Source organism: Nonomuraea antimicrobica (assembly GCF_039536965.1).
GTDB lineage: Bacteria > Actinomycetota > Actinomycetes > Streptosporangiales > Streptosporangiaceae > Nonomuraea > Nonomuraea antimicrobica.
On record NZ_BAAAZP010000031.1, the window covers coordinates 1 to 56,179 of the forward strand.

Here is a 56,179-nt window from a genome sequence, read left to right on the forward strand (position 1 = left end):
CCTGACGGGTTCACCAGCCGAGATCAATTACCCGGTCAACGTTCCGGGACGGCCCACTAGCCGTACGAACGGCTCACGAAACCGTCAGGGCGGACCAGCACCGTCCCGTACGGCCAGCCGTCCACGACGTGCACCGGGACGTCGGCCTCCACGCCGGGATCGGCCGTGAGCACGCACCACTGCGATCCGACGAGATCCAGCGTGGACACCCCGTCGGCCACCCACATGTGCGGCAGGCGGGATCCCGGCGACCCGTCGAGGTCGAGGGCGACGTCCTCGGTGGAGGGGAGCTCCGCGCCGCCGTACCGGTAGCCCATGTGCACCACCGGCGCGTTGATCGCCCCCGCTGCCTTGCGCGCCTCCGCCATGTCCTTCCCCCAGTGCAGGGACGGATCGTTGAACCGCAGGCGCGCCTGCTCCATCGTCATGAGGGCCACCGGATGGCGCTCCGCGTGATAGGTCTCCAGCAGTTCGGGCCCGGCCTCACCGCGCAGCACGTGCGCGAGCTTCCACGCCAGATTGTGCGCGTCGGCGATGCCGGCGTTCAGCCCGAACGCGCCCAGTGGGGGGATGGCGTGCGCCGCGTCGCCCACCAGGAAGACCCGTCCGACGGAGAGGCGATCAGCCACCTGGCCGCGCCCACGGAACGTCTGCACGCTGCGGATCTCCACCTCGATCGACGGGTCGCCGAGCGCGGTGCGGATGAGCTCCGGAGTCGGCTCCGTGTCGAGGGGGGTGAGGAAGACCCACTCGCGTTCGCCGTCGACGGTCACCAGCAGGCCGGTCGCGTCCGGATGCTCGATGTCGCACATGGCGAACGGCCGGCGCGGACGCAGATCGGCGCCGAACAGGACGCTCGTCGTCTCCTGACCAATCACGCCGGGACCGGTGAGGCCGACGCCGAGGATCTGCCGAACCCGGCTGCGCACACCGTCGGCCGCCACCAGATAGCGCGCCCGCACGACACGCCCGTCGGACAGGGTCGCCGTGACACCGTCGGAGTCCTGCTCGAACGAGTCGAGCGCCACGCCGAACTCCACGTCGCCCGCCTTGGTGATCAGCACGCGGTCGAACCGGTTCTGTGCGCAGGTGCCGCGGATCCTGGCCGGCGTGTAGGTGAACTCGGCCGCGCCTTTCGTCTTCCACGCCACGCCTTCGGTGAAGTCGGCCTCGGCGAGCGTGCGCCCCCTGATCTTCCCCGCCCGCAAGTCGACCGCGGCCTCGTTGACCGCTTGCTCCAGGCCGACCTCGCGCAGGATCTCCACCGACCGCAGCCCGATGCCGTTGGCCCTGGGGTGGTGCGACAGCTCCGGCTTCTCCTCGACGACGAGGGGCTTGACGCCGTGGTGGCGCAACAGCACCGCGAGCATCAGCCCGACGGATCCGCCGCCGGCTATCAGAACATCTGTGGATACAGTGTGCCCATTCATGGGAACACTGTATCCACTTCGGTAGACTCCTGTCCATGCCGCTTATCTGGGAGCGCGAGCCGTACCGGCCGAAAAGGCAGGCCCTGAGCGTGGAGCGCATCGTGGACGCGTCCGTCGCCATCGCCGACGCCGAAGGGCTCGACGCGCTGTCGATGCGCCGCGTCGCCGCCGAGCTGTCGACCGGCACCACCTCGCTCTACCGCTACGTCGACAGCCGCGACGACCTGCTCGACCTCATGGCCGACGCGGTGCAGGACGACCACGTGCCGCTGACGGGAGACTGGCGCGCCGACCTCGAGGCGTACGCCCACCACGAGCGTGAGCTGTGGCTGCGGCACCCCTGGCTCGCCCCGCTGCTGGCGACCCGGCCATCGCTCGGCCCCAACTGGCTGCGCGGCCTGGAGCACGCCCTCGACGCGGCCGCCCCGCTGACCTCCGACGCCGCCGACGCGGGCTCGGTCGTCGGGCTGATCAGGGACTACGTGCGCGGCGCGGTCATGCGCGAGCTGGCCGAGAAGGAGACCCGGCGGCGCACCGGTCAGACCGAGGACGAGTGGCGCGCCGACGTCGCCCCCTACATGCGCAAGATCGTCGAGAGCGGCGCATATCCCCGGGTCGCGCGCATGACCGAGTTCGCCGACCTGAGCCCGGCCGAACAGTTCTCGTACGGCTTGCACCGCATCCTCACCGGGATCGCGGCCTCGCAGCAGACGGCAAAGTGACGAGCGAATTCTGGCGGGGGTGGCTCAGAGCGTTCTGAGCATGCCGCCGTCGATCACGAGGTCCGAGCCGCTCATGTTGGCCACGCGCCCCGACGCGAGGAGCACCACGAGCGCCGCGATCTCCTCAGGGTCGGCGAACCGGCCGGTCGGCACGCCGACGGCCGCCGGAAGCCGATCGGTGAGGTCCTCGGGGGCGATGTCCTGCCGCCGGGCGAGCGTGTCGCCCGGCCCGCCCGGGGACGTCCAGACGTCTGTCCACACCGGGCCGGGTGAGATCGTGTTCACCCGCAATCCGCGGGCGCCGAACTCCTCGGCCAGCGCCTTGCCGAGGTTCGACAGCGCAGCCTTGGCCGCGGACTGGGCGACCAGGCGCGGCTGCGGCAGCCTGGCGTTGACCGAGCTGATGTTGACCACCGCGCCACGACGGTCCAGCAGGCTCGGGAGCGCCGCCCGGGTCGCGCGGACCGCCGACATGAGCGTCAGGTTGAACGTGTGCAGCCACGCCTCGTCCTGGAGCTGGAGGAACCCGCCGGCGGGCGTCGAGGTGCCCGCGACGTTGTTGACGAGCAGGTCGATCCCGCCGTGCCGGTCGATCGCGTGCCGCACGAGACGCTCGGGCCCGTCGGGAGTGGCCAGGTCGACCGCCACCGCGTCCGGCGTCGCGTCCTTGAGCGCGTCGGTGACCGTACGGCTGCCCGCGACGACGGCGAACCCGTCCTCGGCGAGCGCCCGTACGATCGCGAGCCCGATCCCCCTCCCCGCTCCGGTCACCACGGCGATGCGTGCCGTCCCATTCGGCATCGGGTTCACCCTCCCCGGGCTCGTTGCTTGCGTCACGCTAGCGACCCTAGAACGGCGCCTTTCTTCACGCAAGGGAGCAGCTAGACTGGCCTCGTGCTGCCTCGGACCTATCCAGACATCAACTGCTCGATCGCGCGGACCCTGGAAGTGGTGGGCGAGCGCTGGACACTGCTCGTGGTACGCAATGCCCTGGCCGGGATGACGCGGTTCGAGAAGTTCCAGCAGTCGCTGGGCATGGCGCCGAACGTGCTCGCCGACCGGCTGAGCCGGCTCACCGACGCCGGAGTGCTCAGCCAGCGCCAATACAGCGACCGGCCCGCCCGCTTCGAATACGTGCCGACCGCCAAGGGGCGGAACCTGTGGCCGGTGCTCGCGGCGATGGTCGCCTGGGGAGACCGCTACTACGCGCCCGACGGGTCGCCCAGACTGCTGGTGCACGACGGGTGCGGCGGCCGGATCGCCCCCGAGCTGACGTGCACCACCTGCTCCACGACCGTCGATCCCGATGCCGTGACCAGCGTCGAAGGGCCCGGGGAGACGAGCCGCTCGACGTAGGGCGCCGCCTACGCCCAGGGGCGCGGGAAGGCGTCGCCGTCCAGCGGGTCGCCCGCGGCGAGCCCGAGAGGGTCGGTCACGACGTGCTCGCTCCCGCTGTAGCGGGTCGCCGCGTCCATGTAGATCGTGACGTGCGCGAGACGGGCCTGGTCGGTACGGTTGGGCAGCGCCATGTGGCCCGTGTACCCGCTGTGGAAGGTGCAGTCGCCGGCCCGCAGCGGCACGGTGACCCGAGGGATCCAGCGCAGGGACGGGTCCATCTCGAACAGGTCCTCCTCGTGGTGGAGGTCCTGCGGGCGCAGCCCCGTACGGTCCTGGGTGCCCGGCAGGAAGGTCATGCAGCCCCGTTCCGGCGGAACGTCGACCAGCGCGATCCACGCCGACAGCGGCAGCCGGTCGCCCGCATGCGGCCAGTACGGACGGTCCTGGTGAAACTCCGTGGCGGCGTTGTTGTGCGGCGCCTTGACCAGCATCTGGTCGTGCCAGAGCCGCAGCGGGAACCCGGCGAGCTGCTCCGCGAGCCGGCCGAGCCGCCGGTCGAAGGTCAGCTCCCTCAGCGTCTGGTCGCGTTCCCAGACGTTGACCAACTGGCTGAAGACGGCCTGCTTCTCCAGGCTCTCGGCACGGTGCGCCGCCAGGAACACCTCTGCGCTCGCACGGAAGCGCTCGACCTGCTCGGGTTCGAGCACGCCCCTCACTCGGACGAAACCGTGTTCACGGTACGCCGCCACGAGCTCGTCCTGCACCCTGCCGTCGGCGTCGACGTCGCTCGCGAACCGCCCTGTCGCGGTCGTTTCCATCACTGACCTCCAAGGTTCTGGTCTCTGGACACCTGTAAGCCTCGTCGCGATGGGCCCCCGCGGGCTAGGCCGATCCCGGCCTGTGGTCGTACGATTCCGACATGCCTGCCACCCTGCACGAGTACGCGCTGTTCGCCGGGAGCCCGGTCATGGCGGGCGTCCACCACCTGACCTCCGGCATCGAGCAGCACGCGCACGACTTCCTCGAGATCGCCGTGATCGGAGCGGGCCACGGCCGGCACGTGACCAGCCGGGGCGCGCACCCGTTGCGGCGTGGGCAGGTCGTCGTGCTCCGGCCCGGCGCCTGGCACGGGTTCGCGGACTGCGCCGGCCTCACCGTCGCCAACTGCTGCCTGTCCGCCCAGGCGCTCCGGTCCGAGCTGGCGGCCCTGTACGACCTGCCGATGCTGCGCCGGATGCTCTGGACCGACCCGGTGGCCTCGGGCACGCACGGCGTGGCCGTCACGTCCGTCGATCCGGCCGCCGCCGATGCGGCCATCACGGAGATCGGCCTGCTCGAACAGGACCTTCGCGCCGAGCGGCGGCGGCCGGGCCGCGTGCTCGGCCGGTTGGTGACCGTGCTCGGGGTCCTGTCCGACGGCCGTGAGCCCGAACGAGAGACGCTCGAGCCTGCCGTCCACCCCGCCGTCGCCGACACCGTCGCCCGGATCGAGGCGGAACCGGCCCAGCCCTGGCGGCTGGACGACCTCTCCAGAGCGGTCAACCTGGATCCCGCCTATCTCGGCCGGCTGTTCAGGCAGTACGTCGGGTTGACGCCGCTGGGCTTCCTGGCCCGGGTGCGGGCCGAGCGGGCCGCCACGCTGCTGGCGCACTCGTCCCTGCCGACGGCCCGGGTCGGCGCCGCCGTCGGCTGGGACGACCCGACCTACTTCGCCCGCCGCTTCCGTACGCTGGTCGGGCTGACGCCCACCGAGTACCGGCGGCGCAGCCGGTCAGCCGCCCACCCCCGGCCCGGCGCGGCGGACGAGCACCAGAATCCCTGACGGCCCCCCGTAGTCCTTCACCCTCACGCCCGCCGACATCCTTCAGGTGGTCCGTGTCAGCGCGGTGACGGCCCGGTGTCAGCGCGTCCGGCGATGGTTGACGCCATGGACACCCGCTCACGAACAGCGATCAGGCCGCCCGCACTCACGCTCAAGATTCCGGCTTGCACCTCAACTATTCGGCGTTGCTAAGTACCAGTAGTCAGTGTTACTTTGTACCGGTAGTCAGCAACACCGAGTAGCTGAAAGGGGGATGACGATGAGCGGGCAACTGACGGAGATGCTCAAGGGGTCACTGGAGGGCATCGTCCTGGCGATCCTGTCCGGCCGGCCCGCCCACGGCTACGAGATCACGGCGTGGCTGCGCGACCGGGGCTTCGCCGACATCGCCGAGGGCACCATCTACGCCCTGCTGATCAGGTTCGAGCAGCGCGGCCTGGTCGACGTGCGGAAAGTGCCGTCGGAGCAGGGGCCGCCGCGCAAGGTGTACTCCCTCAACACCCAGGGACGGAAGTACCTCGACGAGTTCTGGAAGAGCTGGAGCTTCCTGGCCGAACGGCTCCAACAGCTTCGCAAAGGAGGCAAGTAGACATGGCCGACGAACCGAAGAGCCGCTACCTGCAGTACCTGGAGATCGTCACCGGGTCGCTGGAGGAGAAGAAGCGCTATCGGCAGTACAAGGCGCGCATCAAGCGACTTCCGGAGAACTACCGCACGGCGGTCGAAGCGCTGGAGCGGTACCTGATGCACTTCGGGCCGGCCGACGGCGCCGGCGCGATGGCGATGTACGAAGACCTCGCCGAGCTGTTCGAGCAGAGCGCCGCCGACCAGACCCCGGTCCGCGACATCTTCGGGGACGACCCCGTGGAGTTCGTCGAGGCGTTCATGGCCAACTACCCCCTCGGCCAGTACCGGACCCGGGAGCGCAACCGCTTCACCAGCGCCATCGACCGCGCCGCCGACGAGAACACCACAAGAACGGACAGGACAGACTGATGACGACACAGCAAGCCCCGGCGATCCAGGTGCACGGCCTGGAGAAGTCCTACAAAGACCTGCGAGTGCTGCGCGGCGTGGACCTCACCGTGGCGCGCGGCAGCATCTTCGCCCTGCTCGGCTCCAACGGGGCGGGCAAGACCACGGCCGTGAAGATCCTGTCCACGCTGCTCAAGGCCGACGCGGGGATCGCCCGCGTGAACGGCTTCGACGTCGCCACGCAGGCGGCCGATGTGCGGGAGTCCATCAGCCTCACCGGACAGTTCGCCGCCGTGGACGAGATACTCAGCGGGCGGGAGAACCTGGTGCTGATCGCCCGGTTGAGGCACCTCAGAAACCCCGGCAAGGTCGCCGACGACCTGCTCGCCCAATTCTCGCTCACCGACGCGGGCGGCCGGAAGGTGTCCACGTACTCGGGCGGCATGCGCCGACGTCTCGACATCGCGATGAGTCTCATCGGCAACCCGCCGGTCATCTTCCTCGACGAGCCCACCACCGGGCTCGACCCCCAGGCCCGCATCGAGGTCTGGCAGGCCGTCAAGGACCTGGCCGCCGGCGGCACCACGGTGCTGCTCACCACCCAGTACCTGGACGAGGCCGAACAGCTCGCCGACCGGATCGCGATCCTGCACGAGGGCCGGATCATCGTCAACGGCACCCTGGACGAGCTCAAGCAACTGCTGCCGCCCGCCAAGGTCGAATACGTCGAAAAGCAGCCGACCCTCGAGGACGTCTTCCTCACCCTCGTCGGCACGAAGGCATAAGGAACAACGATGACCAAGCACTTCTTCGGCGACACCACCGTCCTGCTGGGACGGTCCCTGCGCCACATCACCCGCAGCCCGGACACCATCATCACGACCGCGGTCATGCCGATCGCCATGATGCTCATGTTCGTCTACGTGTTCGGCGGCGCGATCAGAACGGGTTCGGACACGTCGTACGTGAACTACATGCTGCCCGGCATCCTGCTCATCACGGTCGCCTCGGGCATCGCGTACACCGCGTACCGGCTGTTCATGGACATGCAGGGCGGCATCTTCGAGCGCTTCCAGTCGATGCCGACCGCGCGCTCGTCGGTGCTGTGGGCACACGTGCTGACCTCGCTGGTCGCCAACCTGGTCTCGCTCGTGGTCGTCATGCTCGTGGCCCTGCTCATGGGCTTCCGCTCGAGCGCGGGAGTGCTGGCGTGGCTGTCGGTGGCCGGCATCCTGATCCTGTTCACCCTGGCGCTGACCTGGATCGCCGTCATCCCCGGCCTGTCCGCCAAGACGATGGAGGGCGCGAGCGCGTTCTCCTACCCGCTCATCTTCCTGCCGTTCCTCAGCTCGGCCTTCGTGCCCACCGCCACCATGCCCGGCCCGGTGCGCGCCTTCGCCGAGCACCAGCCGGTGACCTCCATCGTCAACGCCGTCCGCGCCCTGTTCGCCGAGCAGCCGGTGGGCACCGACCTCTGGATCGCCCTGGCCTGGTGTGTCGGCATCCTCATCGTCGCCTACGTCTTCGCCATGAACACCTACCGCCGCAAGATCTCCTAGCCAGGGAGCGTGGCGGTTCCCTGACCGAACCCTTCGAGCTCCGCACAACACGTACTGCCGCGAGACAAGGAAAGATCATGACTGAACCCCTCCACACCGTCGCGACGATGCCGACCGAGCGTCAGCGCGGCTGCCCCTTCGACCCGCCCAGGGAGCTGATCGAGGCCGGTGAGCAGGGCCCGATCAGCCGCTTCCCCTTCCCCGACGGGCACCAGGGCTGGCTGGTCACCGGATACGACCTGACCCGGTCGATCCTGGCCGACCCCCGCTTCAGCTCCCGCAAGGAGCTCATGCGCCACCACCCGACCATCGACTACGGCGACATCGAGGTCCCCCCGGCACCGCCCGGCGAGTTTCTCCTGATGGACGAGCCCCAGCACGGCCGCTACCGCAAACCGCTGGTCGGCAAGTTCACCGTCCGCCGGATGCGGCTGCTCACGGAGCGCGTCGCGCAGATCACCGCCGAGCACCTGGACGCCATGGAGAAGGCCGGGCCGACGGCCGACCTGGTGACCGCGTTCGCCAAGCCCATCCCCGCCATCGTGATCTGCGAGCTGCTGGGCGTGCCGTACGAGGACCGGGGCCGCTTCCAGGAGAACATCGACAAGTTCCTCGGCGGCGAGGCCGGCGACGAGGAGCTGATCGCCGCCTACCTCGCGACCCAGCAGTACCTCGCCGAACTGGTCGCCGCCAAGCGCGCCAATCCCACCGACGACGTGCTCAGCGACCTCACCGACAGCGACCTGACCGACGAGGAGCTGAAGGGCATGGCCCTCATCCTGCTGTCGGCCGGGTTCGACACCACCGCCAACATGCTGGCACTGGGCACCTTCGCCCTGCTGCGGAACCCGGAGCAGCTCGCCGCGCTGCGCGCCGACCCCGGCCTCGCCGACCAGGCCGTGGAAGAGCTGCTGCGCTACCTGTCCGTCGCCAAGCAGTTCTACCGGGTCGCGCTGGAGGACGTCGAGCTGGGCGGCCACACCATCACGGCCGGCACGACCGTCATCCTGTCCCTCAACACCGCCAACCGCGACCCCGAACGCTTCCCCAACCCTCACACGCTCGACCTCCACCGGCAGGACGGCGGCCACCTGGCCTTCAGCCACGGCATCCACCAGTGCCTGGGCCAGCAACTCGCCCGCGTCGAGATGCGCGTCGCCTTCCCCGCCCTGCTCAACCGCTTCCCCACGCTGCGCCTGGCGGTACCGGCCGAAGAGGTCGCGCTGCGCCCGGAGGCCGCCGACATCTACGGGGTCAAGAGCCTCCCGGTCACCTGGGACGCCTAACCACGCACCGATGACAGGCGACGTCGACCGGCGCCTGTCCAGAAGTCCCCTGAGTTTCAGCTCCCCAGAAAGGAATCGCGTCATGGCAGACACGACAAGCGGAACCCCTGAACATGGACATGTCGGGCGCCGGACCGTGTTGAAGGGCGTGCTGGGCGCCGGTGCGCTCGCCGGCGCACACGCCGCACTCACCGGCCGCGCCAACGCCTCCGTGAGTGGCGGTGGTGACGATGGCGAACGCGGTGTCGAGCACGGCTGGGGAAAGGTCGCCGACGCGTTCCGCGCGAACTTCAAGAACCCTGGCGAGGTCGGCGCGGCGTGCAGCGTCTACGTGGGCGGCCGCCCCGTCGTCAACCTGTGGGGCGGCCTCGCCGATCGCGAGGCGAACCGGCCGTGGCGCGAGAACACGATCGTCCAGGTCGCATCCACGACGAAGGGCGCCACCGCCATCTGTGCCCACCTGCTGGTCCAGCGCGGTGAGCTGGATCTGGACGCCCCGGTGGCGCAGTACTGGCCGGAGTTCGCCGCCGCCGGCAAGGAGCGGATCCCGGTGCGCTGGCTGCTGTCGCACCAGGCCGGCCTGCCCATCGTCGACGGACCGCTGACCTTCGAGCAGGCGTGCGCCTGGCACCCGGTCATCCGCGCACTGGAGGCCCAGAGCCCGCTGTGGCAGCCGGGCACCGAGCACGTCTACCACAGCGTCACGTACGGGTTCCTGGTCGGAGAGGTCGTACGCCGGATCACCGGCAAGTCGCTCGGCACCTTCTTCGCCGAGGAGGTGGCCGCCCCGCTCGGACTGAGCGCCTGGATCGGACTCCCCGAGAAGCAGGAGAAGCGGGTGGCGCGGCTCCACGACGCCGCCCCGTTCAGCGTGGAGGAGCTGCTGGCCGGGCTGATCGCGACCACCGGGCTCGACGCGGACACGGTCACCGCCTGGGTGAACGCCGTATGGGCTCCAGGCTCGGTCCAAGCCCGCGCCGGCGAGTTGGGCGGCGCCCTGACCACCCCCGGATATCACACCACGCGTGCCTGGCGCGCCGCCGAGTTCCCGGCCGCGAACATGCTCGCGGACGCCCGATCGGTCGCGCGCATGTACGCCGCCACGGTCAGCGACGTCGACGGGGTACGGCTGCTCAACCCGTCAACGGTCGAGCGGATGACGGACGTGCACACCGACACGACACCGATGCATGGTCTGCCGCCGGGCCTGAACCTCCCGGCCGACCGCTCCTTCTACATGTCGCTCGGGTTCTGGCGAGCCTGCCAGCCGCTGCCGATGACCGGGCCGGGCTCGTTCGGCCATCCGGGCTCCGGCGGGTCGATCGGCTTCGCCGACCCCGACGCCGGTGTCGGCTTCGGCTACGTCACGAACCTCTGGAACTACCGGCCCGACGACCCGCGGGTGACGAACCTGGCCAAGGCCGTCCGCTCCTGCCTCGGCTGACACCACCACGGGCCCACGGAAGGGGAGAACCCGATGACGACACAGGGTCTTGGGAAGCCCTCCTCACCGGCGCTGCGCGCGTCCGACGAGGACCGCGACCGGGTCACCGAACTGCTGCGCACCGCCGTCGCCGACGGCCGGCTCGATCTGGCCGAGTTCGACGAGCGGCTGGAGGCGGCGCTGTCCGCCCGCACCATCGACGCGCTGGCCCCGCTCGTCTCCGACCTGATCGCGGCGCCAGGCAGCGACCGCGCACTCACGCTGCCGCTCGCCGGGACACCGGTCGAGCCGGCCGCCGAACTGCTCACCATCAAGGAGCGGCACGGCTCGGTGCGCCGCGACGGCCGGTGGACGCTGCCGCACCGGCTGGCGCTGCGCACCGCGTGGTGCGACGTGCTGCTGGACCTGACCGGCGCGCTGCGCAGCGCGCCCGAGCTGGTCGTCGAGCTACGGGTGAGCGGTGGCAACGTGGCGCTGGTGCTCGCGCCGGGCATGGTGCTGGACGCCAACGAGCTGTCGGTACGGCACAGCACGCTGGCGATCAACAGGGACGCCGACGACGACACACCGGAGACCCTGCGCATCCGCTTGACAGGCCGGATGCGGCACGGCCGGCTCGACGTCCACCGGCAACCGCCGCACTCAGCTCGCTGAACAACCGGCCCGCTACTCTGTGGTACCGTATAGCGGTACTCTGCGCTACAGAGTACCAGGAGGAGACGGAAGTGGACCCACGATGGACGGCCTGACGGAGATGCTGAAGGGCACGCTTGAGGGCTGCGTGCTCAAGGTCATCGACAGCGAGGAGACCTACGGGTACGCCATCACGCGTCGGCTGAACGAACTCGGCTTCGCCGACGTCGTCGAGGGGACGGTTTACACCATTCTGCTGCGGCTGGAGAAGAACGGGCTCGTCCAGGTGACGAAACGACCGTCCGGGCTGGGTCCGCCGCGCAAGTTCTATGCGCTCAACGACGCGGGGCGCGAAGAACTCGCGACGTTCTGGGCGAAGTGGGAGTACATCACATCACGCATCGACAAGCTCAAGGAGGGCGGGAGATGAGCTTCTGGGACACCATTACCGGCAACGATCTCACCAGGGAATGGAAGGCGTTCGAAGCTCGGGCCGAGGCGTTGCCGGCCGACTACCGGGCGGCGTGGGAACAGATCAAGGGTCACCTTTTTGCCTACGGGGACTTCACCGGTCGAAACCTGATGCCGATTCTCGACGGTGCCCTTGGGCTGCTTGAGGAGACGGCGGCCGATGGGCAGGGCATTCACGAGGTGGTGGGTGACGACATCGGGGGCTTCTGCGCGGCGCTGGCCGGCGGAGAAGGGGCCCGGAGCTATCGCGACCGGTGGCGCGAGCAGTTGAACAGGAACGTCGCAAGGAAATTGGGTCGGCTAGGAGGCTGACGTGGGCATCCAGGACATCATCGAAGGCAAGAAGCAGTGGCGGGCGCACATGGCGCGGGTCAAGGCGCTCCCGCGGGACTACCAGATCGTCTACAAGGAGATTCAGCGGTACTTCTTCAAGGTCGGGCCGGTCGAGCTGCTCGACGGGTCCCTGCTCTCAGGGATCCTCGACTTCTTCGAGGAGGGCGTCGCGACCGGCAAGGGAGTCCTGGAACTCATCGGCAACGACGTCGCCGCCTTCTGCGACGAACTGATCAAGGACTCGCGTACCTTCGCGGACATCTACCAGGAGTCCATGGGAAATTCCCCAGGATCACAGCGAGGCCCTGACGCGTGACGAGACGCCTCAGGCGTGCCGGCGGCGTACCATCTCGGTGATCCAGATGGGCGCGAACGGAGACGTGCAGCCCGGAGAGGTGGGGTAGTCCTTGAGCACCTCCAGGCGCTCGCCGATGGCGAGCGCCCGGGCGCGGTGCTCGGCGTGCTCGATCCCGATGTGGGCCAGGCACTGGTTCATCGCCCACTGCAGGCGGTCGGGGGCGTCCTTCATCTCCGCCTCGATGACGTCGAGCAGCCGGGGGAGGTCGAGGTCCTCGGGCTGCTTCGTCACGCGCTCGGCGGTCAGCGACCATCCGGCGCTCGCGACCACCGGATCCGGATCGGCGAACCAGGCCAGTCGCAGCTCTTCGCAGTGCCGGGACTTCTTCACCACATAGCTCACGAGCCAGTCGTGCACCTTGGGCGTACGCGCCACGCGCAGCATGACGTCCAGCTCGTCACGCTCGAACGCCTTCGGGCGGCAGATCAGGATCGCCAGCAGTCTCGCCGCGGTGTCACCGGTCTCCCAGAGCCGGTACGCGAGCTCCTGCTGCGTCTTCAGCCGCTTCGCGATCGCGCGCAGCTTGCCGAGGTTCACACCGTGATCGTCACCGTGCCTCTCGTTCACCTCGCGAACCCTCGGGTCCTCAAGGCCGGCCAGCTCGGCCATCACCTCCGCCATCGCCCCGGCCACCGTCGTCCCGGTCAGCGTCGTCTCGGCCACCTGAGCCTCCTGTCCGTCACCTGCGAGATTCAGCCTAGACGGAAGCCGGGCTCCTGCCGTAGACGGATTCGGCGCAGATCGCCTGCACCGCAGGGGTGCGCCGATGAGGCTCCCGACCGTGACCCCCGCCGGTCAGACCCGTTCGACGCTCCAGGTCACGCCGAACGAGGTCAGGAAGTCGAGGAAATCGGCCGGGTCGAAGACCTGGGCCGGTGTGCGGGCGCCAGCGGGGCCGCCGTCCATGACCAGGCGGCGCGCGCCCTCCACGGCGATCACCGCCGTGAGCCGGTAGCCGTCCGTCCCCGTGACCCAGCCGCGGGCACGGTTGCCCGTGATGTCGGTGGCCTCGGCCATCATGAGCCATCGGGCGGTGCTGCGAGCCTCCTCCTCCGGGACCTCCGGGATGCTTTCGACCACGTCAGCGGTCAGCCCTGTGAAGAGGTCGGAGACCTCGGCGCGAATGGCACTCCGTACGCGGCGGACGCGCAGATGACGGGGTGCCATGACGACCCCGGGAAGCGCGAAGGCCGACACTTCCACCTCCGCCCGTTCACCCGGCACGGCGAGGACGGCACGACCGGCCGCCACCTCGGCGGGACGCCATGCGCCGTCGGCGTACTCGAGCGGGGACCGCACGCCGACCTCGGCCATCGACCGAGCCGTGCCGCGTGACGCCGCGCCGGGCAGCCGCAGGTCGGCGATGAGCAGTTCGTCGAGCGGCCCGTCGCCGAGGCGCGCGGCGGTCAGGGCGGCGATGAGGTCGCCGGGCCCGCCGTCGTCCGCCATGGCGGGGACGATCGTCACGCTGGAGTCGGCGTAGGAGTCGAGGATGTGCTTGATGTAGCGCTGTTCTCCTGCGGTGTCGACGTACTGGCATCCCGCGGCGACGGCGGCCCGTACGACCGGCTCGCCCCGGGTGCTGAACGGCCCCGCGCAGTTCACCACGGCATCACAGCCACGGAACGCGGCCGCCAGCCTCTCCGGGTCGTCGAGCCCCGCGACCCGGACGTCGGCTGCCCCGTACTCGGCGGCTCGCTTCCTGAGCCGCTCCTCATCCCGGCCCACCAGCACCGCCGGCACGCTTCTGCGACGCAGCTCGGCGACGACGAGCCCGCCGGTGAATCCACTTGCACCATAAACGGCGATCTTCATGAGAATCACCGTAGGGTGCCGCCAAGAGACACCCAATGACCGTACGTCCACGGTCCATATCCGTCCGTCTCATCATCGCCGCCTCGTCTGTACGATCGATCGTGTGGACGTGCTCAGCGACGCGATCACCGCCATGCGTCTCGGGCGGCCGCACTCCTCGCGTACGGTCTTGCGGGCTCCCTGGGGCGTCCGCTTCCAGCCGCAGGAGGGCGCCGGGTTCCACGTGATCCTTCAGGGTTCATGCTGGCTGATACCGGTCACCGGGGAACCGGTGGCGCTCGGCGTCGGAGACGTCGCGTTCCTGCCCCGCGAACTCGGCCACGCCATCGCGGACGCCCCGACGACACCGCTCACCTGGGCGCGCTCTCCCCTGGCCCCGCTGCAGGAAGGCCCTCCGCCCTCGGACGGTCCCCGCACGGAAATGCTGTGCGGGGCGTACCTGCTGGACCAGTCACGGGCGCACCCGTTGCTCGCGGGGCTCCCCGACGTCGTTCACCTCCCCGCCAGGATCGGCCGCCACCCCTCGCTCCGCGGCGCGATCGAGCTGCTCGGTCAGGAACTCGACGGCGGACCCCGGCCGGGCGGCGACGCGGCCGTGCTCGCGCTGCTCGACGTGCTGCTCCTCTACATCCTGCGCGCGTGGTACGACGACCGGCCCGGCGAGGTGGCCACGGGATGGGGCGCGGCGCTACGAGACCCGGCGGTGCTGGCGGCGCTGCACGGCATTCACGAGCGGCCCGAACGGCCCTGGACCGTACAGTCGCTGGCCGGCCGCTCCGGCCTGTCGCGGGCCGCGTTCGCCCGCAGGTTCTCGGAGCTGACCGGGTCCGCTCCCATGGCCTACCTCACGTGGTGGCGCATGACCATCGCCGCGCGGCTCCTGCGCGACACCGACCTGACGGTCCGCTCCGTGGCCGCACAGGTCGGCTACACCTCGGAGTTCGCGTTCGCCCGCGCGTTCAAGCGAGAACTCGGCACCGCCCCGGGCCACTACCGCGACACCACTGACGCCAACCCTGGCTGAGGCCCCAGGATTTTGTCCACGGGCCGCGCATCGGCGATCGCCCTGATCAGCGAGCCGAGCGGGCCATGCGCTGTCCTGGTCGTCAGCGGGGCGCCGGCTTGCCGACGATGGTGCCGTGGTGGGCACCGCTCGTTCAGGAAGTCGCGAGCAACAAGGCCGTGGTTGTCCCGGTGACCACGGCCAGCACCACGGGCGCCACGGCGTGGGAGCGGTGGCGCCGGTGCGTGAAGTCGCGGGCGCGGAGATGGAATCCCACTGCGCCGATCAACAGCAGCGTGAGACCGGCCGCGGCCGCCACGGCGAGCGGCTTGAACCAGAGGCCGGCCGCGAGCCCGAGCGCGCCGGCGATCTCCAGGGCGCCGATCGAGCGGGTCATCGTCGAGCCGACCCCGAGTCTGAGCAGGTTGGCCGTCACGGGATTCCGTAACAGGACCTTCTGGGCACCGGCGAGCAGGAAGACGAGAGCGACCAGAGCGCTCAGTGTGTTGGCGGCAAACGACATGGTGCGACCCTTCGCGGTAAATAGAACGAACATTCCTTTTTTAGAGAGAGGTTGGCGAGATTGTCAAGTACGAATGTTCGTTCTACGTTGTGGTCCATGGCACGCATGCCCAAGGAGCATCTCGAAGCCCGCCGCCGCCAGATCCTGGACGCCGCCCGGCGCTGCTTCATCCACAACGGCTTCCACGCCACGTCCATGCAGGACGTGCTGGCCGAGGCCGAGCTGTCGGCGGGGGCCGTCTACCGCTACTTCAAGAGCAAGGACGACATCATCGCGGCGACCGCCGCCGAGGCTCTCGCGGAGGTCGCTTCGGCGTTCGAGGCGGACGACGGCGCGCGGCCGCCGGATCTGGACAACATCGTCGATCTGGTGCTGGGGGTCGGGCGCCCGCCGCTGTCCGGCTCGCAGGAGTCGGCTCAACTGCTGGTCCAGGTCTGGTCGGAGGCGCTGCGATCGCCGTCGCTGTGCACGGCGCTGAAGGAGGTCATGGTGGAGGCCCGCGGTGTGGTGGGTGGCCTTGTCGCGCGGCATCAGCAGCGCGGGCTGCTCCCCGCCGACGTCCCGGCCGAGCAGGTGGCCGATGTCCTGATGGCCCTGGTCGACGGGTTCTTGGTGCGCCGCGCGGTGTTCGGTCACGCGGATTCGGCGGCCTTCAGGAACGGCATGCGAGCCCTGATGTCGGCGCCCGCGCAAGCCGCCCCCTAGGGGAGCATGCGCTCTTGACGGCGGTCGGAGGAGCATGCTCTTCTAAAAAGAACGGTCATTCGTTCTACAAGGATGGGTTTGTGACTACGAACGCGGACGTTCTCATCGTCGGCGCGGGGCCGACCGGCCTGGTGCTGGCCATCGACCTGGCACGGCGGGGAGTGATCCCACGCGTCATCGACGCCGGGCGCGCGGACCACCGGGAGAGTCGAGCGGTGTCGATCGTGGCGAGATCGCTGGAAATGCTGGACGATCTCGGGCTGGCCCAAGCCGCCATCGAACGAGGCGTCCCGCTGCACACGCTGAACTTCTACCAGGGCACGACGGCCCTGGCCGAGATGGACGTGACGGCCGTGGACTCCCCGTTCCCGCTGGACCTGTGCATCCCGCAGTGGCAGACGGTCGCGCTGCTGCGCGAGCGCGCCGAGGAACTCGGAGTCACCATCGAATGGGGCACGCGCCTGGTCGGGCAGCAGCCCGGCGAGCACGGCGTCAGCGTGGAACTCGGCCACGAGGACGGTCGCGGCGAACGGTGCGAAACCGGGTGGCTGATCGGCGCCGACGGCGCCCACAGCACCGTGCGCGAGACGGCGGGAATCACCCGGGAGAGAGCCGACCTGAAGCGGGGGTTCATCCTGGGTGACGTCGCCGTGAACTGGCCGCTCACGCGCGACCGCTTCCATGTCTACTTCGGCAAGACCGGCCTCGTGGCTGTCTTCCCCATGGTCGGGGGCTACTGGCGCATCCTGGCCAGCACGCCGGACGACCGGCCGCCGCAGATCCCAGGGCTGGACGACTTCGCCGCCTATGTCGCCGAACGCACGCCTTTGGACTCAGGCGTACGCGATCTGCAGTGGAGTTCATCGTTCGTGGCCCGCGAGAGCCTGGCCGACCGGCTTCGCCAGGGCAGGGTCCTCCTGGCCGGCGACGCCGCGCACAGCCACAGCCCGGTGGGCGGCCAGGGCATGAACACGGGCATGCAGGACGCCTACAACCTGGGCTGGAAACTCGCGCTCGTCGTCACCGGGCGTGCCGAGGAGTCCCTCCTGGACAGCTACGAGGCCGAACGCCGGCCCGTGGTCAAGGCTGTGGTCGAGGCGACCTCGGCCACCACGAAGGCCGCCACCGGCAGCACGCTGGTCGCCCGCAGAGCCAGGCGGCACGCGCTGCGCCTGTTCGGCCGGCTCAATCCCGTGCAGCAACGGCTGTCGAACGCCTTCGGCGAACACCTCGTCCACTACCGCGACAGTGACCTCGTCTCCGAACGCTGGCACGAGTCACAGGCCAGAGCGTGGAGCGACGTCGCCTGTACCGGACCGGAAGCCGGCGAGCTGGTACGGGACGTCTACCTCGAGAACCGTGCGGGACCGGTGGCGCTGCGGCACCTCCTCCGGACGCCGGGCCACCACCTGGTCCTGTTCGCGGCGGGCACGACGGACTCCGCCACCCTGGCCGCCTGGCAGGCTTCCGCACACGAGGCGATGGCCGGGCACGGCGAGGTCCATGTCATCACCCGCGCCCACCTGCCGCACGAGCCCATGGACGGAGTCTTCGCCGATCTGCGCAGCGAGGCGCACAACCGCTACGGCGTGCGCCGCCCCAGCCTGTACCTGATCCGCCCGGACAAGTACGTCGGCTTCCGGGGCGACAGCGTCGACTTCGCACCCGTGAGCGACTACTTCCTCGCCCTGGGCACCCGCCCGTGACACCGCCTGCCGATAACAGGAGCTGGACAACCCCGTGACACAAGAACCGACCACCCCCGAGAGCCTGACCGGAATCGGCGCGACCGCCTTGGGCGTGGCTCTCCTGCGCGCCCAGGAGAGCAGCCGAGCCGACCGGCTGTTCGACGACCCTTACGCGAGGCACTTCCTCCAGGCCGTCGACCCGGCGTTCACCCCTTGGGCCGCCGGGCCTTCTCCGGCGACCGCACGTTTCCTGCGGGTCATGGCCGAGCAGGTCGCCGTCCGCACCCGGTTCCTCGATCGCGCGCTCCTCGATGCCGCAGAAGGAGGATGCGAGCAGGTGGTCCTGCTGGCGTGCGGCATGGATGCCCGCGCGTTCAGGCTCACCTGCCCGCCCGGCGCCAAGGTCTTCGAGCTGGACTTCGCCGATGTGCTCGCGTTCAAGGCCGCCGTGCTCGACCGCCGCGGCGCGACCCGCCGCGTGCCACCGCGTCGAGGTCGCCACCGACCTGCGCCAGGACTGGCCGCGCGCGCTGGCGGAGTCGGGCTTCAACCTGGGGCGGCCGGCCGCCTGGCTGGCCGAGGGCATCCTGTACGCGCTCCCGCCCGAAGCCGCCGACCTGCTCCTCGACCGGATCACCCCGCGGCCGGCTGGCCACGGCACACCTCCCGAAACCCCGCTGAGAGGCCCTCGACGTGCGAACCACCGAAACCGAGCTCGCCCTCTGCGTCAACACCGACTGCCGCGTTCGGACCCATCGCACGTCTCAAGCAAGATCCTGATCTCCTTCGGACAGCCGGTCGGCGGGCTCGAGCGACTGGGCCCATGCGGGGTCGGCTCTGACCTGCGTTGCAAGATCCTGCAGCCGGTTCTGCAACTACTTCACCTGCTTGGCTCCCCCTCGGGGCCGCCATTCTGTGGCGCATGGAACGTTCGGACGTCATCGACACCTGCACGCGTACGGCATCGCACGCCGACCAGCGCGAGCGCATCTCCGATCCACGAAGGCTCCAGATGAACCAGAGGATGCGCCGCCTTCTCGCCGCAAGCGCCGCCGGCGCATGCGCGATCACGCTGGCGGCAGGCTGTTCGAACGGCGCCGGCTCTGCGGCACCGACCGCGACGAACGACGGCACGACCCCGGCGCCGTCCGCGAAGAGCGCGGAGCCGGGACGCTTCGCCTCGGCCAACCCGGGCTCGGTCAACACCTACTGGATCCAGGCGCCGGAGGGCTTGGTCCTCGTCGACACGCTGCGCACGCCGGCCGACGCCAGGAAAGCGGTGGCGGAAGTCGAGAAGACCGGCAGGCCGGTCGCCGCCATCCTGCTCACCCACTCCCATCCCGACCATGTGGGCGGCGCTGGCGCCTTCAAGGAGGCGTTCCCCCAGGCCCCCGTCTACGCGTCCAAGGAGACCGACAAGACGATGCGGGAGGACGAGCGGGGCTTCTACCCGCTGGCCCGTACGGCGAACGCGGACTTTCCCGCCAAAGTCACCTACGCCGACAGGACCTTCGAGGACGGCGCGCCGTTGCAGGTCGGCGGCCTCCGCTTCGAGACCGCCACGTTCGCCCATGGCGAGTCCGACACCGCGACCGTCTTCTACCGCCCCGACACCGGCGATCTCTTCTCCGGCGACCTGGCGACCGGCAAGGTCACGCCCGCGCTGATCGAGGGGACGAGCTGCGGCTGGCTCCAGGTCCTCGACGCGCTGGGCAAGCGTTTCTCTGGGGCCGGGACGATGTACCCGGGACACGGCGCCGCGGGCCCGGCCCGTACGCTGATCGACGAGCAGCGCCAGTACCTGCTGCGGTTCCGCGGGCTGGTCCGTCCGGCCGCCGCCCCTGACTCGCCCGAGGGCAGGACGGTCAGCTCCGGCGAGCAGAAGTCGATCACCGCCGAGATGGAACGCGACTACCCCGGCCATCCGCCAGTCGCGGACCTGCCGACCATCGTGGAGGAGAACATCAAGGCCGTCGCACGGGAGCTGTCCGCCGAGGACCCCGCGAAGACCCCCGCCGTCTGCGCGGACAAGCCCCAGGAAGCGGCGGACGGGCTGCTGGCGCCGGTGAGCGCCTACGTCACCGCGGTCAACGGCCGGGACCTCGACGCGCTGGCGGGGGCGTTCGCCGCCGACGCGGAGCTCGTCGACGTGGGGCGGCGTTTCAACGGCCGCGCCGAGATCCGGGCGTGGGCCGAGGCCGAGGTGATCGGCGGCACGCTCACCGTCATCAGGGTCGCCGAGAACCGGCCCGGCCACCAGCGCCTCCTGGTGCGCTTCGCCCCGGGCGGCCAGGGCGGCTTCGAGGCCAACTACGCCTTCACCGTGGACGGCTCGTCCATCACCAAGGCCGAACTGACCTACGCGAACTGATCGAAGGAGCGACACCGCGGGGCCGGGCGACAGCTCTCGCGGTGTCGGTCGGGGTCAGCGTCGTTCAGCGTTCCCAGGCTCCGGCAGGGACGCTGTAGAAGGTACGGGCCCGCGTCCACCACTCCCGGTCCGCGAAGCGTCCCGTGATCCTGCCGACCACGCACCACAGGGTGTGGACGTCGTGCTCCAGGTCCCCGTCGGGGTCGAGTGCCAGCCCTTCCGTGAAGGGCCGGTAGTCGGGGAGGTGCATGTATCCGCCCTCCTCGTACGGTGGATTGACATCGCCGAGCAGTTCCCCGTCGTAGTGGAGGTGCAGCGGCTCGAGCCCTTCACCCACCTCGCCCCAGAATTTGATCTGGAAGGCCCGCCGCTTTCCGAGCCCGCCGATCGCGGGATGGGTCGAGGACAGCCCGAAGACGAAGAGATGGGTCCAGCCCGGCGTGTGCGGGCCGATCCAGACGCCTTTCGCCGGAGGGCCTTTGTACGTTCCCGCGAGCGTCGTCACGTCGCACTCCAGGCGTGAGCCGGGGTCCACGCGGAATCGGCCGGCCAGCTCTTCCGGATCGTCGCTCTCCACCCAGAGGGCATGAAAGCCGAGCTGGAGCCCGCGGCCGTGCTCGACCAGCAGGTCCCACTGGTTCTGCGCGGGAAGTTCCTGTTCCGTGTCGGTCATTGTTCACATCCTGCTGTCCAACGGGAATGCGGGGCCGCGCTCGGCAGCCCCGCATCCGATGGCCGGTTATTTGACGATCTTCACCCAGAACGGGCTGTCGCTGACCTTGGTGATGGTGTTCTCAGGATCGTAGTCGAGAAGGCGATAGTGGCCGTAGAACGCCTTCAGCGCATCTCCATGATCTTCGTTGTGATCTTTCCTGACCCCTTGAATCGAATAGTGAATCTTGTCCTTCAGCGCTCCCTGCTCGGTCGACGCGAAGGGGTATTCGTCGCACTGCACGTTCCGATAGCCCCATTGCTGGTACACCTCCTTGGTGTAGTACCTGCAATAGGTCCCTCCGTAGGGCAACTCCCAGTTGTCCTCGGGCACCGCGAAGGGAGTCCCGGAGAACACCCTCCTGTTCTTGGCGTAGACGCCCTTGGCGGCTCTCCACAGGGGTTGTCCCTGCGCTGTGGTCGGGGCGGCGGCGTAGTTGCCCCCGATGACCTTCGGCAGTTCGTTGCCCAGCGGCCCCTTGACCGGCGGGCGGCTCTTTGTTCGCCCATCGGTCGTGTCCCCAGGGCGGTAGGGCGGATAGGTGAGGGCGTTCGTCGCCGGGTTCATGGCCTTCTCGATGTGATTGATGACGTCGAGGAATTCGTCGTCCCTGCTCTTGGACATCGTGAACACCCGGTCGGCTCTGATGTAGATGCACCCGCCGGTGTTCGCCGTCTCCTCACCGAAGTTCCCGAGCTCTCTCCAGTCGCAGCGGAAACTGGGAGACCACAGGGGGTTGCTCGGAACGCCCTGTCCCCACCGCACAACGCCCTGCCGTTTGCCTGCTTCGCTGAGGACTTCCTGGTCCCATAAGGGAAGCCGGCCCCGCTTGCTCTCGTACTTGGTGATGGCGGGCAGGATCGAGCAGACCTCCCTGTCGTGTGACGCGGGCTTGGCCGTGTTGATCAGGTACGCGAGGTACGGCGTCGAGCGCCAGCCGGAGATCGTCTTGAGCTGGGTGGGATTGGGGCTGCCCGCCTGGACCGCGCAGCCCTGCGTGTCAAGGTCGAACTCGATCTGGACGTCGTTCAGATCGTCATCCAGCTCGGTACGCCTGACACCTCTGTTCCAGATGCCGAAGTCCGTCAGCTTCACGAAGAACTTGATGTTCTGCGGCTTCAGCCCGGCTTCGCTGCCCTTGTAGACGGCCGTTCCGGTGTGGTTGCCGATGTAGGTGTGCGCCACCCACGTCACGCGGAAGGTGAACACGTCGTCGTCGGTCACCTTGTCCAGCAGATACGCCGGGATCCGCAGCGGCCCGGGGAACAGCCTGACCCACCAGGCGGTCCGGTTCTTGCGCCGCTTGACGCCGTTCTCGTCGACCTCCTCCCATCCGCCGTGCCCGATCCAGCTTGTCCAGCAGGCCGAATGCGGGCGCTCCTGCATCCGCGAATAGGCGTCGGTGAACCTCGGCGCCCTCTCGGTGGCGTAGCAGGTCTCCAACGACGGGTGCTTGTAGTCGAAGTTGCCGGCCATGGCCGGTGCCCCGGCGGCGCCCGGCGTGGCGGACGCCCTGCCCTGGGAAGGCTGGGCGGCGGCCGAGCTCGCCAGCAGGGCGAGGATCTGGGTGGTGTCCAGAGTCCGCTGGAAGACCTGGACCTCGTCCAGGTCGCCCTTCATCCGGCTGCCGAGTGCCATGGCCGTGGCGGCGTTCCAGGTGGTGAAGCTCACCGGCGCGCTCTTGATGAGCACGCCGTTGAGGTACAGCGAGGCGGTCTTGGCCGCCGCGTCGTACACACCCGCCAGGTGGAACCACTCGTTGACCGGCGCCCGCGTGCCCGAGAGCGCGCCCTCGACCGTCGCGCCGGCGGTGTCGGCACTTGTGAAGGTGAACACCAGCCCGTGTTCGGGGTCGTTGCCGAGCCGGAAGGGCGCCTGATGGTCGCCCTTCTGCGCGACGACGTCGTAGTCGCCGTTGGCGTCGCTCCACCGCAGCCAGGCGGTCACCGTGAAGCTCTCGTCCGTGCGGATCACCGAGCGGGTGGTCTGCGCGAGCGGCTCCTCACCCGGGTGGATGACGTCGACCTTGAGCACCTGCCAGTCCGACCACGCCGATGCCACGCTGGGCGACACCGCGCGAGCGCGCCAGCGCACCAGCCAGCCGTCGGTCAGCTTTCCGGCGGGTACGGCGAGCGCGGCCCGGGCCCCGGCCTCGACACCGGCCACGTTCCCGGCCCAGATCTGCCCGCTGCCCTGCCCCTCGGGAGCGCCCGGATCGTGCTCGATCTCGAACTCCGCCGTGAGCGCGTCGCCACGGGGATCGGTGACCTTCGCGGCAAGTGTCGGCGTCTCGACGCGGGTGACGGTCCGGTCGTCGATCTTCTTGGACGGCGTGACCTCGAGATCGTTCACCGCGGGCGCGGAGTCCGGCCGGTCCACGACCAGTTGCTGCCAGCCCGACCAGGGCGAGGCCAGCTCGCTGAGGTGGGAGCGGACGCGCCAGCGTACCGTCCAGCCGTCGGTCAGCCGCCCGGTCGGCACGACTGCCGTGACCCGGGTGCCCGCGGTCCCCTCGACCGAGGTCGTCCAGATCTGCCCGCTCCCCTGGCCCTCCGGAGCCGAGGGATCGTGCTCGATCTCGAACTCGGCCCGCAGGTCACCGCCGGGACCGTAGGTGACCCGCGCCTGCATCGCCGGCGTCAGCACCGGGGTCACCGTCTTGCCGTCGACCTGCTCCGACGGGGTGACCTGAAGCTGGTCCACCCCAGGCTTGGGAATCTCGATGGTGAGCTGCCGCCACTCCGACCACGCCGAGGACACGGTCGCCGAGGTGGCCCTGGCACGCCAGCGCACCACCCAGCCGTCGGTCAGCTTCCCGGCGGGTACGGCGAGCACCGCCTGGGCGCCGGCCTCGACACCGGCCACGTTCCCGGCCCAGATCTGGCCACTGCCCTGCCCCTCGGGAGCGGCCGGATCGTGCTCGATCTCGAACTCCGCGGTGAGCGCCTCGCCGCGAGGGTCGAGCACGGTGGCGCGCAACTGCGGGGTCGCCGTGGAGGTGACGGTCCTGCCGTCCACCTGCTGCGACGGAGTGACCTGCAACTCCTGTACGGCGGGCGCCGAGTCCGGCTGGTCCACCAGCAACTGCTGCCAGTCCGACCACGCCGAGGCGAGCGTGCCCGTGGTGGCGCGCACGCGCCAGCGCACGGCCCAGCCGTCGGTCAGCTCGCCTGCCGGGACGGTCACCGAGGCCGGTGTCCCGACCGGGACGCCGTCGGCGGCGCCGGCCCAGATCTGCCCGCTGCCCTGGCCTTCCTGCGCAGCGGGGTCGTGTTCGATCTCGAACTCGGCCCGCAGGTCACCGCCGGGCGCGTAGGTGACCTGCGCGTGCAGCGACGGTGTGAGCACGGTGGTGACGTTCTTGCCGTCGACCACCTGCGACGGGGTGACCTGGAACTGGCCCACCCCGGGCTTGGGCACGGCCACCTTCACCTGCTGCCAGGCCGACCAGGTGGAGGAGGCGGCGCCCACCAGCGAGCGCAGCCGCCAGCGTACGAGCCAGCCGTCGGTCAGTCTGCCTTCCGGGACGGGCACCGCGACTGCCGTACCGGATGCCACGTTGTCCAGTGCCGTGGCCCAGATCTGGCCACTGCCCTGCCCCTGCGGCGCGGCCGGGTCGTGCTCCAGCTCGACCTCCACTCGCGAGGCGGTGCCCTGCGGGTGGGACACGAGCGCGCGCAGTTCAGGGGTGACCGACGTGGCGACCGTGGCCCCGTCCTGGGTCTGCGAAGGAACGACCTGGAGCCGGCTGACCGCCGGGTCGGTGGCCGGGTCGAAGATGTCGGTCCGGAACCGGTGCCAGGCCGACCAGGTCGGCGTGGAGCCCGGCGTGCTGGCCCTGACCCGGAACTCGTAGTCGATCTTGTCGGACAACTTCCCGGCCGGAACGGCTGCCGACGCCTGTGAACCGGAGGCGACGCCCGTCACGGTCGTCGACCAGAACACCGTGTCGGTGGCCCAGTCGGCGACCTGGAAGTCGACCGTGGCCGTACCGCCGAGCGGGTCCGTGACGCGGGCCAGCAGGGTCGGGGTCAGCGACGGTGTCACCGTGCTCGTGCCCACGTTCTCCGACGGCGTGATCTGGAACTGGTCCACCACCGCCTCGGGCACGTTCACGGTGAAGACCTGCCAGGCCGACCAGGCCGGGGTGGAGCCCGGCGTGGTGGCCTTGACCCGCCACTCGTACTTGATGCCGTCGGTCAGGATGCCGCTCGGCACCACGGTCGTGGCGGTGCCGCCCGATGCGACGTTGGGCAGCGAACCCGACCACCGCACGGTGTCGGTGGCCCAGTCGGCGACCTGGACGTCGACCGTCGCGGGACCGCCCAGCGGATCGGTCACCCGCGCACGCAAGGTCGGGGTCAGCGAAGTGGTGAAGATCTCGGTGCCGGAGATCGACGAGGGGGTGATCTGGAACTGGTCCACCACCGCCTCGGGCACGTCCACCGTGAAGAACTGGTACGGCGTCCACGCCGAGGTGGCGCCGCCGGCCGTGGCCTTGACCCGCCACTCGTACCTGGTGCCGTCGAGCAGCTTGGCCGCGGGGACCGCGATCGACGCCTGCGTACCGGAGGCGACGTTCGCCACCGAACCCGACCAGACAACGACGTCGTCGGAGTAGCGGGCCACCTGGAAGTCGACCGTGGCCGTGCCGCCCAGCTTGTCGACGACCCTGGCCAGGAGCGTCGGCGTGAGCGTGGAAGTAGTGATCGTGGAGCCGGTCCCCGCCGACGGGCTCACCTGGAGCTGGTCCACCACGGGGGCGGCGTCCACGGTGAAGAACTGGTAGGGCGTCCAGGCGGGGGTGGAGCCCGGCGTGGTGGCTTTGACCCGCCACTCGTATCTCGTGAGGTCGAGCAGTTTTCCGGCCGGGACCGTCACGGAGGCCGGCGAGCCGGAAGCCACGCCGGACAAGGTGGTCGACCACACCACCACGTCGTCGGAGTAGCGGGCCACCTGGACGTCGACCGTGGCAGGACCGCCGAGTGGATCGGTCACCCTGGCTTTCAGCGTCGGGGTCAGCGAGGAGCTCCTGATGTCACCGGCGGGCCCCGACGAAGGGGTGACCTGGAACTGGTCCACCACGGCCTCGGGCACGTCCACCGTGAAGAACTGGTACGACGACCAGGCCGAAGCGCCACCCGCGGACGTCGCACGCACCTGCCACTCGTACCTGATGCCGTCAGCCAGCCTGCCCGCCGGCACCGCGATCGACGCCTCCGTACCGGAGGGCACATTGGCCAGCGAACCCGACCACACGAGGCTGTCGTCGGCGTACTTGAGCACGCGGAACTCGACCGTCGATGCGCCCGATGCGGCGTCGGTCGCCGTCGCCTTGAGCGTCGGCGTCAACGACGACGTCACGATGCCGCCGTTGATCGTCTGCGCGGGAGTGAGGCCGAAACCGGCGACCGTGGGGGCGGCCGCCACCGCGTTCGACCGGGCGGATGGCGCGGGTCCGGCCGGTGTCGGCGTGCCCGCCGGGGTGTTGGTCAGCCCGGTACCGCTCCTACCCGGGGTCCACGACGCCGTCTCGTTCAGCTTCGCATCGTGGCCTTGGCCCGACGAATCGCCCGCCGTGTCACCGGAGCCCTCATCGAACTTCCAGTGACCCGCGGCCTGCTTGGGGGTGCTGAAGGACCACGTGTAGGTGGTCATCCTGTTCTCCCAATCGTCGGCCGCGTCCGAGAGCACCACCGTGTACGTGGTCCCCGCGGTCAGCGCGCGCTCCGGCGTGAATGTCACCACCGTCCCGCTGCTGTCGTACGTCGCCGTCGTCGGCACCTCCACGCCGCCGGCGTCCTTGAGCGCCACGGCGGCCTCGGTGACCGGTTCGGAGAAGGTGACCTTCAGCTTCGTGTCCAAGGGGACGTCGGTGGCGCCGTTCGCGGGCTCGACGCCGACCACGCGCGGCCCGAGCGTGTCCTCGCCGGTTCCGTCCTCGCCGTCGTTGCCCCCGGGGCTGCGGTCGAGTTCGTCCGTCACGACCTCGTAGGGCTCTCCGTCGCGCTGACCGGCGATCTGACCGGCGAACGCGTTGTTGATCGCGGTCCGCTCGCCGCCCGCCGGCTCGTAGATCGACCGGGCGCGGGCCTCCTCGAACGTCGGAAGGCTCGTGATCGGGTCTGGCGACATCCAGGTGAAGCCGTCGACCTTGGGCGGAGCGGGTGCCTCGTACTCGAGGAAGAAGTAGGGGTGGTGGCTGCCGTCCGGAGCGGTCTCCGGGTAGTTGCCCGACAGGTACTGGCGCCAGTTGTTCCCGCCCGACTCGGCCACCGCGCGGACCATCAGGCCGTGGTTGGCCGTTCCGTCCGCCCAGGCCTGCGCGATCTCCTCGATGGAGTACCACAGCTCGCCCTCGGCCATCCAGTCGGAGCAGTTCGCATCCTTGCCATAGGGGTTGACCACGTAGCCGTCGGCCACGGCGAGCGGCTGCTCGGACCACTTGATCGTGGTGGGGGTCCAGTTGGAGGCGACGCGGTGCATGGAGATGTCACCGACATGGCCGCAGGCGCTGGAGATGTAGTTCCACAGCGTGATGTTCGCGTCGATGATCTGCTGGCCGAAGAACGGCGCGTTCGTGAGGTCGAACTTCAGGTAGGAACGATAGTTGTAGCCGTCCCGGCGCCCGGCGAAGATCGCGTTGCTGTTGGCCGAGTAGCTGCCGTTGACGTAGCTGCCGCCGTTGGCGATGAACGTGTCGGCGGGAGCGCCGGCCCCGTGCCACGGCGTCGGGTTGGCCGCGGCCACCGTCACCGGGTAGGTCACCGCCGGGTCGGCCAGGAACGCGGCATCCGGAGCGAGGACGAGCGCGGCGTCGTCACCGCTTCCCGAGAGGGTCGCGGTCGCGGTGCCCGCCTTGCCGCTGCCAGGCGTGGCGATCTCCTTGGCGTCCAGGACAGGAAGCACCGACAGGTCGGCGACCTCCTTGCCGCCCGCGAGCGCCGCCGGCTTTCCGCCGGCGGACTTGCCCAGGCTCATCCCGGAGGGCGGGTCGATCCGCACGGGCAGCTTGAGCCGTCCGGCAGGACGCTCGCGGATCACGATCTGCTGCTGGTAGCCCGTCGGGGTCACGGTGACGACCAGGTCGATGTTGCGGCCGTAGGCGGACCGGTAGGTCGCGCTCTGGCCGGACAGCTCGGGCACGGGCAACTTGCCGGGCGCGGCGACCCTGATCTCGCCGGGCCGGCCCTCCTCGAGACCGAGGAAGTCGCCCTTCGCGGCCAGCAGAGGGGCGCTGCCGCCGCCGTTGGACAGCTTGATGTCCAGCTTGGTCATCCGGGGTTTGACGACCCCGTTCTCCACGACCAGCGTCGGGTCGACCCTGTGCCATTCGCCATCGCGCCGGACCCGGACGACAGTGCTCGACACATACGTCTTGACCGTTTTGCCGCCGGGCATGGCGACGGTGGTCATGTTCTCGGTATGAAGGCTCGGAATTTCCACCTCCTTACCCGTCCGCTTGGCTTCGACCTTGGCCAGATCGACGAAGCCCGGCTCAACCGGCGCGGTGGCGGAAGCCGGGTCAGGAGGCGGAGTGGGTTCGGCGACGGCCGGTGCCGCCAGGATCGAGGCTGAGATTGCGAAGGTCGCCAGGAGCGAGCCTCCACGACGTGTTGCGGCTGCTAAACCAGACGCCGATCGATTGGAGTTCACATGCACCCTTTCAGGCACAAAGCAACAGAACGAGGCGATCTTGGCAGCCTATAAAGTGCACGTAAAGATCATTTTTTGCAACCGGCAAGACCCCCTCCGTCATTAGGGCTGGTAGTCGCGGCGCCGATGATCAGCGGCCTGAATGGATATGTGCGTCGAAGATCTTCTCCCGCATTTTCCCGGGATTCTTGCAGACGGGCGGACGGGGTCACGCTGCCCGCCCAACGCATTCGCCCGCCTGCTCACGACGCCGGAATTCCGCGCATGAACGGCTGCGCCCGCTCGGCCCCGTGGAGGAGCGTCCGCCACCGGGTGAGGCGTTCGTGGAGCCCGTCCCCGGTCAGTGAGCAGGCCACCGGCGCGGTACGCCACCGCTCGCCGCCCGGTTCGAGGCGGAGAGGGGACGGCAGCGGCACGTTCGCCGGGCGTGAGGCATCGTCGACACCCGGCGGAGCGAGGAAGGCGCACTGCGGGTCACACCAGGCGTCGCGATCGGGCAGGGCATCCAGGTGCGCCAGCGCGGTGCTCAGGAAACCGGTGAACGCGGCCAACTCCCCCGCGCGGACCTGAGCGTCGGCCAGGCGCTCCTGAACGCGGGGCCGCAGGTCCGCCTTGACCTGGGCGCACGATCCGGCCTCCCACACCGCGAGCAGCCCGGCGATCTCTTCCAACGACAGCCCCAGATGCTTGGCCGAGCCGATGAACGCCAGCCGATCCACCGCCTCGGGACCGTACAGGCGGTAGCCGGCCGGGGTCCGTTCGGCGGACAGCAGCCCGGCGTCCTCGTAAAAGCGCAGGGTGGTGGCGGGGATGCCGGTGAGGGCCGCGAGCTGGGAGATCCGCATCGTGCTCATGCAGTGACGGTAGACCTTCGAGTCGACTCGAAGGTCAAGCCGTGGCCGCCTTCCGTGGGAAAACCGGTGGATCTTGGCTCCGGTCGTCGTACAGACTGGGGCGATGACGGGAGAAGATCTGGTGGAGGCGGCGTCCGGGGATACTGAGCAGGTCAGGCGGCTGCTGGCCGGCGGCCTGTCCCCCGATGCGCCCGATGAGGACGGCACCACCGCGCTCTACCGGGCGGCCGTTCAGGGAGAGGCGGACATCGTACGAATGCTGCTGGAGGCCGGGGCCGACCCCAACCGGGAGAGCGGGGGCGACGTCGAAGGGCTGCCGCTGTGCGGGGCGGCCTGCTGGGGGCACCTCGACGCCGTGACCGTGCTGCTCGACGCCGGCGCCGATCCCGACCGGCGGGAAGACGTCGGCCGCAGCGCCATGGCGCCCCTGCACTGGGCGGCCTCGAACGCCCACCTCACCACCGTGAGCACGCTGCTCGCGCGGGGCGCCGACCCCGACGTACGCGACTCCGCCGGCGGGACCGCGCTCGCCCGTGCCGCCGGGCACGGTTCGGCGGCGGTGGTCAGGGCGCTGCTCGACCACGGGGCCGACCCCGCGCCGACTGACAACCTCGGCCACACTCCCCTCGACCACGCCCGGCGGCACGCGGGCCGCGACCCCGAGGCGGAGGTGCTCGCGTTGGCCGGGGAGCGCGCTCCGACGGGGAGACGGGTCACGGTGCGGCGCGAGCAGTCCGAAGGAGGCGAGGTCCAGGTCGTGGCCGAGGTGTGGGAGGCGGCGGGCGACCTGCGTTCGGAGACGTGGCTGGGCATCGGGCACGCCGAGATCGTCCGCCTGCTGGAGGCCAGGACGCGTCCGTAGGGCCGGAGGCTTTCTGCAGGGCGGGGCTCGGCCGGGCTGGGCCAGGAATCCGCCGTCGACGGCGAGGTGGGCGCGGCGGCCCTTGAGCCGTCAGGCCGTGTCGGCGGGCGGCTCGACCGGGTACGGCTGGCCGAAGTCGAGGGAACTGCTGACCGTCAGCCACCTGCTGGCCTCGGCGATCTGCCCGAGCGAGTAGTCGATGGCCATCCGCGCGGCCCCACCCCCGAGGACCAGATGCGTGGGCAGGTGCTCGCGCTTGACCACGCGTACGAGGTTCTCCCCGGCCCGCTTCGGGTCACCGGCGGCGGTGAACTCGGTGCCCATGATGCCCGCGACGGCCCCCACCGTGGCTTCGTACTCCTCGGGGATGCCCTGGATGTCCATCGACGCCCCGGCCCAGTCGGTGGCGAACCCGCCGGGCTCGACCACCAGGCAGCGGATGCCGAACGGCGCGGTCTCGGCCGCGAGCACCCGGGTGAGCCCGTCGACCGCGAACTTGGCCGCCTGGTACGAGCCCAGGCCAGGGGTGCACCCCACACGACCGCCGATCGAGGAGAACTGCACGATCGTCCCCGTGCCCTGCCTCTTCAGCACGGGCAGGGCCGCCTTGGAGACGTTGTAGACGCCCCAGAAGTTCGTCTCGAACTGACGGCGGAAGTCGTCCTCGGGGGCGGTCTCGATCGGGGCGATGTTCGCATATCCGGCGTTGTTGACGACCACGTCGACCCGGCCGTACCTCTCGACGGCCGCCTCGAAGGCCGCCCTCGTCTGCTCGGCGCTGGTCACGTCGAGGGCGACGGGGAGGATCCGGTCGCCGTACTGCTCGGCGAGGTCCGCCAGTTGCCCTGGCTTGCGCGCGGTCGCGACGACCTGGTCGCCAGCTTCGAGCGCGGCGAGGGTGAGAGCGCGGCCGAAGCCGCGCGAGGAACCGGTGATGAGCCACGTCTGAACTGCCATGATGGCAGTAAAACAGCGTTGCGTTATTTACGCAACCTTGTTGTGCTAGATCCGCCGCCGAGGGCTCAGGCGTTCTCGAAGCCCGTGATCAGGGCCGTCAGGATGCCCGTCAGTCGTGGCCGCACCTCCACGATCGCGTGCGACAGGACGGGGTCGCTTCTGTACAGTTCGCGCAGCGCGGTGCCGGGCGCCGCCATCTGCCAGAGGGCGCCCGCCATGCTGGTCGCCACCGAGGCGATCTCGCGGGCGGGCGGGGCGCCCACTCCGAGCACGTCCTGGATCTTCAGCGCGACGCTGTGGTGCGCGGCGAGGGCCACGAGCTTGAAGTCCCGGACGGCGTCGAGCGACACGTTGCGCTCCAGGTTGAGGGGTGCCTGGGCGAGCAGGTCGCAGAACAGCGGGCGGGAGACGAGCGTCTCCGCCAAGGTCTCCGCCACCGAGGGCGCGGCCGGGCCCTCGATCGCTCCCAGTCGCTCGCAGACGTGCGCGGACCACTCGCGCCATCCCTCGGCGGTGAGGATCAGGTAGATCTGCTCGCGGGTCTCGAAATATCGGAGCATGGCGGACTTGTGCATGCCCACCGCCTCCGCGATGTCGCTGAGCGTGACCTCCCGTACGGTGCGAGCGGTAGCCAGGGCGCGGGCGGCGTCCAGGATCGCCTCCTGGCGCTGCTGTTTGGCCTCAGGACTCCGTGCACGCTGGAACGAGGAGTTGCTCATGTCGCGCATATTATCGCAACACCGTTTCGCAACTCCTCGGTCGGTCGGCACCCTCGACCCGTCCCGACCTCCCGGCGGGCCGAAGCGTTGCAGCACCCGCTCTGAGCTAGACGGGAGTCCCGGGAGGGGACTTGAGCAGCGGCGCAGCCTCGGCGAGACAGCCGCCGTGCCCCTGCCGCAACGCACCCGCCGCCAGACGGATCAGATCGATGCTCCCCCCGGCGCCACCGCTCGGATCGTGCACCTTCAACTTCACGTCCAGGCTCACCGAGGCACCGCCCCAGGACTGCGCCTCGATGTTGATGTGCGCCACCTTGTGCGACCCCAGGTGTGGCAGGTAACCGAACGGGGCCACCTGCACCCGGTCCGCCGCGGAGCCGTCCACGGCCAGGGCGTTGAGTTTGGACTGCAGTTTGGTGTTGCCGTTCTCGACCAGGTTACGGAAGTCCTCGGTTCCGCCCAGATTGACCTGGTAGGAACTGGTCAGGGTGAGCCCGCGTTCCTCCAGCAGCCGCAGCAGCGCGTGATGCACGACCGACGTGCCGAACTGGCTGGCCAGGTCGTCGCCCAGCAAGGGCAGCCCAGCCGCGGCGAACCGATCAGGCCACTGCGGGTCGCGGGCCACCCCGTCCGAGGTGATGTTGATGAACGCCGCTCCCGCCCGCAACGCCGCCTCGGCATACGCCCGCGCCGTCTCCTGCCGGCCGCTGGGAGCCGCGTAGAGCACCACCTCGGCCCCGGCGAGTTCCCCGGCCACGCGGTCCACCTCGGCCGCATCGGTGAGGCCGCGGCTCACCGTGACGCCCGAGGGCGGCAGTTCGGCGGTGAGCGGCGGAAAGTTGTTGGGCGGCAGGAAGATCGCCTCGGTGAGGTCCTTCCCGATCCGCTCCGGGGAGATGGCGAACGCCGCCACGAAGTCGATGTCCCCCACGCCCAATCCGTCGATCACCGGCCGCCGGACCCCGACCAGGTCCCCCGTGGCCCGGTGCAGAGCTATCCCCTGCACCAGGGCGGAAACGGTGTTGCCGACTCCGACGACGGCGACTCTCACGCGTTCGATCATGGACGCCAGACTACGTCGCCGTTCCCGCCGCCGGAGTTCCGGCGAAGCCGTCGAGGTCAGGGGCTGGTGAGGATGACGAGTTGCCGGGTCGCCCGGGTCATCGCCACGTACCGGTCGACCGCTCCCTCGAAGGCGCCTTCGCCGCCGAACGTCTCCGGGTCGATGAGGACCACCAGGTCGAACTCGAGCCCCTTCGCCAGCTCCGGGGTCAGCGACCGGACGCGGGACGTCGCCTCGAAGGCGGGATCGCCGATGACGCAGGCGGTCCCGTCGGCGTGCGCGGCGAGCCAGGCGTCGAGGATCGGGCGCAGCTCCGAGGTGGATCCATGGACGACGGGGAGGCTGTTGTCGCGGATGGAGGTCGGTACGTTGGCGTCGGGAAGCACGGCCCGGATGACCGGCTCGGCCTCCTTCATGATCTCTTCCGGGGTCCGGTAGTTGATGGTCAGGGACGTCAGGGTGATCCGGTCGAGCCCGATCCGTTCCAGCCGTTCCCGCCACGACTCGGTGAACCCGTGCCTGGCCTGGGCCCGGTCCCCGACGATGGTGAAGCTCCGCGACGGGCAGCGCAGCAGCAGCATCTGCCACTGCGCGTCGGTCAGCTCCTGGGCCTCGTCCACCACGACGTGCGCGAACGGCCCGGCGAGCTGGTCCGGGTCGGCGGTGGGCAGGGCGCTCGCGTCGACCAGGGAGTTCTGGGCGTCCTGTCCGCGCAGCATCGTCACCAGGCCCTCGCCGTCGTCGTCGGCCTCGATCAGATTGTCGACGACCCGCGTCATGTTCTCGCGCTGGGCGGCGAGGGAGGCGGCGTGGCGGCGTTCGCGTCGTGCCGTCTCCGGGTCGCCGAGCCGCTGCCGGGCGGCGTCCAGGAGCGGCAGGTCGGACACCGTCCAGGCGTGGGCGTCCGCGCGCTGGAGCAAACGGATCTCGTCGGGGCTGAGCCAGGGAGCGCACAGCCGCAGGTAGGCGGGCACCGTCCAGAGGTCTCCGACGAGGTCGGCCGCCTCGATGAGCGGCCACGCGCGGTTGAAGGTCGTGAGCAGTTCCCTGTCCCGCAGGAGTGATTTGCGGAGCAGGCCGGGCGAGACGTCCTCGTTGTCGTGCTTGTCGGCCAGGATCGTGAGCAGTGCCTCCCAGATCTGGTCGCGGGCCTCGTTGTGCGGGGTGCCGGGCTCTGCCGCCTCGAACGCCTCGGCCCAGTCGTCGGCGCTCAGATAGACGTCGGACCAGGGGGTCGTGATCGTCATGCCCGTGGTGGGCGGGTTCTCGTAGAACCGGACGGCCGGCTCGATCGCCTTGACCATGGTCGCGGACTCCTTCAGCCGGGCCACCTCCGCGTTCGTCTCGATCGCCGCCGTGGCTCCCTCGGGGACGAGGTCCCGCAGCGTGCACGTCTGCACGCCCTCCTCGCCGAGGCTGGGCAGGACGTCGGCCACGTAGGCCAGGTAGGGCTGGTGCGGCCCGACGAACAGCACGCCGCCCCGGCGGTGACCGAGGCGAGGGTCGGAGTACAGAAGGTAGGCGGAACGGTGCAGGGCCACCACGGTCTTCCCCGTGCCCGGACCGCCGTCCACGACGAGAGCGCCGCGGGATCCCGCGCGGATGATGGCGTCCTGGTCGGCCTGGAGGGTGCCGAGCACGTCGCGCATCCGGGACGAGCGGCTGCCGCCCAGGCTGGCGATGAAGGCGGACTGGTCGTCGAGCGCGGCGTGCCCTTCGAACCCGTCCGTGGTGAACACCTCGTCCCAATAGTCGCTGACGCGGCCGCGGGTCCAGCGGTACCGGCGGCGGCTGGCCAGGCCCATCGGGTTGCCGTGGGTGGCTCCGAAGAACGGTTCGGCGGCCGGGGAACGCCAGTCGAGCAGCAGCCGGCGTCTCGCGCTGTCGGTGAGGCCGAGGCGTCCGACGTACACGGGCTCGGGGTCGTCGGCGCCGACCATGCGGCCGAGGCACAGGTCCAGGCCGAAGCGGCGCAGCGCGCGCAGGCGCGCGGTCAGGCGGTGGATCTCCAGGTCCCGGTCCATCGCCTGCCGGCCCTTGCCGCCTGGCGCCTTCCGTTCGGCGTCCAGGCGGTCGGACAGCTCAGCGATCGCCTGTTCGAGGCTCTCCGCGATGGCCGCGAAATGTCGCTCGTCGCCCGCGACCAGCGCCGGGTCTGCCTTGGGGGCGAGATGACCGGGCAGGTCGAACGCGCTGGTGGTGGTGGGGTTCATGTCATTGGCTCCGATCTGAGGCCGCTCGCGGCCGTCGCGCACAGGAAGGGTCTTCACGCGTGCTTCACGCGGGCACCGGCGGCCTTTCCCGCCTGACCGCTTCGTCTCCCCCGTTTCCGCAGGTTCTGGCCTCGGCCGACGATTCTGCGGCATGCCCCGGGTCTTGCCGCAAGCCCCCCGGTGCGCTATACGTTGAGAACGGAGGGAGGCGCGCAGCCTCCCTTTCCTCTTTTCACCCGCCACAGCCGGACGACCGCAGCGAAGGATCCGGCCGGGCGTCGGCACGCCCACCAGAGCGCCACGTCGGGCCGCTCCTCCTTCAGCAGGGCGACGACGGCTGTGGCCCGCGGGTCGTCGGGGACGTGGCCGGTGTTGGCGCCCAGCTTTCCAGCAGGGCCCGCGTCGGCCCGTCGACCACGGCGGGGGCGGCGAGCGGGGCGGACGGCAGGAACCCGGCCAGCGCGAGCATGTGGCGATGCGCCGCGTCGTCCATGCCGAGCACCCGGCAGAGCACGTCGAGCACCTGCCTGGTGGTGCTCACCCGTTCCGTGACACGGTGGGCACTCTGCTGGTGGACGACGTACGGCCGCACCACGACCGGCTCGTGGCCGAGGGCGCGGAGATCATCTTCCCGTTGCAGGAGGTGCCCACCGGGGCCGGGTTCAACGCCCGCCACCCCGACGGGACGGTCGTGGAGTACGTTCACCACCGCCCCACCCCGGACGGCCTCTGACGTACCGGTCAAGGGACGCTGAGGTCATCCGACCAGGCTGAAGAAAAAGGCGATCAACCCGTTGATCGAATCCGCGGCCGACTCAGGGCCCATGAAGCCGATGACGACCGCCGAGACGATGACCGCAGGAACGACGACGAGGTAGCCGAGGATGAGTCCCGCCACTGCCATGCCGTGCCCGGCTCGCAGGCCGCGTTTGGTACTCCGGGCGGCCACATGGCCCAGGACGACGGCCGCGATGGACGGGACGCCGAACATGCACCAGCTACCGACGAGTCCGAGAAGCCCGAAGACGAGGCTGGCGACGGCGGCGCCTGACGTCGGCTGCAGGGGCATGGGATCGCCCCTGTGGGGAGGGTGCATGTCGTCTCCGTCCCTGGACGAACATCAACTCGCCACGATCCCCCATTCCCCCCTACCGGTCAAGGGCGCTGATCGGGGGTGCCGGTACCGCGGTCGAGCGTTCGTCAGCCCGGTGTGGGTCACCAGGTGACGGGTAGCTCGTGCATGCCGTACACGGCGGCCTCTTCCTTGAACGTGAGCTGGTCGGCGGGGACGGCCAGCCGCAGGTCGGGAATGCGCCGGAACAGGGTGGCGAAGACGATCTCCAGCTCGACCCGGGCGAGGTTCTGCCCCAGGCACTGGTGGATCCCGTAGCCGAAGGCCAGGTGGTTGCGGGAGCCGCGGTCGAGGTCGAAGCTCTCGCCGTCCTCGAACACCTCGGGGTCGCGGTTGCCGGCGTTGGCCAGCATGAGGACGCCCGACCCGGCGGGGATCACGGTGCCGCTCAGCTCCACGTCCTCCAGCGCCACCCGGGCCATGGCGAACTCGGCGATGGTGAAGTACCGCAGCAGCTCCTCGACCAGGTTGTCGATCTTGTCGGGCTGGTCGCGCAGTGCGGTCACCGCCTCGGGGTGCCGTTCCAGCAGCAGGTAGGTGCCGAGCGAGATCATGTTCGCGGTGGTCTCGTGGCCGGCGATCAGCAGCAGGAAGGCCATGCTGATCAGCGACGGACGGTCTTCCTGGCCGCTCTCGCGCTGCTTGGCGATCTGGCGGCCGAGCAGGTCGTCGGTGGGCTCCAGCTCCTTGGCCGCGATCAGCTTGTCGATGTAGACGGCCAGCTCGAGGATGGAGTGCTGCCGCTCCTGCTCACTGGCGCGGCGGTTGAGCAACTGCGCCGAGTGGATCTGGAAGAAGTCGTGATCGTCGTACGGGACGCCGAGCAGCTCGCAGATCACCAGTGACGGCACCGGGAGGGCGAAGTCGCGTACCAGGTCGGCCGGGCGCGGGCCGTCGAGCATGGCGTCGATGTGCTCGTCCACGATCTGCTGGATGCGCGGACGCAGGGCCGCGATGCGCCGCAGCGTGAACTCCCCCACCACCGCACGGCGGACCGGGCCGTGCTCGGGCGGGTCCATCTCCAGCATCATCTTGGGCAGCGCCGACTTGGTCTCTGGGCTTTCCGGACGGTCGAACAGCCGGGGCGAGTTGGGGTGGCGGCGATTGGCGGTGAAGCGCGGGTCGCTCAGTATCGTACGGATGTCCTCGTGGCGGGCGGCCACCCACGCGTTCGTGCCCATGGGGAGCGTGACCTTGGCGACCGGCTGCTCGCGCAGGAGCCGCAGGTGCTGCTCGGGCGGCGAGAACGGGCATCCGCGGGCGGTTTGCAGCCTTCCGGCGGAGTCAGTGGTCACGGTTGTCCCCATTCAACGACGTCGGCCAGTTTCTCGATCTTCAGGTGCAGGATAACCGGCCCGGCCGAGACATGTAAATATTTGTTGACTTATTCGGGTATTGTTGTCGACCGGTTCTCCTGACGTTGAGGGCCGGGCGGGACGGCGGTCACAACCAGTCCGGGTCCTCGGCCAGCTTCTCGGTGATGCGGTCGTAGAAGCTCTTGCGGGTCAGGGCCCGCTCGATGTCGGTCACGACCCGGGTGAGCGGATAGGGGATCTCGGCCTCGATCTCGGCGATGGCCATCTCGGTGGCCCGCCACTCCGCGGCGAGACGGCCGATGACGCGGCGGGCCTCGTCCGTGAGCGTCACCTCCTTGCTGCGCGCGTCGTCGCCCGCGACCGTCGTGACCCAGCCCGCCTCCCGCATGGCGGCCACCTTCTGACTGAGGGCGGAATGCGTGCGGCCGACCGACTCGGCGAGCTCGGTGATCGTCATCGGGCCGTGGGCGTGCAGGCGGAGCAGCTCCATCACGTAGCTCGGCTTGAGGCCCTTGATGCGCTTCTCGGAGTAGACGCGGGCGATGTCCGCGTCTATCGACGCCTGGAGCAGCCGCAGGGGGCGCCAGAGGCTCTGCCGGGTGGGGTCGGATGCGCGAGGATCGGCCATTCGGCCATCCTAGAAGATTTTATATAAGCACTGTCACTTGCTCGGGCGGCGAGCGAGACCAGGGATACCGTGATTTTAGGGTTATCCGGCGAAGAGGCCAGAAACCGCGCGAAAGCCTCAACAGACGGTTCAAAGATACCGTTGAAGGCATGGATTCTGGCATAAAAGACGCCGCCCAGCCCGTCGAGGCCGCCGCCGTCATGCGGCTGCTCCCGGCCCGGCCCCGGCTGCTCGCCGTGGGCGAGCCCACCCACGGCGAGGACGTGCTCCTGGAGCTGCGCAACGAGCTGTTCCGGCAGCTCGTCGAGCAGGAGGGCCACCGCGCGATCGCCATCGAGAGCGACTGCCTGATGGGCCTGGTCGTGGACGACTACGTCACCTCGGGCACGGGCACCCTCGAGCAGGTCATGCGAACGGGGTTCAGCCACGGCTTCGGCGCGTCCGCGGCCAACCGCGAGCTCGTACGGTGGATGCGCGCCCACAACGAGGAACGTCCCGCGTCCGAGCACGTGCGCTTCGCCGGTTTCGACGGCCCGCTGGAGATGACCGGCCCCGGGAGCCCCCGTCAGGCACTCACCGCGCTGCACGGCTACCTCGCGGCCCACGGGGACGCGGGCCTGCTCCCCTGCGCCGCGGAGACGCTCGACGGCCTGCTCGGCGCCGACGACCGGTGGACCAACCCAGCCGCGACCATGGACGCCGCCCAGTCCGTCGGGCAGTCGGCCGAGGCCAGGGAGCTGCGGCTGCTGGCCGACGATCTGGCCACGCTGCTCGACGTACAGGCTCCGGCCCTGATCGCGGCGTCCTCGCGCGACGACTGGGACCGGGCCCGCCTGTACGGGCGCACCGCCACCGGCCTGATGCGCTACCACTTCTGGATGGCCGACACGTCACCGAGCCGGGTGTCGCGGCTGATGGGCCTGCGGGACTCGATGATGGCCGCCAACCTGCTCGCCGTCGCCGAACGGGGCCCGGCGATGGTCCACGCCCACAACCGCCACCTCCAGCGCGACAAGAGCGTGATCCAGTTGGCGGGCCTGCCGCTGGAGTGGTGGAGCGCCGGCGCGATCGTACGCGCTCACCTGGGCGAGAACTACGCCTTCCTGGCCACGGCGCTCGGCACGATCCGGCACCGTGGCGTCGACGTCCCGCCTCCCGACACCGTCGAAGGGCTCCTGTACGCGCTCCCGGAGGACCGCCACGTCGTGGACGCCCGCCGGTTGGCCGCCGCCCTCGGCGACGCGCGGCCCGTCCGCCCCCGTGCGTCCCCCTACTACGGCTACCTGCCGCTCGACCCGGCCCACCTCGACGAGTACGAGGGGATCGTGTTCGTCAGGGACCTCCCGTCGGGTCAGAGCCCCTCCTACGATCGGGTCGTCTCGTAGTCCGGGCTCGTGGTCCGGGCGGTCCGGGCCGCCGGGCGCATGGCCAGGGCCAGCACGGCCGTCCCGGCGAGGATGACCGCGGCCACGACCCCGGTGACGTGCAGACCGGTGGTGAACGCGGCCCGCGCGGTGTGCAGCAGCTCCGCGCCCTGGTCGGCGGGAAGGTGCCCGGCGGCGGCGAGCGCGCCGGCCAGCGAGTCGGACGTGCCGTCCGTGCGGCTGCGGTAGACCACCGCGGCCAGCACGCCGATCAGCGCGAACCCGAGCGAACCGCCGAAGAAGTTGCCGGTTTCCGACATCGACGCCGCCGAGCCGGCCCGCTCCGGCGGCACGGACCCGACGACCAGCCCGGTGCCCAGCGCGAACAGTGGGCCGGCGCCCAGCGCCAGCACGCTGATACCGATCATCACCAGCGGCAACGCGCCCGGGCCGTCGACGCCGACCAGCAGCAGACAGCCCAGCGCCGACACCGCCAGCCCACCGGCGATCGCCGTGGTCTCCCGCATCCGGCGGGCCAGGGCCGGCGCGAGCATGGTGCCGATCGCCGTGGCCAGGCCCATCGGGGCGAACAGCACCGCCGACACGAAGGGCGAGAAGCCCAGCACGCCCTGGAGGTACTGGGTGACCAGCAGGCCCGTACCGGCCATGACGACACCGGCGAAGACCAGGGCCACGAGCACACCGGCGAACGGACGGTTGCGGAGCAGCCGCAGGTCCAGCAGTGGCGTCTCCAGCCGCAGTTGGCGCCGTACGAACAGGTGGCCGAGGGCCACGCCGGCGACGACGGCCGCCGCCGGCACGACCGGCACGCTCTCGACGGTGAGCTGTTTGATGCCGTAGACCGTCAGGAGCACGGCCGCGAGCGACAGCCCGACGCTCGCCAGGTCCAGCCGGCCGGCCTGGTCGCCACGGTATTCCGGCAGCAGGAACGGCCCGGCGAGCAGCAGCAACACCATCGCCGGCACGGCGACCAGGAACACCGAGCCCCACCAGAAGTGTTGGAGCAGGAACCCGGCCAGGATGGGTCCGAGCGCGCCGCCAGTGAACGTGCAGGTCGCCCAGATCGCGATGGCCCGCCCGCGCTGTCGTTCGTCCCGGAACATGTTGGTGATCAAGGCGAGGGTGGACGGCGCCAGGGTCGCCCCGGCGACGCCCAGCAGCACCCGCGCGACGATCAGCATCAGCGGGCTGGTCGCGAAGGCGGCCACGATCGACAGCACCGCGAACGCCGCTCCGCCGATCATCAGCAGCCGCCGGCGGCCGATGCGGTCGCCGAGCGTTCCCATCGTGATGACCAGGCCGGCGACCATGAATCCGTAACTGTCGCTGATCCACAGTTGCTGGACGTTGTCGGCGCCCAGGCCCGCGCTCAACTGCGGGAGCGCGAGGAGCAAGGCCGTCGCGTCCAGCGCGACGAGCAAGGTCGGCAACATGAGGACGGCCAGTCCCAGCCAGGCCCGTTTGACGTGCATCTTCGAGGCTTCCTGTTCTCTCGGCGTTTCGACCGTTGGTCGGAGCCGCCGAGAGCTTCTCGACATCGGCGCGGACGGACGTTTCCCGCCGATCCCCGGCCTTCCCGGCCCGGAGGCACGCCGGAGGTCAGGGTTGCCCAGGCGCTCGCGGGATGAGCAGCCCCCGGTTGAACGCCTCGGTGACGGCGGCGGCGCGGTCGTTCACCCCGAGCTTGGCGTAGACGTTCAGCAGGTGGGACTTGACGGTGGCCTCGGTGATGAACAGCCGGGCGGCCACCTCGCGGTTGGTGTTCCCGGCCGCCACGAGTTCGAGGACCTCGAGCTCCCGCTGGCTGAGCAGTTGCGGCGCGGGCGTCCTGACCCGGTTCATCAGCCTTGCCGCCACCGAGGGGGACAGCACGCTCTCGCCCTTGGCGGCGGCTCGCGCGCCTCGCAGCAGGTCCTCCCGGGGGGAGTCCTTGAGCAGGTAGCCGGTCGCGCCCGCCTCGATCGCGGGCAGTACGTGGGTGTCGGTGTCGTAGGTGGTCAGCACCAGCACGCGCGCAGTGTTGCCGAGCCTGGTCAGCTCGGTGATCGCGGTCAGCCCGTCCATGCCCGGCATGCGCAGGTCCATGAGGATCACGTCGGGCCGGAGCCGCTGGGCGAGGCGCACGGCCGACGCGCCGTCCGCGGCCTCGCCCAGCACCTCGAATCCGGGCGCGGAGGCGAACATGCTGCTCAGCCCGTCTCTGACGACGGGATGGTCGTCCGCGATCACCAACCGGATCGGGGCCTCGGCCGGGCGCTCGGTCATGCGCGGCTCCCGGTGGACAGGGTGGGTACGCAGGCCGAGATCCCGGTGCCGGCGCCGGGCTCGGACTCGATCCCCAGCGTCCCGGACAGCCCCTCGATACGCTGCCGCATGATGGTCAGGCCGAACCCGTCGCCGCGGGAGGGCGGCCACGGCCCGCCGGTCGCGCCCGTGCCGGATTCGAGCTGCGCGGGATCGAAGCCCCTGCCGTCGTCACGTACGTCCAGCGCCACCTCGTGCTCCAGGTAGGACAGCGTCACCCCGACCCTGGTCGCGTGCGCGTGCTTGGCCACGTTGGCCAGCGCCTCCTGCGCCGTGCGCAGCAGCGCGAACTCCGCCTCCGGCGCCATCGGCCGTGCCGTGCCGGTCGTCGTGACCTGAACGGGGAGCCCGTGCAACTTCGACCACCGGCCGCTGACGTCGGCGAGCGCGTCGCTCAGCCGCGCGGTCTCCAGCGGCTCCGGCCGCAGCGCGTCGACCGAGCGCCGGGCCTCGGCCAGGCTCTCCCTGGCCAGCCTGGTGACGGCGGCGAAGGGCCGGACCCACGGCGCCGGGACCTCGTGCATCTGCTCGGCCGCCTGGAGCTGCGCGATGATGCCGGTGAGCCCCTGCGCCAGGGTGTCGTGGATCTCGCGGGCCATCCGCTGGCGCTCCTCCAGCACCCCCGCCTCCCTGGCCTGGGCGAGCAGTTGGGCGTGCAGGCCGGCGTTCTCGGCGAGCGTCGCCTCCAGCAGCCGGTTCGTCCGGCTCAGCTCGGCGAGGGCCTGCTCGCGCCGCTCCTCCTCGCTCTCGGCGAGCCGGAGCACCCAGGCGGTGCCGCACATGAGGACGACGTTGGCGACGACGATGGCCAGGAACAGCGTCAGGCCCAGCCCGGTCGTCGGGTCCACGCCGGAGCCCTGCGCGGTGCCGGCCATCACGGCCGTGGCGGCCACGGCGGGCAGCCGCCACGGCCAGCGGACGACGGTGAAGGCGTAGATGTAGGGCGCGGGGGTGAACAGTCCGAACACGGGATCGCGTACCACCAGGATCGCCGTGATCACCGCCAGCCCGGTGAAGAACACCCCCATGATCCGTGGCCGGTCCCGCCAGGCGGGACGCAGGGTGAACATGCCGAGCATCCACGCCGCGGCCAGCCCGCACAGGCCGAGGTCGACGAGCGGGGAGTCGCCCGCCGCGGGCCCTCTGATCACCTTGTACGCGGCGAGGGCCGCGAGCAAGCTGTAGGGCACCGCGGTGACCAGGAGGAACGACGGCCTCTCCAGTGCCGCGGCCCAGCTCTCCGGCCCTTTCCGCCTGCTCAAGATTCCCCTCCCCTCCGTGCCGAGTCTATTCCCAGCGAAACCAGCGGACCGCGATGATCGAGCACCCGGCCGCGTAGCCCGCCAGGGTCAGGAGCGGGAGCGCGGAGGGGAAATCCCCGAGGTAGGCGTCCTGGAACGCCCCCATGCCCGCGCCGAGCGGGGTGTAGTGGGCGATGTTCCGCAACAGCGGCGGCATCTGCGAGATCGGCACCCAGAGCCCGGCGAAGAACATCATCGGGAAGAACAGCACCGTGCCGATCGCCGTGGCAGGGCCACGACCGGGCGCGAGTGCGGTGATCAGCAGGCCGATCGCGAGCAGCGCGGCCGCCGCGAGCAGCCAGGCGAGGGCGAAACCGGGAAGGTGCTTCGGCAGGTCGACGCCGAAGCCGAGCCTGGCCACCGCGAGGAACAGGACCATCGCGACGACCGCGATGGCGAAGTTGGCCACGAGCTGGGCGGTGAGCACGCGGGCCGGGCCGACCGGCGTGGTCCGCATGCGCCGCAGCACGCCGTTCTCCCGGTATCCCGCGAGCGTGGTCGGCAGGGAGGCGGTGGCCAGGATGGCCAGATTGAACAGGATCAGGACAGGGACGTAGAGGTCGAAGTAGGTCAGGACGCCGCCGGGCTCCACGGGTTCCCGCAGGTCGGAGATGCTGCCGAGGACGATCAACAGGATCAGTGGGAAGCCGATGCCCCACAGGGGGGCGACCTTGTCTCGGACGCACAACGTGCTCTCGGCCTTGATGAGCCGCCACGTCGCGGAACCTCGCTCGGCGGTGACGGGGAGTGCGTCGGTGCGCAGGGCTGACATGGGTATGAGGTCCTCTCTGTGCTGTGTTACCGGGGGCCGGATTCGAGGCGCTTGCCGGTGAGCTGGACGAACGCGTCCTCCAGGCTCGCCTGCTCGACGCGCAGCCGTTCGGCCACGATCTGGTTGCGGGCCAGGACGGTGGTGACGGCGTTGAGCGCGTTGTCGCTGCCGTCGACGATGACCAGTTCGCCCCGGCGGGTCACGGCGGAGACGTCGGGCAGGGCCGTGAGCAGGCGGTCGTCCAGCGGCCTGGACGGGCGGAACTGGATTCGCTGCCCGACGCGGGCCCGCTCGGTGAGGCCCGCCGGGGTGTCCACCGTGACGACGCGACCGGCGTCGATCAGCGCCAGCCGGTCACACAGCCGCTCGGCCTCCTCCATGAAGTGGGTGACCAGCACGATCGTCACCCCACGGGCGCGCACGCCCTCGATCAGTTCCCAGGTGTCGCGGCGTGCCTGCGGGTCGAGGCCGGTGGTCAGCTCGTCGAGGATCGCCACCCGAGGGCTGCCGACGAGCGCGAGCGCGATCGACAGCCGTTGCTTCTGGCCGCCGGACAGCTTGGCGTAGCGGGTCTTCGCCTTGTCCGCGAGGCCGAGGCCGTGCATCAGCTCACGCCAGTCGGCCGGCCTGGGATAGAAGGAGCCGTACAGCTCCAGGGCCTCGGCGACCTGCAGCCGGTCGGGGAGCAGGCCGGCCTGCAACTGGACACCGAGGAGTCGGGTCAGCTCGGCGCGATCGTGGCGGGGGTCGAGCCCGAGCACCTTGATCTCGCCCCGGTCCTGCCTACGGAGGCCCTCGACGCACTCCACCGTCGTCGTCTTTCCTGCGCCGTTCGGGCCGAGGATCCCGAAGACCTCGCCCTCCTGAACGGTGAACGACACGTCCTCGACCGCGACCTTGTCGCCATAGCGCTTGTGGAGGTCGCGTACCTCGATCACTGGTGGCATGTGGGGGTCCTTCCCGGGCTCGTGCCCATCGGTGGTCGGCTGGATTCAGCCTGCTACGAGCCCCACTGCCGGCAACACCGGCCGGTGGACGGGACCTCGCCGCCGAACGGTGGGGGAAGGCGATCCACCGATCGGTTGAGTCGGCGCCCGGGAACGAGGTCCGGTCACGGCGGATCCGGGTGCCACCGTCCTGGGTGTCGCCGCGGCCACCCAGATGCCCGCCCGGCGTCCGCGCTGCCGACGGGCCGCCACGTTCCCTTTACGGCGGCGGCGGCGCGGACGGGCCGGAGCAGGGTCAGCGGCCGACCGAGCGGGCCAGGCGGCGGCCGAGGTCCTGGGCCGGTCGCTCGACGAACCGGTACGTCAGCGCGGCGCAGGCGACCACCACGCCCAGCAGCAGGACCGACGCCGCGATCCGCCCGCCGAGCGGCACGGGCGCGGGCTGCGGGATCAGACGCCGCAGGACCTGGATCCCGAGGGGGTGCAGCAGGTAGAAGGAGTAGCTGATCAGCCCGAGGCGCACCAGCACACCCGGCCAGGTGTACGATCGCAGCGCCCGGGCGAGGAGGAAGGTCAGCCAGGCCGCCGCCACGGCGGCGCTCCAGCTCCACCTGAACGCCAGCGCCTTCTCCTCGGACATCCCCCAGCCAGGGCCGAACCAGATCGCGGCGGCGATGCACACGACCGGCACCAGCACGATCAGCCAGCTCGTGATCCCCCGCCGCAGGCGGCCCTCGTCCAGCCGGGAGAGCGCGGTCCCGGCGAACATGGTGGCCACGATGGCCAGGCTCTGCCAGGCGCCGACCCGGCTGTTGACCGCGAGCAGCACGACGGCCAGGGTGGCCAGGATGATCGCGCCGCACATCCGTACGCGGTGCCCGCCGCCGAGGACCGCGGCCAGGCCCGCCATCAGCACCATGGCCACGATCAGCACGACGACGTCACCGCCGAGACCGCGTGAGAGCGCACCGGCGGGCAGCGTACCGCCCACGAGCACGGCCGCCATCGCGAAGGTGAGCGTGCCGGCGGTCCCGCCCCCACGGCCCCGCCCGAGGACGAAGATCGCGGTCACGAGCAGGTAGAACACCATCTCGTACGACAACGTCCAGAACACGTTGATGACGCTGACCACCTGGACGAAGTCCTGCAGCATCGTCAGATGCGCGAGGCCGGACACGACCGGAGATTCGCCCAGTTGGGCGGGCAGCGACGAGTAGACCTGGACCAGGCCGAACACGGTGGCGAGGACCGCCGCGAGCAGGAACAAGGGATAGAGCCGGAACACCCGGCCGATCCAGAACCCGGCGACGCTGCCGCGCCGTTCCAGCGAGGCCGGCACCACGTAGCCGCTGATCAGGAAGAACACCATCACGCCGTACTGCCCCAGGTCGAACCAGGGGCTGACCGTCGCCCGCACCTCGGGAAAGAGCGGATCCAGCAGGTGCTCGAAGAGCACGGCGAGCACGGCCACACCACGGAGGGCGTCCAGCCACGTCTGCCGGCGGGCCGACGGGGGCCCGTGCGTCTGGATCGGGGTCTGCAGCCCGCCTTCCCTGGCGGCCAGGTTGATAGACACTCAGGTAACGCTATGCGGTAAACCTGGATGGTCGCTGACCGCGACCGAAGCGCCACCTGTGCGGGCCCGCCCGTCAGGCCCGTGCCCGCCCTGGCCGGAATGTCAACCGATCTGGTCAGAAAGGCCCTTTCCCGCGCCCAACGGGGTGGGGTCGGCTAGTTTGCGGTCGAACCACGCGCGGGTGCGTTCGAGCACGTCGAGCTGGTGGTCACGGCGCTGGATCGCGTGGCCTTCCCGTGGATAGACGACGAACTCGTGTTCGATCCCGAACCGCCGCAGCGCGCGGTGGAAGTAGGTGGCCTGGCCGACCGGCACGTTCGTGTCGTCCTCGCCGTGCAGGATCAGCACCGGGGTGCGGATCTCGGACGCGTACGAGATGGGGCTGAGCCGGTCGTGCCGGTGCGGGCCGGTCCCCTCCCAGCCGCAGCTCCCTGCGAGCCCGGCCTCCAGGGTTCCGCCTTCGCCGGTCGCGACGAGCATGCCCCAGTCGCTGATGCCCGCGCCCATCACCGCGGCCTTGAACCGGTTCGTCTGCCCCACCGCCCAGGCGGCCATGAACCCACCGTGGCTCCACCCGCCGATCCCGAGCCGGTCGGGATCGGCGACGCCGTCGGCGATCAGCAGGTCGATGCCGGTGACGATGTCCGTCCATTCCTCCACGCCGACCGCGCCCGCGACGGCCGCCGCGAACGCGTGCCCGTGGCCCTCGCCGCCCCGTGGATTGGGCAGGAAGACGGCGTACCCGGCGGTCGCGAGCCACTGCCCCGAGGGGATCACGCCCAGCATGAACTGGTCGGCGTGCCTGGCGTACGGGCCGCCGTGCACCAGCGTGACGAGCGGGAACGGGCCGTCGCCTCGGGTACGTCCGGGCGGCAGGATCAGCAACCCGTCGAGGACGAGCCCGTCGGACGCCCGGTACGACAGGCGTTCCTGCCTTCCCCACGCGACCTCGCGCAGCTCCGGCCTGGCGTCGCTGAGCCGGAGGAGGCGACCGGCTGGCGGCCCGGCGTGCACGTTCATCGGCTCGTACGCCGTGCTGACCAGCGCGGCGACGACCCCGCCCGAGCGGCTCGCGGTGAGCGAGGCGGCCAGGCCCTCGAGGGAGGACACCCGCTGGAACCGGAGGGTCGCGGGGTCCAGCCGGTGGATCGCGGTGTCGAGCCCGTCGGCGAACAACGCCAGCGGCGGCCCCTCCCCGACCCCCGCCAGGCCGGTCGGGCAGGCGGTCATGCCGCTGGTCACCGGGAGGTGTTCGGCCGCGGCACCGGTCTCCGGCACCACAAGGTTGAAGACCGCGCGACCTCCCACCGGGCCGGGCGGGGTGGTCGCCAGATAGCACAGGTGCCAGCCACCGTCCGCGTGCCACCAGGTGGGCGCGGACGCCTCCAGCCCGGCCCGCCCGAGCTCCCTGACCTTGCCGGTCTCCGGGTCGACCACCTGCAGCGCGCAGGTCCGACGGCCGGGATCGAGCTCCGGGGTGGCCTGGCTGAGCACCGCGAGCGGACCCCCGTCCGGACGCTGCGCCAGCTCGACGACGTGCCTGTCACCGAGTCCGTCCACCCCGTGCGACTGGCCGGTGTCCAGGTCGAGCAGCCACAACCGGTCGTGGGGCACCTCCTGTCCCCACACCTTGACGTCTCCCCTGCCGGGTCGCTCGTCGGGGGGTGACTCCTCCGCGACCACCGCGACCAGCCGGCCGCCGGCGAGCGGGAGGTGGTCGGAGATGCCGCCGGGCCAGGCGGTCAGCGCCTCCGCCGCGCCGCCGTCGAGGGAGATCCGATGAAGCTGGACGGTGCCTCGGCTCGCCCGATCCGAGGCGAAGAAGAGCGAGGCCGAATCCGGCGCCCAGCGCGGGAGGAAGTCTATCGCCGTTCCCTCGGTCAGCTTTCTGGGCGGGGAGGCTGCGTCGGTGGCGGCGATCCAGATCGCGCTTTGCGGATGATCTCCCGTTCGTCCAACCGAGGTGACCGGGTAGGCGACCCAGCGACCGTCCGGAGAGATCACGGGATGCAGGGGCACGGCGCCGTCGACGACCGACCGTGGTGTTACCTCGTTCATCTCAATCGTCCCTCCAGCGTCGGGCCCGGCACTATGACGATCATGCCTCAGATCGCCGATGTGCCCGTCGGGGGACGATCGTCAGCCCGCGGCCAGGTCCATGCGGAGGAACTCGGTGATGCGGAGCACTTTCGGCGGGCGGGCCACCTCGGCGGGCAGGGCCCGGAACGCCTCGTCCCTCCCGACCAGGCGCGGGGCGGCGAGCGCCACCTCCCTCCCGTCGACCCGGAGCCGCGCGCCGCCGGCCGCCAGCACGTTCCGCACCCAGTCCGAACGCGACCCATACACCAGCACGAACAGGTAACCGCCGTCGACAGGATGCGCGTCGAGCGGCGTACGGTACGTTGCGCCGGACACGCGACCGACGTGAATCAGCACCGGCCACTTCCCGCCCGCGATCGCGCGACGGTTGAACACCTTCTTGTTCACGTGCCCCCACCACTTGGGCATCGGCATCGGGACCTCCTCGTCTCCCCCGGTGCGGGGGCGTGCGATTCGCGGGCCTGGCGGACGGTCGCCACCCCGGAGGCTTACACCAGTAAGGCTGCGTACGCCCGTAAGGTTGGCTTACGCTCGTAAGGCTGTCAACCCATCCACACCCCGGAGCCGTCATGACACCGCCACCGCAACCGCTCAGCCGAGGTCTCGTCCTGCAAGCCGCGATCCGGGTCGCTGATCGCGGCGGCGTGGAGGCGATCACGATGCGGCGGGTCGCGCAGGAGCTGGGCGTGGAGGCGATGTCGCTCTATCACCACGTGCCGAACAAGGACGCGATCCTCGACGGCGTGGTCGACATGGTGTTCGCGGCGATCGAGCTCCCCCGCGCCGGGTGCGACGACTGGCGCGACGCGATCCGTACGCGTGCCTCCTCCGCACGTACGGTCCTGTCGCAGCACAGTTGGGCCCTCGGCCTCATGGACTCCCGTCGCAACCCGGGCCCGGCGACGCTCCGCCACCACGATGCCGTCCTCGGGGTCCTGCGGAGGGCGGGGTTCACGCTGCCGATGGCCGCCCACGCCGTCTCGCTCATCGACAGCTACGTCGGCGGATTCGTCCTCCAGGAGGCGAACCTGCCGGTGACGACACCGGACGACGTCGAGGAAGTGGCCGGCGGCATCCTCAAGGACCTGCCGGTGGACGAGTTGCCGTACCTCACGGAGATGATCGTCGACCACGCCCTGCGGCCGGGCTACGACCACACCGGCGAGTTCGACTACGGCCTGGACCTGATCCTCGACGCCCTCGAATCCCGCCGCACCGCGACCCCCACGTGAGACTCGCCCTGGGTCACAGCAGTCGGTCGACCAGCCCGTCCACGTAGTCCGGGGTGAGTGGGCCCAGGTCGAACAGGACGCGAATGTACATCGGGGCCATGATGTGGTCGAGGACGCCGAGCGCGTCGGGCGGGTCCTCGCCGCGTTCGCGGGCGCGGTCGAGCATGGACTCCAGTTGCCGGGCGCGTTCGGCGAGGAAGTCGTCACGCGCCTCCAGTCCCTGCCGGCCCTTGCCGGACAGGGCGATGACCAGGCGCAGCACCGCCAGACCGTCGGGCCCGGTGATCTCGCGGGCCACGTTGGCCGCGTAGGTGCGCAGGTCGCCGGCCAGGCTCCCGGTGTCCGGCATCGGTGACCGCGCGTTGAGACGCGTGAGCGTCACGTCTGTGAGCAGGGTCTCCAGGTTGCCCCACCGGCGGTAGACGCTGGTGTCGGCCACGCCCGCGCGGGCTGCGACCTCGCCGACGGTGAAGTTGCCGTAGCCGCGCTCTCTCACCAGGTCGGTGACGGCCTGGTGCACCGCCGCAGAGACGCGGGCGCTGCGCCCGCCGGGCCGCCGGGCCGGCTGTCGCTCGTCCATACCTCCTACCCTAACGCAGCGCTGACTTGCGTTTGTGGGACGAGCCGCCCTACAGTCCTCCTTAACGCAGTCACTGACTGCGTTTGACGTGTCTCGGGTGGCCTTCGCCGCCACCGGACTACGAACGCATGGGAGGGACCAGCGTTGACCGCACACGAAAGCACCACCACGAAGGCCGCGTCGCCGGTGGCCGCAGGCGTGCCACCGAACCGGGCGGCGTTGCTCACGGTGACCTGCCTGGGGCAGTTCATGGTGCTGCTCGACAACACGATCGTCGGTGCGGCTCTGCCCGATATGCAGGAGCGGTTGCAGGTTCAGTTGACCGGGCTGCAGTGGATCGTGGACGCGTACGTGCTGCTGGTGGCGATGCTGTTGCTGTCCGGCGGCGTCTTCGCCGACCGCTTCGGCCGCAAGCGGGTGTTCCTGGCCGGCGTCGTCGTGTTCACGGTCGCGTCCGTGGTGTGCTCTTTCGCGCCCTCGATCGGCTGGCTGATCGTCGGACGGGTGCTGCAGGGCATCGGGGCCGCGGCGCTGAGCCCCGCCTCGCTGGCCCTGCTCGTCAACGCCTATCCCGCTCCGCAAGAGCGCGTCAAGGCGATCGGGCTGTGGGCGGGGTTCAGCGGAATCGGCCTGGCCGCCGGGCCCCTGGCCGGCGGCGTGCTGACGGACGCCTTCGGCTGGCCTGCCATCTTCCTGGTCAACGTGCCCATCGGCGTGATCCTGCTGCTGGCCGGTCTGCGCATCCTGGGCGAGTCCCGCAACCCGGGCGCCCCCGCCATCGACGTCCAGGGAACGGTCCTGTCCGTCCTGGGCGTGGGGGCGCTGACCTACGGGCTGATCGAGGGCGGCTCGCGCGGCTGGACCTCGCCGGTCGTCCTGGGCAGCTTCGCCGCCGCGGTGGTGATCATCGCTGTCTTCATCGCAGTCGAAGCGCGTGGTTCGACGCCGATGCTGCCGCTGCGGCTGTTCCGGCAGCGGTTGTTCACGGTGTCCAACGCGGCGATGGTCGTGGTGGGGTTCGCGCTCATGGGCTCGACGTTCTTCTTCTCCCAGTTCTTCGTGTACGTCCAGGGCAGCTCGATCCTGCTCGCAGGACTGCAGACTCTGCCCACCACCCTCGCGATGGTGATCGTCAGCCCGTTCGCGGGCCGGCTCGCCGCCAGGTACGGCTTCCGGATCGTGGTCACCGTCGGCCTGCTCCTGGCCGGATCGGGGCTGCTGGCGCTGGGCTTGGTGCACGCGGACACCGGCTACGGGAACGTGTGGTGGCGGCTGGCGATCGTCGGCGTCGGTTTCGCGTTGACGATGTCCCCGCTGACCGGCGCGACCATCCAGTCGGTCAGCCCGCAGGAGGGCGGCCTCGCGTCGGGCATCAGCAGCACCACCCGGCAGATCGGCGCGGTGCTCGGCGTGGCGGTGCTGGGAGCCATCGTCCACGCCCAGGAGTCAGGCGGCGCCTCCTTCGAGGACGGTCTCAACAGCGCCTTCCTCGCGGCCGGCGCCGTCACCTTGGCCGGTGCCGTGTTCACCGGCCTGTGGCTGGTGAGGTCCAAGCCCGCAGCAGACTCCGCGCCGCGAGATTAACCCGCCGAAACACCTCCGGAGTCGCTGATCAACACCTGCCGTCAGGTCCTGGAACGCCTGGATGGCCGGCTGCGACGCTCCTTTCCACGGGCACTGGAGGGAGTTTCCGCATGACTTCCATCTTCGACCAGGTCGGCGGCGCGAGCGCGGTGTCTGCCGTGGTGGACGAGTTCTACCGCCGGGTGGTGGCCGACCCCCGCCTCGTTCGCTACTTCGCCGACACGGACTTGGGCAAGCTCAAGGCCCACCAGCGCAGCTTCGTGTCCGCCGCCCTCGGCGGCCCTCAGGAGTACCGGGGCAGGACGATGGGCGAGGCGCACGCCGGCATGGGCATCACCGGCGAGGAGTTCGACGCGGTGGTGGTGCACCTGGCCGGGGCGCTGACGCAGTACGACGTTCCTGAGCCGACCATCACGACGATCGCCGGCGCCCTCGCCCCGCTGAAGGGTCAGATCGTGGGCAGCGAACTGCCCGCGCTCTGAGCCGGGGGTGGTTGTTCGACCGGGAAGAGGATCGGGCTGAGCAGGTATTGGGCGCGCTCCGGCGTCGGCTCGTTGGCCAGCACGGGCAGGATGGCCCGGCGCAGCTCGCCGATCAGCTTCTCCAGCTCGTCGTGGGTGAGCCAGACGGCGTGCTGCCGGTAGCCGACGAGGTTGGCCATCGGGTCGGCGTCGTCGCGGTCGAGGTAGGCGTTGAACTCGGCCGTCAGGACGGCCATCGACGTGGCGAAGAGACGCCGGTGGTCGTCGGCCGACAGCGCCGCGACCGCCTCGGCGTCGACGACCGCCCGGTCGAGGCGGAGCCGGTAGTGGCGTTCCACCGCGCCACGCACCCGCCGTTCACCGGCCACTTCCAGGATCCCGCTGGCCGCGAGCAGGTCGACGTGCCGGTAGACCATGGCCTTGGAAGCGTCGGGGATCCGCTCGCACAACTGGGCGGTGGTCAGCTCACGGCCGCCGCGCATCGCGTGCACGATCCGCAGCCGCACCGGATGCGCGAGCAGTTCCAGCAGCTCCAAGGTGTCCATGACAGAACGATCTCATGTGGTGCTAACGTTCGCAAAAACTGCGAGCGACCGCGCGGACGGCCCCGACGGGACAGGCTTGGCCCGAGACGACTGGATCATCAGCGCGGGCAACCGGTAGCTTCTCAGGTCAGCGTTGGCGGGGTGTCGCGCAGGGTGACGCTGGCGTGGTTCTCCTGGAAGCTCTGGTCCGAGACGAGAGTGAGCCGGGCGGTGGACTGGAACTCCGGCAGGGTGATGGAGCCGCAGGAGACCATCGTGGTCTTGAGCTTGGCGATCGTCAGGGCGAGCCCTTCGTTGAGGTCGCCGGCGTAGGGGACGTAGCCGTCGACCCCTTCCTCGAAGACCAGCCCTTGGCCTCCCTGACCGTAGCGCTGCCAGTTGCGGGCGCGGTTGGATCCTTCGCCCCAGTACTCCTTGACGAAGCCGTCGCGGGTGGGCAGCTTCGCGCCGGCCGCCTGGTCGAAGCGCGCGAAGTAGCGTCCCATCATGACGAAGTCGGCTCCCATCGCCAGCGCCAGGGCCACGTGGTAGTCGTGCACGAGCCCGCCGTCGGAGCAGATCGGCACGTACTCGCCGGTACGCTCGCGGAAGGCGTCCCGAGCCGCGCAGACGTCGAGAACCGCGCTGGCCTGGCCGCGGCCGATGCCCTTCTGGTCGCGGGTGATGCAGATGGAGCCGCCGCCCACGCCGACCTTGACGAAGTCGGCGCCGGCCTCGGCGAGGAAGGTGAACGCCTCGCCGTCGACCACGTTGCCGCCGCCGACCGGGATCTCAGGATAGTGCTTCTTCACCCAGGTCAGCGCCTGTGCCTGCCAGTCGCTGTAGCCGTCGGAGGAGTCGAGGCACAGCACGTCCGCGCCCGCTTCCACCAGGGCGGGGACGCGCTCCCGGTAGTCATGAGTGTTGACGCCCGCGCCCACGCGCAGGCGTTTGGCGGCGTCCACCACCTGGTTCGGGAAGCGCTTGTTGTCGGTGTAGTCGGAACGGAACACCAGATGCAGCAGGTGGCCCTCGGCGTCCAGCACCGGAAGGCAGTCGAGGCGTTCGTCCCACAGCCGGGCGTTGGCCTCGGAGAGCGTGACGTCGGGTCCTGCATGGGGAAGGTCGGCCAGGGCGGTCATCCGGCCGCTGACCGGTCCGTCGAGGTCGTGGCGTTGGGGGTGGAAGTCGCGGGACGTCACCAGCCCGAGGAGGCGGCCGGCGGCGGTCCCGTCGTGGGTGACCGCAGCGGTGCTGTGGCCGGTGCGGCGCATGACGTCTGCCAGGAGGCTCAGGCTGTCGTCAGGGCGGACGTTCGTGTCGCTGGTGACGAAACCGGCCTTGAAGTTCTTCACCTGCCGGACCGCTGCCGCCTGGTCCAGGACCGGTTGGTTGTGGTGCAGGAAGCAGAGACCGCCGTTGCGCGCGAGCGCGATCGCGAGATCGGGCGTGCCCACGGCCTGCATGATCGCGGAGGTGAACGGGACGTGCAGTTCGATCGCCGATACTTCGCCTCCGAAGTGCCGCACCAAGGGCGTGCGCAGGTCAACCGTCGCAGGCGAGCAGTCGGTGCGGGTCCGGTTCGGCAAGAGCAGATATTCGTTGAACGTCCGTGAGACCTCGGCGATGATCTGTGCCACTCGTTCCTCCTGATCCGTCGACCGGGGCCGGACCGCCCCGCTGTCAAGATCGCCTCCTCGCTCCACAAGGGGCAGGCATCGCAGGGCAGCCGTGCAGGTGCCGCAAGCTGCGGAGCCCATGACTGGCCCCATGGATCGGAACAGGGTGCGGTCGTGACCTGGCGCCCTATCGATCACCTCATTTTTGACGACAGTCAGGGGCGCCGATGCCTGTGACTTTGATGGCTTGATGGCGTGAATTACCCGGCGGTATGCGCACGACCGCCAGTGTCTGCTGTAGGGCGGTGAGCCGAAGCACGGTAGTTGTCACATAGGCAGGCTTTCTGTCACCTGTGACTGTGCGATCTGATCGGCCAGGTCTGCGGGTGGGTCGCGGGCTCGCGCGCGTTCCGATCAGCGGGTGCGGTTCTGCTCAGGTCTGCGGGCCCTGGAGGGCTCGTTCCTGGTCTGCCAGGAACTTGTCGAGCAGGTCGAAGAGGACGCCGGTGACTTGGGTCTCCTCTTCCGGGGTGAGGTCCGGTCTGACTCCCGTCTCGCCGAGAGCGATCTGTTGAATCTGGGCCTCCCAGACGAGATTGGTGCCGACTTGATAGCGGGCCATCAGCCATTCGCGCCAGCCGTCGAGCCCAGGCCCGCCATGTCGGCGAGCAGCCTGGTCGTAGCCGATCAAGAACGCCGTCACGCCCTTCAGCGATGGGCGGCCGATGAACATGCCGGTGCGCTTGGCGAACTGGTTGAAGTACTTGCGCTCGCTCATGTCGGTCAGTTCAGTCATCCTCAGATCCTCTCCGGCGAACTCCGGTGCAGGCAATGACCTTGGTGGCGTCCGGAGTGAGGAACAGGATGTAGTTCCAGGTTCGGTCGGCTGAGGTGATCGAGCCGAGTCGGATCGGGGATTGACCGAGGTCGTTGAGGGTGTCGACTGTTTGTTGAAGGGCCTGGGTTTGGGCGCCTTGTCTCGTGGTGAGGCGGAGCCGTCGCCTGTAGGTCGTGGCCAGTTCGGATGCCGGAGTGTCTCCGTCCCAGATGGTGAACTGGCCGTCGTCGGCGAGAGCGGCGCGGGCCGCTCTGCACGCTCCGGTTGCCGTGTCGAGGAGCGTCAGAAGGTCGTCTCGGTTCAGCGGGCGCTCCACTTGCAGATCCTTATGGGTGGTGCGGATGTTA

The 56,179-nt window shown here is 70.1% G+C and carries 55 protein-coding genes and 1 pseudogene (1 of these 56 cut by a window edge); 25 read left to right on the forward strand and 31 right to left on the reverse strand.

All coding sequences use genetic code 11. The features are described from left to right. Positions 1-56: 56 nt before the first annotated feature. Positions 57-1,430, reverse strand: coding sequence for an FAD-dependent monooxygenase (locus ABD844_RS09330; RefSeq protein WP_344875018.1), 1,374 nt, complete (start codon positions 1,428-1,430; stop codon positions 57-59). Between the two features lie 35 nt (positions 1,431-1,465). Between ABD844_RS09330 and ABD844_RS09335 the strand changes: the two genes are divergently transcribed. Continuing rightward, on the forward strand, positions 1,466-2,152 hold the full coding sequence (locus ABD844_RS09335; RefSeq protein WP_344875020.1) for a TetR/AcrR family transcriptional regulator: 687 nt from the start codon (positions 1,466-1,468) through the stop codon (positions 2,150-2,152). Positions 2,153-2,176: 24 nt separating this feature from the next. Here ABD844_RS09335 and ABD844_RS09340 read toward each other — a convergent pair whose 3' ends face one another. Beyond that, positions 2,177-2,953, reverse strand: a complete 777-nt coding sequence (locus ABD844_RS09340) for an SDR family oxidoreductase (protein ID WP_344875022.1) — start codon at positions 2,951-2,953, stop codon at positions 2,177-2,179. 93 nt (positions 2,954-3,046) lie between these two features. On the opposite strand from ABD844_RS09340, the gene ABD844_RS09345 reads away from it, so the two are divergent. Continuing rightward, positions 3,047-3,508, forward strand: a complete 462-nt coding sequence (locus ABD844_RS09345) for a winged helix-turn-helix transcriptional regulator (protein ID WP_344875024.1) — start codon at positions 3,047-3,049, stop codon at positions 3,506-3,508. Between the two features lie 8 nt (positions 3,509-3,516). Here ABD844_RS09345 and ABD844_RS09350 read toward each other — a convergent pair whose 3' ends face one another. Continuing rightward, positions 3,517-4,308: a phytanoyl-CoA dioxygenase family protein gene (locus ABD844_RS09350; protein ID WP_344875026.1), complete on the reverse strand. Its 792-nt coding sequence runs from the start codon at positions 4,306-4,308 to the stop codon at positions 3,517-3,519. 101 nt (positions 4,309-4,409) lie between these two features. Between ABD844_RS09350 and ABD844_RS09355 the strand changes: the two genes are divergently transcribed. From ABD844_RS09355 to ABD844_RS09405, 11 genes are all read left to right on the forward strand, one after another. Then, positions 4,410-5,312, forward strand: coding sequence for an AraC family transcriptional regulator (locus ABD844_RS09355; RefSeq protein WP_344875028.1), 903 nt, complete (start codon positions 4,410-4,412; stop codon positions 5,310-5,312). Between the two features lie 259 nt (positions 5,313-5,571). Then, a complete protein-coding gene (locus ABD844_RS09360; protein WP_344875030.1) occupies positions 5,572-5,901 on the forward strand; it encodes a PadR family transcriptional regulator in 330 nt (109 codons plus the stop codon). 2 nt (positions 5,902-5,903) lie between these two features. Further along, on the forward strand, positions 5,904-6,308 hold the full coding sequence (locus tag ABD844_RS09365) for a DUF1048 domain-containing protein (protein ID WP_344875032.1): 405 nt from the start codon (positions 5,904-5,906) through the stop codon (positions 6,306-6,308). Further along, a complete protein-coding gene (locus tag ABD844_RS09370) occupies positions 6,308-7,072 on the forward strand; it encodes an ABC transporter ATP-binding protein (RefSeq protein WP_344875034.1) in 765 nt (254 codons plus the stop codon). Before ABD844_RS09365 ends, ABD844_RS09370 begins: the two co-directional genes overlap by 1 nt. Positions 7,073-7,081: 9 nt before the next feature. Continuing rightward, positions 7,082-7,846: an ABC transporter permease gene (locus ABD844_RS09375; protein ID WP_344875036.1), complete on the forward strand. Its 765-nt coding sequence runs from the start codon at positions 7,082-7,084 to the stop codon at positions 7,844-7,846. Between the two features lie 77 nt (positions 7,847-7,923). Continuing rightward, the gene (locus ABD844_RS09380; RefSeq protein ID WP_344875038.1) at positions 7,924-9,132 is read left to right on the forward strand and encodes a cytochrome P450; all 1,209 of its coding nucleotides are present in this window, start codon (positions 7,924-7,926) and stop codon (positions 9,130-9,132) included. 82 nt (positions 9,133-9,214) lie between these two features. Continuing rightward, the gene (locus ABD844_RS09385; RefSeq protein WP_344875040.1) at positions 9,215-10,576 is read left to right on the forward strand and encodes a serine hydrolase domain-containing protein; all 1,362 of its coding nucleotides are present in this window, start codon (positions 9,215-9,217) and stop codon (positions 10,574-10,576) included. 33 nt (positions 10,577-10,609) lie between these two features. Beyond that, a complete protein-coding gene (locus ABD844_RS09390; protein WP_344875042.1) occupies positions 10,610-11,230 on the forward strand; it encodes a DUF1707 SHOCT-like domain-containing protein in 621 nt (206 codons plus the stop codon). 82 nt (positions 11,231-11,312) lie between these two features. After that, positions 11,313-11,639, forward strand: coding sequence for a PadR family transcriptional regulator (locus ABD844_RS09395; protein ID WP_344875044.1), 327 nt, complete (start codon positions 11,313-11,315; stop codon positions 11,637-11,639). Beyond that, on the forward strand, positions 11,636-11,992 hold the full coding sequence (locus ABD844_RS09400) for a DUF1048 domain-containing protein (RefSeq protein WP_344875046.1): 357 nt from the start codon (positions 11,636-11,638) through the stop codon (positions 11,990-11,992). Before ABD844_RS09395 ends, ABD844_RS09400 begins: the two co-directional genes overlap by 4 nt. Before the next feature lies 1 nt (position 11,993). Next, positions 11,994-12,329: a DUF1048 domain-containing protein gene (locus ABD844_RS09405; RefSeq protein ID WP_344875048.1), complete on the forward strand. Its 336-nt coding sequence runs from the start codon at positions 11,994-11,996 to the stop codon at positions 12,327-12,329. Between the two features lie 9 nt (positions 12,330-12,338). On the opposite strand, the gene ABD844_RS09410 is transcribed toward ABD844_RS09405, so the two are convergent. After that, complete coding sequence (locus tag ABD844_RS09410) at positions 12,339-12,980, reverse strand: DNA alkylation repair protein (protein ID WP_344875152.1); 642 nt, start codon at positions 12,978-12,980, stop codon at positions 12,339-12,341. A gap of 186 nt (positions 12,981-13,166) precedes the next feature. Continuing rightward, positions 13,167-14,186 (reverse strand): saccharopine dehydrogenase family protein, encoded by a 1,020-nt coding sequence (locus ABD844_RS09415; protein WP_344875050.1) that lies wholly within the window; start codon positions 14,184-14,186, stop codon positions 13,167-13,169. A gap of 103 nt (positions 14,187-14,289) precedes the next feature. On the opposite strand from ABD844_RS09415, the gene ABD844_RS09420 reads away from it, so the two are divergent. Next, positions 14,290-15,210 (forward strand): AraC family transcriptional regulator, encoded by a 921-nt coding sequence (locus tag ABD844_RS09420; RefSeq protein ID WP_344875052.1) that lies wholly within the window; start codon positions 14,290-14,292, stop codon positions 15,208-15,210. A 133-nt stretch (positions 15,211-15,343) separates the two neighbouring features. On the opposite strand, the gene ABD844_RS09425 is transcribed toward ABD844_RS09420, so the two are convergent. Further along, positions 15,344-15,712: a DoxX family protein gene (locus tag ABD844_RS09425; protein WP_344875055.1), complete on the reverse strand. Its 369-nt coding sequence runs from the start codon at positions 15,710-15,712 to the stop codon at positions 15,344-15,346. Positions 15,713-15,808: 96 nt separating this feature from the next. On the opposite strand from ABD844_RS09425, the gene ABD844_RS09430 reads away from it, so the two are divergent. The 5 genes and pseudogenes from ABD844_RS09430 to ABD844_RS09440 all read left to right on the forward strand — a co-directional run bounded on the left by ABD844_RS09430 (position 15,809) and on the right by ABD844_RS09440 (position 20,476). Further along, on the forward strand, positions 15,809-16,417 hold the full coding sequence (locus ABD844_RS09430; RefSeq protein ID WP_344875056.1) for a TetR/AcrR family transcriptional regulator: 609 nt from the start codon (positions 15,809-15,811) through the stop codon (positions 16,415-16,417). A gap of 80 nt (positions 16,418-16,497) precedes the next feature. Beyond that, positions 16,498-18,123 carry an FAD-dependent monooxygenase gene (locus ABD844_RS09435; RefSeq protein WP_344875058.1) on the forward strand — a complete coding sequence of 542 codons (1,626 nt, stop codon included), beginning with the start codon at positions 16,498-16,500 and terminating at the stop codon, positions 18,121-18,123. Positions 18,124-18,217: 94 nt separating this feature from the next. Next, positions 18,218-18,517 (forward strand): annotated as a pseudogene (locus ABD844_RS53075) (class I SAM-dependent methyltransferase); the annotation flags it as partial. 13 nt (positions 18,518-18,530) lie between these two features. Continuing rightward, positions 18,531-19,121, forward strand: coding sequence for a class I SAM-dependent methyltransferase (locus ABD844_RS53080; protein ID WP_425568528.1), 591 nt, complete (start codon positions 18,531-18,533; stop codon positions 19,119-19,121). Then, positions 19,028-20,476, forward strand: coding sequence for an MBL fold metallo-hydrolase (locus ABD844_RS09440; RefSeq protein WP_344875060.1), 1,449 nt, complete (start codon positions 19,028-19,030; stop codon positions 20,474-20,476). Before ABD844_RS53080 ends, ABD844_RS09440 begins: the two co-directional genes overlap by 94 nt. A 64-nt stretch (positions 20,477-20,540) precedes the next feature. Here ABD844_RS09440 and ABD844_RS09445 read toward each other — a convergent pair whose 3' ends face one another. From ABD844_RS09445 to ABD844_RS09455, 3 genes are all read right to left on the reverse strand, one after another. Further along, the gene (locus ABD844_RS09445; RefSeq protein ID WP_344875062.1) at positions 20,541-21,149 is read right to left on the reverse strand and encodes a hypothetical protein; all 609 of its coding nucleotides are present in this window, start codon (positions 21,147-21,149) and stop codon (positions 20,541-20,543) included. A 66-nt stretch (positions 21,150-21,215) separates the two neighbouring features. Further along, positions 21,216-28,604, reverse strand: coding sequence for a DNRLRE domain-containing protein (locus tag ABD844_RS09450; RefSeq protein ID WP_344875064.1), 7,389 nt, complete (start codon positions 28,602-28,604; stop codon positions 21,216-21,218). A gap of 482 nt (positions 28,605-29,086) precedes the next feature. Next, positions 29,087-29,698, reverse strand: coding sequence for a MerR family transcriptional regulator (locus tag ABD844_RS09455; protein WP_344875066.1), 612 nt, complete (start codon positions 29,696-29,698; stop codon positions 29,087-29,089). A 103-nt stretch (positions 29,699-29,801) separates the two neighbouring features. Between ABD844_RS09455 and ABD844_RS09460 the strand changes: the two genes are divergently transcribed. Then, positions 29,802-30,560, forward strand: a complete 759-nt coding sequence (locus ABD844_RS09460; RefSeq protein ID WP_344875068.1) for an ankyrin repeat domain-containing protein — start codon at positions 29,802-29,804, stop codon at positions 30,558-30,560. A 90-nt stretch (positions 30,561-30,650) separates the two neighbouring features. Here the strand turns inward: ABD844_RS09460 and ABD844_RS09465 are convergent, their stop codons facing one another. From ABD844_RS09465 to ABD844_RS09485, 5 genes are all read right to left on the reverse strand, one after another. Beyond that, positions 30,651-31,517: an SDR family NAD(P)-dependent oxidoreductase gene (locus ABD844_RS09465; protein ID WP_344875070.1), complete on the reverse strand. Its 867-nt coding sequence runs from the start codon at positions 31,515-31,517 to the stop codon at positions 30,651-30,653. Positions 31,518-31,582: 65 nt separating this feature from the next. Beyond that, positions 31,583-32,236 (reverse strand): TetR family transcriptional regulator, encoded by a 654-nt coding sequence (locus ABD844_RS09470; RefSeq protein WP_344875072.1) that lies wholly within the window; start codon positions 32,234-32,236, stop codon positions 31,583-31,585. 106 nt (positions 32,237-32,342) lie between these two features. Next, positions 32,343-33,299, reverse strand: coding sequence for a hypothetical protein (locus ABD844_RS09475; protein ID WP_344875074.1), 957 nt, complete (start codon positions 33,297-33,299; stop codon positions 32,343-32,345). Between the two features lie 56 nt (positions 33,300-33,355). Continuing rightward, complete coding sequence (gene helR / locus ABD844_RS09480; RefSeq protein WP_344875076.1) at positions 33,356-35,512, reverse strand: RNA polymerase recycling motor ATPase HelR; 2,157 nt, start codon at positions 35,510-35,512, stop codon at positions 33,356-33,358. Positions 35,513-35,831: 319 nt separating this feature from the next. Next, positions 35,832-36,053 carry a hypothetical protein gene (locus ABD844_RS09485; protein WP_344875078.1) on the reverse strand — a complete coding sequence of 74 codons (222 nt, stop codon included), beginning with the start codon at positions 36,051-36,053 and terminating at the stop codon, positions 35,832-35,834. A 15-nt stretch (positions 36,054-36,068) separates the two neighbouring features. On the opposite strand from ABD844_RS09485, the gene ABD844_RS09490 reads away from it, so the two are divergent. Next, complete coding sequence (locus tag ABD844_RS09490; RefSeq protein WP_344875080.1) at positions 36,069-36,245, forward strand: VOC family protein; 177 nt, start codon at positions 36,069-36,071, stop codon at positions 36,243-36,245. A gap of 24 nt (positions 36,246-36,269) precedes the next feature. On the opposite strand, the gene ABD844_RS09495 is transcribed toward ABD844_RS09490, so the two are convergent. The 3 genes from ABD844_RS09495 to ABD844_RS09505 all read right to left on the reverse strand — a co-directional run bounded on the left by ABD844_RS09495 (position 36,270) and on the right by ABD844_RS09505 (position 38,588). After that, positions 36,270-36,581: a DUF4190 domain-containing protein gene (locus ABD844_RS09495; protein WP_344875082.1), complete on the reverse strand. Its 312-nt coding sequence runs from the start codon at positions 36,579-36,581 to the stop codon at positions 36,270-36,272. A 146-nt stretch (positions 36,582-36,727) separates the two neighbouring features. Continuing rightward, positions 36,728-37,939, reverse strand: a complete 1,212-nt coding sequence (locus ABD844_RS09500) for a cytochrome P450 (RefSeq protein ID WP_344875084.1) — start codon at positions 37,937-37,939, stop codon at positions 36,728-36,730. A gap of 148 nt (positions 37,940-38,087) precedes the next feature. Continuing rightward, on the reverse strand, positions 38,088-38,588 hold the full coding sequence (locus tag ABD844_RS09505; protein WP_344875086.1) for a MarR family winged helix-turn-helix transcriptional regulator: 501 nt from the start codon (positions 38,586-38,588) through the stop codon (positions 38,088-38,090). A 149-nt stretch (positions 38,589-38,737) separates the two neighbouring features. Between ABD844_RS09505 and ABD844_RS09510 the strand changes: the two genes are divergently transcribed. Continuing rightward, positions 38,738-39,973, forward strand: coding sequence for an erythromycin esterase family protein (locus tag ABD844_RS09510; RefSeq protein ID WP_344875088.1), 1,236 nt, complete (start codon positions 38,738-38,740; stop codon positions 39,971-39,973). Here ABD844_RS09510 and ABD844_RS09515 read toward each other — a convergent pair. From ABD844_RS09515 to ABD844_RS09550, 8 genes are all read right to left on the reverse strand, one after another. After that, complete coding sequence (locus tag ABD844_RS09515; protein WP_344875090.1) at positions 39,952-41,445, reverse strand: MFS transporter; 1,494 nt, start codon at positions 41,443-41,445, stop codon at positions 39,952-39,954. The two genes, ABD844_RS09510 and ABD844_RS09515, sit on opposite strands and share 22 nt — an antisense overlap. A gap of 127 nt (positions 41,446-41,572) precedes the next feature. Continuing rightward, complete coding sequence (locus ABD844_RS09520) at positions 41,573-42,238, reverse strand: response regulator (RefSeq protein ID WP_344875092.1); 666 nt, start codon at positions 42,236-42,238, stop codon at positions 41,573-41,575. Further along, a complete protein-coding gene (locus ABD844_RS09525; protein ID WP_344875093.1) occupies positions 42,235-43,539 on the reverse strand; it encodes a sensor histidine kinase in 1,305 nt (434 codons plus the stop codon). The genes ABD844_RS09520 and ABD844_RS09525 overlap by 4 nt, the downstream gene beginning before the upstream one ends. A 25-nt stretch (positions 43,540-43,564) precedes the next feature. After that, complete coding sequence (locus ABD844_RS09530) at positions 43,565-44,350, reverse strand: ABC transporter permease (protein WP_344875095.1); 786 nt, start codon at positions 44,348-44,350, stop codon at positions 43,565-43,567. Positions 44,351-44,376: 26 nt separating this feature from the next. Continuing rightward, positions 44,377-45,297 carry an ABC transporter ATP-binding protein gene (locus ABD844_RS09535; RefSeq protein ID WP_344875097.1) on the reverse strand — a complete coding sequence of 307 codons (921 nt, stop codon included), beginning with the start codon at positions 45,295-45,297 and terminating at the stop codon, positions 44,377-44,379. 295 nt (positions 45,298-45,592) lie between these two features. After that, positions 45,593-46,873, reverse strand: coding sequence for an acyltransferase family protein (locus ABD844_RS09540; RefSeq protein WP_344875099.1), 1,281 nt, complete (start codon positions 46,871-46,873; stop codon positions 45,593-45,595). Between the two features lie 102 nt (positions 46,874-46,975). Continuing rightward, the gene (locus ABD844_RS09545) at positions 46,976-48,931 is read right to left on the reverse strand and encodes a S9 family peptidase (RefSeq protein WP_344875101.1); all 1,956 of its coding nucleotides are present in this window, start codon (positions 48,929-48,931) and stop codon (positions 46,976-46,978) included. Between the two features lie 81 nt (positions 48,932-49,012). Further along, on the reverse strand, positions 49,013-49,387 hold the full coding sequence (locus ABD844_RS09550; protein WP_344875102.1) for a nitroreductase family deazaflavin-dependent oxidoreductase: 375 nt from the start codon (positions 49,385-49,387) through the stop codon (positions 49,013-49,015). A 155-nt stretch (positions 49,388-49,542) separates the two neighbouring features. On the opposite strand from ABD844_RS09550, the gene ABD844_RS09555 reads away from it, so the two are divergent. Then, positions 49,543-50,205, forward strand: coding sequence for a TetR/AcrR family transcriptional regulator (locus tag ABD844_RS09555; protein WP_344875104.1), 663 nt, complete (start codon positions 49,543-49,545; stop codon positions 50,203-50,205). Positions 50,206-50,218: 13 nt separating this feature from the next. Here ABD844_RS09555 and ABD844_RS09560 read toward each other — a convergent pair whose 3' ends face one another. Next, positions 50,219-50,785: a TetR/AcrR family transcriptional regulator gene (locus ABD844_RS09560; RefSeq protein WP_344875106.1), complete on the reverse strand. Its 567-nt coding sequence runs from the start codon at positions 50,783-50,785 to the stop codon at positions 50,219-50,221. Between the two features lie 144 nt (positions 50,786-50,929). On the opposite strand from ABD844_RS09560, the gene ABD844_RS09565 reads away from it, so the two are divergent. Together ABD844_RS09565 and ABD844_RS09570 are read left to right on the forward strand one after the other, a co-directional pair. Then, complete coding sequence (locus tag ABD844_RS09565; protein WP_344875108.1) at positions 50,930-52,369, forward strand: DHA2 family efflux MFS transporter permease subunit; 1,440 nt, start codon at positions 50,930-50,932, stop codon at positions 52,367-52,369. 110 nt (positions 52,370-52,479) lie between these two features. Continuing rightward, positions 52,480-52,851 (forward strand): group I truncated hemoglobin, encoded by a 372-nt coding sequence (locus ABD844_RS09570; RefSeq protein WP_344875110.1) that lies wholly within the window; start codon positions 52,480-52,482, stop codon positions 52,849-52,851. On the opposite strand, the gene ABD844_RS09575 is transcribed toward ABD844_RS09570, so the two are convergent. The 5 genes from ABD844_RS09575 to ABD844_RS09595 form a co-directional block, all read right to left on the reverse strand. Then, complete coding sequence (locus ABD844_RS09575; protein ID WP_344875112.1) at positions 52,818-53,396, reverse strand: helix-turn-helix domain-containing protein; 579 nt, start codon at positions 53,394-53,396, stop codon at positions 52,818-52,820. The two genes, ABD844_RS09570 and ABD844_RS09575, sit on opposite strands and share 34 nt — an antisense overlap. A gap of 122 nt (positions 53,397-53,518) precedes the next feature. Beyond that, positions 53,519-55,015 (reverse strand): IMP dehydrogenase, encoded by a 1,497-nt coding sequence (locus ABD844_RS09580; RefSeq protein ID WP_344875114.1) that lies wholly within the window; start codon positions 55,013-55,015, stop codon positions 53,519-53,521. Positions 55,016-55,427: 412 nt separating this feature from the next. After that, positions 55,428-55,790: a hypothetical protein gene (locus ABD844_RS09585; protein WP_344875116.1), complete on the reverse strand. Its 363-nt coding sequence runs from the start codon at positions 55,788-55,790 to the stop codon at positions 55,428-55,430. Then, positions 55,783-56,148 carry a hypothetical protein gene (locus ABD844_RS09590; RefSeq protein WP_344875118.1) on the reverse strand — a complete coding sequence of 122 codons (366 nt, stop codon included), beginning with the start codon at positions 56,146-56,148 and terminating at the stop codon, positions 55,783-55,785. The genes ABD844_RS09585 and ABD844_RS09590 overlap by 8 nt, the downstream gene beginning before the upstream one ends. Before the next feature lie 28 nt (positions 56,149-56,176). After that, positions 56,177-56,179 carry the 3' end of a hypothetical protein gene (locus tag ABD844_RS09595; protein WP_344875120.1) on the reverse strand. The gene runs 618 nt beyond the window's last position, so only the last 3 of its 621 coding nucleotides appear in the window; its start codon lies off the right edge, out of view; its stop codon occupies positions 56,177-56,179.

Coding starts and splice junctions, on each gene's coding strand:
- ABD844_RS09330 (WP_344875018.1), bottom strand. CDS start 1,430: ATGAATGGGCACACTGTATCCACAGATGTTCTGATAGCCGGCGGCGGA.
- ABD844_RS09335 (WP_344875020.1), top strand. CDS start 1,466: ATGCCGCTTATCTGGGAGCGCGAGCCGTACCGGCCGAAAAGGCAGGCC.
- ABD844_RS09340 (WP_344875022.1), bottom strand. CDS start 2,953: ATGCCGAATGGGACGGCACGCATCGCCGTGGTGACCGGAGCGGGGAGG.
- ABD844_RS09350 (WP_344875026.1), bottom strand. CDS start 4,308: ATGGAAACGACCGCGACAGGGCGGTTCGCGAGCGACGTCGACGCCGAC.
- ABD844_RS09355 (WP_344875028.1), top strand. CDS start 4,410: ATGCCTGCCACCCTGCACGAGTACGCGCTGTTCGCCGGGAGCCCGGTC.
- ABD844_RS09360 (WP_344875030.1), top strand. CDS start 5,572: ATGAGCGGGCAACTGACGGAGATGCTCAAGGGGTCACTGGAGGGCATC.
- ABD844_RS09365 (WP_344875032.1), top strand. CDS start 5,904: ATGGCCGACGAACCGAAGAGCCGCTACCTGCAGTACCTGGAGATCGTC.
- ABD844_RS09370 (WP_344875034.1), top strand. CDS start 6,308: ATGACGACACAGCAAGCCCCGGCGATCCAGGTGCACGGCCTGGAGAAG.
- ABD844_RS09375 (WP_344875036.1), top strand. CDS start 7,082: ATGACCAAGCACTTCTTCGGCGACACCACCGTCCTGCTGGGACGGTCC.
- ABD844_RS09380 (WP_344875038.1), top strand. CDS start 7,924: ATGACTGAACCCCTCCACACCGTCGCGACGATGCCGACCGAGCGTCAG.
- ABD844_RS09385 (WP_344875040.1), top strand. CDS start 9,215: ATGGCAGACACGACAAGCGGAACCCCTGAACATGGACATGTCGGGCGC.
- ABD844_RS09390 (WP_344875042.1), top strand. CDS start 10,610: ATGACGACACAGGGTCTTGGGAAGCCCTCCTCACCGGCGCTGCGCGCG.
- ABD844_RS09395 (WP_344875044.1), top strand. CDS start 11,313: ATGGACGGCCTGACGGAGATGCTGAAGGGCACGCTTGAGGGCTGCGTG.
- ABD844_RS09400 (WP_344875046.1), top strand. CDS start 11,636: ATGAGCTTCTGGGACACCATTACCGGCAACGATCTCACCAGGGAATGG.
- ABD844_RS09410 (WP_344875152.1), bottom strand. CDS start 12,980: ATGGCCGAGCTGGCCGGCCTTGAGGACCCGAGGGTTCGCGAGGTGAAC.
- ABD844_RS09415 (WP_344875050.1), bottom strand. CDS start 14,186: ATGAAGATCGCCGTTTATGGTGCAAGTGGATTCACCGGCGGGCTCGTC.
- ABD844_RS09425 (WP_344875055.1), bottom strand. CDS start 15,712: ATGTCGTTTGCCGCCAACACACTGAGCGCTCTGGTCGCTCTCGTCTTC.
- ABD844_RS09430 (WP_344875056.1), top strand. CDS start 15,809: ATGGCACGCATGCCCAAGGAGCATCTCGAAGCCCGCCGCCGCCAGATC.
- ABD844_RS53080 (WP_425568528.1), top strand. CDS start 18,531: ATGTGCTCGCGTTCAAGGCCGCCGTGCTCGACCGCCGCGGCGCGACCC.
- ABD844_RS09440 (WP_344875060.1), top strand. CDS start 19,028: ATGGAACGTTCGGACGTCATCGACACCTGCACGCGTACGGCATCGCAC.
- ABD844_RS09445 (WP_344875062.1), bottom strand. CDS start 21,149: ATGACCGACACGGAACAGGAACTTCCCGCGCAGAACCAGTGGGACCTG.
- ABD844_RS09450 (WP_344875064.1), bottom strand. CDS start 28,604: ATGACCACCGTCGCCATGCCCGGCGGCAAAACGGTCAAGACGTATGTG.
- ABD844_RS09455 (WP_344875066.1), bottom strand. CDS start 29,698: ATGAGCACGATGCGGATCTCCCAGCTCGCGGCCCTCACCGGCATCCCC.
- ABD844_RS09460 (WP_344875068.1), top strand. CDS start 29,802: ATGACGGGAGAAGATCTGGTGGAGGCGGCGTCCGGGGATACTGAGCAG.
- ABD844_RS09465 (WP_344875070.1), bottom strand. CDS start 31,517: ATGGCAGTTCAGACGTGGCTCATCACCGGTTCCTCGCGCGGCTTCGGC.
- ABD844_RS09470 (WP_344875072.1), bottom strand. CDS start 32,236: ATGAGCAACTCCTCGTTCCAGCGTGCACGGAGTCCTGAGGCCAAACAG.
- ABD844_RS09475 (WP_344875074.1), bottom strand. CDS start 33,299: ATGATCGAACGCGTGAGAGTCGCCGTCGTCGGAGTCGGCAACACCGTT.
- helR (WP_344875076.1), bottom strand. CDS start 35,512: ATGAACCCCACCACCACCAGCGCGTTCGACCTGCCCGGTCATCTCGCC.
- ABD844_RS09495 (WP_344875082.1), bottom strand. CDS start 36,581: ATGCCCCTGCAGCCGACGTCAGGCGCCGCCGTCGCCAGCCTCGTCTTC.
- ABD844_RS09505 (WP_344875086.1), bottom strand. CDS start 38,588: ATGGCCGATCCTCGCGCATCCGACCCCACCCGGCAGAGCCTCTGGCGC.
- ABD844_RS09510 (WP_344875088.1), top strand. CDS start 38,738: ATGGATTCTGGCATAAAAGACGCCGCCCAGCCCGTCGAGGCCGCCGCC.
- ABD844_RS09515 (WP_344875090.1), bottom strand. CDS start 41,445: ATGCACGTCAAACGGGCCTGGCTGGGACTGGCCGTCCTCATGTTGCCG.
- ABD844_RS09520 (WP_344875092.1), bottom strand. CDS start 42,238: ATGACCGAGCGCCCGGCCGAGGCCCCGATCCGGTTGGTGATCGCGGAC.
- ABD844_RS09530 (WP_344875095.1), bottom strand. CDS start 44,350: ATGTCAGCCCTGCGCACCGACGCACTCCCCGTCACCGCCGAGCGAGGT.
- ABD844_RS09535 (WP_344875097.1), bottom strand. CDS start 45,297: ATGCCACCAGTGATCGAGGTACGCGACCTCCACAAGCGCTATGGCGAC.
- ABD844_RS09545 (WP_344875101.1), bottom strand. CDS start 48,931: ATGAACGAGGTAACACCACGGTCGGTCGTCGACGGCGCCGTGCCCCTG.
- ABD844_RS09550 (WP_344875102.1), bottom strand. CDS start 49,387: ATGCCGATGCCCAAGTGGTGGGGGCACGTGAACAAGAAGGTGTTCAAC.
- ABD844_RS09555 (WP_344875104.1), top strand. CDS start 49,543: ATGACACCGCCACCGCAACCGCTCAGCCGAGGTCTCGTCCTGCAAGCC.
- ABD844_RS09560 (WP_344875106.1), bottom strand. CDS start 50,785: ATGGACGAGCGACAGCCGGCCCGGCGGCCCGGCGGGCGCAGCGCCCGC.
- ABD844_RS09570 (WP_344875110.1), top strand. CDS start 52,480: ATGACTTCCATCTTCGACCAGGTCGGCGGCGCGAGCGCGGTGTCTGCC.
- ABD844_RS09575 (WP_344875112.1), bottom strand. CDS start 53,396: ATGGACACCTTGGAGCTGCTGGAACTGCTCGCGCATCCGGTGCGGCTG.
- ABD844_RS09585 (WP_344875116.1), bottom strand. CDS start 55,790: ATGACTGAACTGACCGACATGAGCGAGCGCAAGTACTTCAACCAGTTC.